Origin of the sequence: Streptomyces sp. NPDC002463, from assembly GCF_042889835.1 — a bacterium.
Classification (GTDB): Bacteria; Actinomycetota; Actinomycetes; order Streptomycetales; family Streptomycetaceae; genus Streptomyces; species Streptomyces nymphaeiformis.
In genome coordinates this window covers 1-55670 of record NZ_JBIARL010000018.1, presented here as the reverse complement: position 1 = coordinate 55670, position 55670 = coordinate 1, and the positions used below count along the sequence as shown (strand labels likewise).

The 55670-nt window shown below is 73.3% G+C and carries 54 protein-coding genes (1 of these 54 running past the window's edge); 28 read left to right on the top strand and 26 right to left on the bottom strand.

All coding sequences use genetic code 11. The annotated features are described in order from the left end of the window. Nucleotides 1-679: the 3' portion of an adenylosuccinate lyase gene (purB, locus tag ACFYX3_RS31025; protein WP_376584335.1), read on the top strand. The gene continues 755 nt to the left of window position 1, outside the view; 679 of the gene's 1434 nt are visible here — the last part of the coding sequence; the start codon falls outside the window, past its left edge; the stop codon is at nt 677-679. A 62-nt stretch (nt 680-741) separates the two neighbouring features. Further along, on the top strand, nt 742-1227 hold the full coding sequence (gene mug / locus ACFYX3_RS31020; protein WP_389020368.1) for a G/U mismatch-specific DNA glycosylase: 486 nt from the start codon (nt 742-744) through the stop codon (nt 1225-1227). A gap of 4 nt (nt 1228-1231) precedes the next feature. On the opposite strand, the gene ACFYX3_RS31015 is transcribed toward mug, so the two are convergent. Further along, on the bottom strand, nt 1232-1672 hold the full coding sequence (locus ACFYX3_RS31015; RefSeq protein WP_389020364.1) for a hypothetical protein: 441 nt from the start codon (nt 1670-1672) through the stop codon (nt 1232-1234). Nucleotides 1673-1823: 151 nt separating this feature from the next. On the opposite strand from ACFYX3_RS31015, the gene ACFYX3_RS31010 reads away from it, so the two are divergent. Next, nucleotides 1824-2981, top strand: coding sequence for an ROK family transcriptional regulator (locus ACFYX3_RS31010; RefSeq protein WP_359512814.1), 1158 nt, complete (start codon nt 1824-1826; stop codon nt 2979-2981). 59 nt (nt 2982-3040) lie between these two features. Here the strand turns inward: ACFYX3_RS31010 and ACFYX3_RS31005 are convergent, their stop codons facing one another. Both ACFYX3_RS31005 and ACFYX3_RS31000 read right to left on the bottom strand, forming a co-directional pair. Continuing rightward, on the bottom strand, nt 3041-3781 hold the full coding sequence (locus ACFYX3_RS31005; RefSeq protein ID WP_116162222.1) for a GntR family transcriptional regulator: 741 nt from the start codon (nt 3779-3781) through the stop codon (nt 3041-3043). Between the two features lie 259 nt (nt 3782-4040). After that, nucleotides 4041-4931 carry an RNA polymerase sigma-70 factor gene (locus ACFYX3_RS31000; RefSeq protein WP_389020358.1) on the bottom strand — a complete coding sequence of 297 codons (891 nt, stop codon included), beginning with the start codon at nt 4929-4931 and terminating at the stop codon, nt 4041-4043. A gap of 167 nt (nt 4932-5098) precedes the next feature. Here ACFYX3_RS31000 and ACFYX3_RS30995 point away from each other — a divergent pair, with 167 nt between their 5' ends. Further along, entirely contained in the window at nt 5099-5929 is an 831-nt protein-coding gene (locus tag ACFYX3_RS30995; protein WP_359512810.1) for an alpha/beta fold hydrolase, read from the top strand. A gap of 949 nt (nt 5930-6878) precedes the next feature. On the opposite strand, the gene ACFYX3_RS30990 is transcribed toward ACFYX3_RS30995, so the two are convergent. Further along, nucleotides 6879-7892 (bottom strand): helix-turn-helix domain-containing protein, encoded by a 1014-nt coding sequence (locus ACFYX3_RS30990; RefSeq protein WP_389020354.1) that lies wholly within the window; start codon nt 7890-7892, stop codon nt 6879-6881. 108 nt (nt 7893-8000) lie between these two features. On the opposite strand from ACFYX3_RS30990, the gene ACFYX3_RS30985 reads away from it, so the two are divergent. The 5 genes from ACFYX3_RS30985 (at nt 8001) to ACFYX3_RS30965 (ending at nt 16964) form a co-directional block, all read left to right on the top strand. Then, nucleotides 8001-9032 carry a saccharopine dehydrogenase family protein gene (locus tag ACFYX3_RS30985; protein WP_389020351.1) on the top strand — a complete coding sequence of 344 codons (1032 nt, stop codon included), beginning with the start codon at nt 8001-8003 and terminating at the stop codon, nt 9030-9032. A gap of 141 nt (nt 9033-9173) precedes the next feature. Then, on the top strand, nt 9174-10583 hold the full coding sequence (locus ACFYX3_RS30980) for a PLP-dependent aminotransferase family protein (protein WP_389020348.1): 1410 nt from the start codon (nt 9174-9176) through the stop codon (nt 10581-10583). Between the two features lie 255 nt (nt 10584-10838). Further along, the gene (locus ACFYX3_RS30975; RefSeq protein ID WP_389020345.1) at nt 10839-12431 is read left to right on the top strand and encodes an alkaline phosphatase D family protein; all 1593 of its coding nucleotides are present in this window, start codon (nt 10839-10841) and stop codon (nt 12429-12431) included. Between the two features lie 224 nt (nt 12432-12655). Continuing rightward, nucleotides 12656-15430, top strand: a complete 2775-nt coding sequence (locus ACFYX3_RS30970; RefSeq protein WP_389020342.1) for a DUF6493 family protein — start codon at nt 12656-12658, stop codon at nt 15428-15430. An 88-nt stretch (nt 15431-15518) separates the two neighbouring features. Beyond that, complete coding sequence (locus ACFYX3_RS30965) at nt 15519-16964, top strand: GNAT family N-acetyltransferase (protein WP_389020339.1); 1446 nt, start codon at nt 15519-15521, stop codon at nt 16962-16964. Here the strand turns inward: ACFYX3_RS30965 and ACFYX3_RS30960 are convergent. Continuing rightward, nucleotides 16876-18150, bottom strand: a complete 1275-nt coding sequence (locus tag ACFYX3_RS30960) for a trans-sulfuration enzyme family protein (protein ID WP_389020336.1) — start codon at nt 18148-18150, stop codon at nt 16876-16878. The genes ACFYX3_RS30965 and ACFYX3_RS30960 overlap by 89 nt on opposite strands. Nucleotides 18151-18209: 59 nt before the next feature. Here ACFYX3_RS30960 and ACFYX3_RS30955 point away from each other — a divergent pair, with 59 nt between their 5' ends. From ACFYX3_RS30955 to ACFYX3_RS30945, 3 genes are all read left to right on the top strand, one after another. Continuing rightward, nucleotides 18210-18707 (top strand): Lrp/AsnC family transcriptional regulator, encoded by a 498-nt coding sequence (locus tag ACFYX3_RS30955; protein WP_329852287.1) that lies wholly within the window; start codon nt 18210-18212, stop codon nt 18705-18707. Between the two features lie 40 nt (nt 18708-18747). Further along, nucleotides 18748-20460, top strand: a complete 1713-nt coding sequence (locus tag ACFYX3_RS30950) for a DUF885 domain-containing protein (protein ID WP_389020332.1) — start codon at nt 18748-18750, stop codon at nt 20458-20460. Nucleotides 20461-20674: 214 nt separating this feature from the next. Then, entirely contained in the window at nt 20675-21124 is a 450-nt protein-coding gene (locus ACFYX3_RS30945; RefSeq protein WP_359512796.1) for an Lrp/AsnC family transcriptional regulator, read from the top strand. Here the strand turns inward: ACFYX3_RS30945 and ACFYX3_RS30940 are convergent. From ACFYX3_RS30940 to ACFYX3_RS30930, 3 genes are all read right to left on the bottom strand, one after another. Then, entirely contained in the window at nt 21114-24146 is a 3033-nt protein-coding gene (locus ACFYX3_RS30940; protein ID WP_389020329.1) for an AAA family ATPase, read from the bottom strand. The two genes, ACFYX3_RS30945 and ACFYX3_RS30940, sit on opposite strands and share 11 nt — an antisense overlap. After that, the gene (locus ACFYX3_RS30935) at nt 24143-25312 is read right to left on the bottom strand and encodes an exonuclease SbcCD subunit D (RefSeq protein ID WP_389020326.1); all 1170 of its coding nucleotides are present in this window, start codon (nt 25310-25312) and stop codon (nt 24143-24145) included. Before ACFYX3_RS30935 ends, ACFYX3_RS30940 begins: the two co-directional genes overlap by 4 nt. A gap of 285 nt (nt 25313-25597) precedes the next feature. Further along, nucleotides 25598-26224 (bottom strand): YigZ family protein, encoded by a 627-nt coding sequence (locus ACFYX3_RS30930; RefSeq protein WP_389020323.1) that lies wholly within the window; start codon nt 26222-26224, stop codon nt 25598-25600. Nucleotides 26225-26378: 154 nt separating this feature from the next. Between ACFYX3_RS30930 and ACFYX3_RS30925 the strand changes: the two genes are divergently transcribed. Then, on the top strand, nt 26379-26819 hold the full coding sequence (locus tag ACFYX3_RS30925; protein WP_382658244.1) for a CoA-binding protein: 441 nt from the start codon (nt 26379-26381) through the stop codon (nt 26817-26819). Between the two features lie 63 nt (nt 26820-26882). On the opposite strand, the gene ACFYX3_RS30920 is transcribed toward ACFYX3_RS30925, so the two are convergent. Both ACFYX3_RS30920 and ACFYX3_RS30915 read right to left on the bottom strand, forming a co-directional pair. Beyond that, nucleotides 26883-27446 carry a YbaK/EbsC family protein gene (locus ACFYX3_RS30920; protein ID WP_389020320.1) on the bottom strand — a complete coding sequence of 188 codons (564 nt, stop codon included), beginning with the start codon at nt 27444-27446 and terminating at the stop codon, nt 26883-26885. Between the two features lie 44 nt (nt 27447-27490). Continuing rightward, nucleotides 27491-28063: a helix-turn-helix domain-containing protein gene (locus ACFYX3_RS30915; RefSeq protein ID WP_389020317.1), complete on the bottom strand. Its 573-nt coding sequence runs from the start codon at nt 28061-28063 to the stop codon at nt 27491-27493. Nucleotides 28064-28180: 117 nt separating this feature from the next. On the opposite strand from ACFYX3_RS30915, the gene ACFYX3_RS30910 reads away from it, so the two are divergent. Next, nucleotides 28181-29044, top strand: a complete 864-nt coding sequence (locus ACFYX3_RS30910) for an EamA family transporter (RefSeq protein WP_389020314.1) — start codon at nt 28181-28183, stop codon at nt 29042-29044. 31 nt (nt 29045-29075) lie between these two features. Here the strand turns inward: ACFYX3_RS30910 and ACFYX3_RS30905 are convergent, their stop codons facing one another. Next, nucleotides 29076-29843: an acyltransferase gene (locus ACFYX3_RS30905; protein WP_116165649.1), complete on the bottom strand. Its 768-nt coding sequence runs from the start codon at nt 29841-29843 to the stop codon at nt 29076-29078. Between the two features lie 147 nt (nt 29844-29990). Between ACFYX3_RS30905 and ACFYX3_RS30900 the strand changes: the two genes are divergently transcribed. Continuing rightward, nucleotides 29991-30518: a gamma carbonic anhydrase family protein gene (locus tag ACFYX3_RS30900; protein ID WP_389020311.1), complete on the top strand. Its 528-nt coding sequence runs from the start codon at nt 29991-29993 to the stop codon at nt 30516-30518. 142 nt (nt 30519-30660) lie between these two features. Here ACFYX3_RS30900 and ACFYX3_RS30895 read toward each other — a convergent pair whose 3' ends face one another. Next, nucleotides 30661-31314, bottom strand: a complete 654-nt coding sequence (locus tag ACFYX3_RS30895; RefSeq protein ID WP_389020642.1) for a DedA family protein — start codon at nt 31312-31314, stop codon at nt 30661-30663. A gap of 248 nt (nt 31315-31562) precedes the next feature. On the opposite strand from ACFYX3_RS30895, the gene ACFYX3_RS30890 reads away from it, so the two are divergent. Then, nucleotides 31563-32093 (top strand): hypothetical protein, encoded by a 531-nt coding sequence (locus ACFYX3_RS30890; RefSeq protein WP_389020308.1) that lies wholly within the window; start codon nt 31563-31565, stop codon nt 32091-32093. Between the two features lie 58 nt (nt 32094-32151). On the opposite strand, the gene ACFYX3_RS30885 is transcribed toward ACFYX3_RS30890, so the two are convergent. Further along, nucleotides 32152-32610, bottom strand: coding sequence for a DUF4442 domain-containing protein (locus ACFYX3_RS30885; protein WP_359519700.1), 459 nt, complete (start codon nt 32608-32610; stop codon nt 32152-32154). Between the two features lie 107 nt (nt 32611-32717). On the opposite strand from ACFYX3_RS30885, the gene ACFYX3_RS30880 reads away from it, so the two are divergent. Together ACFYX3_RS30880 and ACFYX3_RS30875 are read left to right on the top strand one after the other, a co-directional pair. Continuing rightward, the gene (locus ACFYX3_RS30880; RefSeq protein ID WP_389020303.1) at nt 32718-33833 is read left to right on the top strand and encodes a hypothetical protein; all 1116 of its coding nucleotides are present in this window, start codon (nt 32718-32720) and stop codon (nt 33831-33833) included. Nucleotides 33834-33985: 152 nt separating this feature from the next. Further along, nucleotides 33986-35317 carry an MFS transporter gene (locus ACFYX3_RS30875; protein ID WP_389020300.1) on the top strand — a complete coding sequence of 444 codons (1332 nt, stop codon included), beginning with the start codon at nt 33986-33988 and terminating at the stop codon, nt 35315-35317. Here ACFYX3_RS30875 and ACFYX3_RS30870 read toward each other — a convergent pair. From ACFYX3_RS30870 to ACFYX3_RS30860, 3 genes are all read right to left on the bottom strand, one after another. Continuing rightward, on the bottom strand, nt 35279-36124 hold the full coding sequence (locus tag ACFYX3_RS30870; RefSeq protein WP_389020296.1) for a spermidine synthase: 846 nt from the start codon (nt 36122-36124) through the stop codon (nt 35279-35281). The two genes, ACFYX3_RS30875 and ACFYX3_RS30870, sit on opposite strands and share 39 nt — an antisense overlap. Before the next feature lie 70 nt (nt 36125-36194). Continuing rightward, nucleotides 36195-37064 (bottom strand): patatin-like phospholipase family protein, encoded by an 870-nt coding sequence (locus tag ACFYX3_RS30865; RefSeq protein ID WP_389020293.1) that lies wholly within the window; start codon nt 37062-37064, stop codon nt 36195-36197. A 49-nt stretch (nt 37065-37113) separates the two neighbouring features. Then, complete coding sequence (locus ACFYX3_RS30860) at nt 37114-37815, bottom strand: DNA alkylation repair protein (protein WP_389020289.1); 702 nt, start codon at nt 37813-37815, stop codon at nt 37114-37116. Between the two features lie 94 nt (nt 37816-37909). On the opposite strand from ACFYX3_RS30860, the gene ACFYX3_RS30855 reads away from it, so the two are divergent. From ACFYX3_RS30855 to ACFYX3_RS30835, 5 genes are all read left to right on the top strand, one after another. Then, the gene (locus ACFYX3_RS30855) at nt 37910-38653 is read left to right on the top strand and encodes a TVP38/TMEM64 family protein (RefSeq protein ID WP_389020286.1); all 744 of its coding nucleotides are present in this window, start codon (nt 37910-37912) and stop codon (nt 38651-38653) included. Nucleotides 38654-38748: 95 nt separating this feature from the next. Further along, nucleotides 38749-39624 carry an undecaprenyl-diphosphate phosphatase gene (locus ACFYX3_RS30850; protein WP_389020282.1) on the top strand — a complete coding sequence of 292 codons (876 nt, stop codon included), beginning with the start codon at nt 38749-38751 and terminating at the stop codon, nt 39622-39624. A 278-nt stretch (nt 39625-39902) separates the two neighbouring features. Next, on the top strand, nt 39903-40805 hold the full coding sequence (locus tag ACFYX3_RS30845) for a YhjD/YihY/BrkB family envelope integrity protein (RefSeq protein ID WP_389020279.1): 903 nt from the start codon (nt 39903-39905) through the stop codon (nt 40803-40805). Then, the gene (locus tag ACFYX3_RS30840) at nt 40802-41377 is read left to right on the top strand and encodes a potassium channel family protein (protein ID WP_389020275.1); all 576 of its coding nucleotides are present in this window, start codon (nt 40802-40804) and stop codon (nt 41375-41377) included. The genes ACFYX3_RS30845 and ACFYX3_RS30840 overlap by 4 nt, the downstream gene beginning before the upstream one ends. Before the next feature lie 65 nt (nt 41378-41442). Further along, the gene (locus ACFYX3_RS30835; RefSeq protein WP_389020272.1) at nt 41443-42246 is read left to right on the top strand and encodes a hypothetical protein; all 804 of its coding nucleotides are present in this window, start codon (nt 41443-41445) and stop codon (nt 42244-42246) included. 86 nt (nt 42247-42332) lie between these two features. On the opposite strand, the gene ACFYX3_RS30830 is transcribed toward ACFYX3_RS30835, so the two are convergent. After that, nucleotides 42333-43028 (bottom strand): flavin reductase family protein, encoded by a 696-nt coding sequence (locus ACFYX3_RS30830; protein WP_389020269.1) that lies wholly within the window; start codon nt 43026-43028, stop codon nt 42333-42335. A gap of 177 nt (nt 43029-43205) precedes the next feature. Between ACFYX3_RS30830 and ACFYX3_RS30825 the strand changes: the two genes are divergently transcribed. Both ACFYX3_RS30825 and lnt read left to right on the top strand, forming a co-directional pair. Then, nucleotides 43206-43652: a nuclear transport factor 2 family protein gene (locus ACFYX3_RS30825; protein ID WP_389020266.1), complete on the top strand. Its 447-nt coding sequence runs from the start codon at nt 43206-43208 to the stop codon at nt 43650-43652. Nucleotides 43653-43706: 54 nt separating this feature from the next. Then, nucleotides 43707-45317 (top strand): apolipoprotein N-acyltransferase, encoded by a 1611-nt coding sequence (lnt, locus tag ACFYX3_RS30820; RefSeq protein WP_389020263.1) that lies wholly within the window; start codon nt 43707-43709, stop codon nt 45315-45317. Here lnt and ACFYX3_RS30815 read toward each other — a convergent pair. Both ACFYX3_RS30815 and ACFYX3_RS30810 read right to left on the bottom strand, forming a co-directional pair. After that, on the bottom strand, nt 45262-46167 hold the full coding sequence (locus tag ACFYX3_RS30815; RefSeq protein WP_389020259.1) for a Gfo/Idh/MocA family protein: 906 nt from the start codon (nt 46165-46167) through the stop codon (nt 45262-45264). The genes lnt and ACFYX3_RS30815 overlap by 56 nt on opposite strands. Nucleotides 46168-46213: 46 nt before the next feature. Continuing rightward, nucleotides 46214-47443 (bottom strand): FAD-dependent monooxygenase, encoded by a 1230-nt coding sequence (locus tag ACFYX3_RS30810; RefSeq protein WP_389020256.1) that lies wholly within the window; start codon nt 47441-47443, stop codon nt 46214-46216. Between the two features lie 112 nt (nt 47444-47555). Between ACFYX3_RS30810 and ACFYX3_RS30805 the strand changes: the two genes are divergently transcribed. The 3 genes from ACFYX3_RS30805 (at nt 47556) to ACFYX3_RS30795 (ending at nt 49390) form a co-directional block, all read left to right on the top strand. Continuing rightward, nucleotides 47556-48173, top strand: a complete 618-nt coding sequence (locus tag ACFYX3_RS30805; protein WP_389020253.1) for a TetR/AcrR family transcriptional regulator — start codon at nt 47556-47558, stop codon at nt 48171-48173. Nucleotides 48174-48237: 64 nt separating this feature from the next. Next, nucleotides 48238-48765 carry a DinB family protein gene (locus tag ACFYX3_RS30800; protein WP_382658289.1) on the top strand — a complete coding sequence of 176 codons (528 nt, stop codon included), beginning with the start codon at nt 48238-48240 and terminating at the stop codon, nt 48763-48765. Between the two features lie 160 nt (nt 48766-48925). After that, a complete protein-coding gene (locus ACFYX3_RS30795; RefSeq protein WP_389020249.1) occupies nt 48926-49390 on the top strand; it encodes a hypothetical protein in 465 nt (154 codons plus the stop codon). A gap of 61 nt (nt 49391-49451) precedes the next feature. Here the strand turns inward: ACFYX3_RS30795 and ACFYX3_RS30790 are convergent, their stop codons facing one another. From ACFYX3_RS30790 to ACFYX3_RS30760, 7 genes are all read right to left on the bottom strand, one after another. Continuing rightward, nucleotides 49452-49925 carry a hypothetical protein gene (locus tag ACFYX3_RS30790; RefSeq protein WP_116165648.1) on the bottom strand — a complete coding sequence of 158 codons (474 nt, stop codon included), beginning with the start codon at nt 49923-49925 and terminating at the stop codon, nt 49452-49454. A gap of 69 nt (nt 49926-49994) precedes the next feature. Beyond that, the gene (gene ung, locus ACFYX3_RS30785; protein WP_389020246.1) at nt 49995-50678 is read right to left on the bottom strand and encodes a uracil-DNA glycosylase; all 684 of its coding nucleotides are present in this window, start codon (nt 50676-50678) and stop codon (nt 49995-49997) included. An 82-nt stretch (nt 50679-50760) separates the two neighbouring features. Further along, complete coding sequence (locus tag ACFYX3_RS30780) at nt 50761-52338, bottom strand: ABC transporter substrate-binding protein (RefSeq protein WP_389020243.1); 1578 nt, start codon at nt 52336-52338, stop codon at nt 50761-50763. A 149-nt stretch (nt 52339-52487) separates the two neighbouring features. Continuing rightward, the gene (locus tag ACFYX3_RS30775) at nt 52488-53255 is read right to left on the bottom strand and encodes an SDR family oxidoreductase (protein ID WP_382658301.1); all 768 of its coding nucleotides are present in this window, start codon (nt 53253-53255) and stop codon (nt 52488-52490) included. Nucleotides 53256-53284: 29 nt separating this feature from the next. Next, nucleotides 53285-54046 (bottom strand): 3-oxoacyl-ACP reductase FabG, encoded by a 762-nt coding sequence (fabG, locus tag ACFYX3_RS30770; protein WP_116162151.1) that lies wholly within the window; start codon nt 54044-54046, stop codon nt 53285-53287. A gap of 203 nt (nt 54047-54249) precedes the next feature. Continuing rightward, nucleotides 54250-54633, bottom strand: coding sequence for a DUF3037 domain-containing protein (locus ACFYX3_RS30765; RefSeq protein WP_116162150.1), 384 nt, complete (start codon nt 54631-54633; stop codon nt 54250-54252). After that, on the bottom strand, nt 54630-55475 hold the full coding sequence (locus ACFYX3_RS30760; RefSeq protein WP_389020239.1) for a HipA family kinase: 846 nt from the start codon (nt 55473-55475) through the stop codon (nt 54630-54632). The genes ACFYX3_RS30765 and ACFYX3_RS30760 overlap by 4 nt, the downstream gene beginning before the upstream one ends. Between the last annotated feature and the right edge of the window lie 195 nt (nt 55476-55670).

Sequence of the window (55670 nt, the reverse complement as noted above, 5' to 3'; positions counted from 1 at the left end):
CGCCCCGTCCTCGATCGCCAAGACCATCCGTCTGATGGCGGGCCACGAGCTGGTGACGGAGGGCTTCAAGCCCGGCCAGGTCGGCTCCTCGGCCATGCCGCACAAGATGAACACCCGCTCCTGCGAGCGCGTCAACGGCCTGATGGTCATCCTGCGCGGCTACGCGTCGATGACCGGCGAGCTGGCCGGCGACCAGTGGAACGAGGGCGACGTGTCCTGCTCCGTGGTCCGCCGGGTCGCGCTGCCGGACGCCTTCTTCGCGCTCGACGGCCTCCTGGAGACCTTCCTCACCGTGCTCGACGAGTTCGGCGCCTTCCCGGCCGTCGTCGCCCGCGAGCTCGACCGCTACCTGCCCTTCCTGGCGACCACGAAGGTGCTCATGGGCGCCGTCCGCGCCGGTGTGGGCCGTGAGGTCGCGCACGAGGCCATCAAGGAGAACGCCGTCGCCTCCGCCCTCGCCATGCGCGAGCAGGGCACGGTGCAGAACGAGCTCCTCGACAAGCTGGCCGCCGACGAGCGGATCCCGCTGGACCGGGCGCAGCTCGACGAGCTGATGGCGGACAAGCTGTCCTTCACGGGCGCCGCCGCCGACCAGGTCGCGTCCGTGGTCTCCCGCATCGAGGAGATCCTCAAGCAGCACCCGGAGGCCGCCGCCTACACCCCCGGCGCGATCCTCTGACCCGGAACCCCCGGTTCACCCAGCAGGAGCTGGAGGCCGCTCGCGACCGCGTCGTTCCCGACGTGGTGGCGGGCGGCCTTTCCGTCCTCTTCTGCGGGATCAACCCGGGTCTGATGACGGCGGCCACGGGCCACCACTTCGCCCGCCCCGGCAACCGCTTCTGGCCGGTCCTGCACCTGTCCGGGTTCACGCCGAGGCAGCTGCGGCCGGACGAGCAGGACGAGCTCCTCTCGTACGGACTCGGCATCACCAACGTCGTCGCCCGGCCCACCGCGCGGGCCGACGAGCTGAGCCGCGAGGAGTACCGCGAGGGCGGCCGCCTCCTCGTGGAGAAGGTGGAGCGGCTGGAGCCGCGCTGGCTCGCGGTCGTCGGCGTCACGGCGTACCGCACGGCCTTCGCGGAGCCGAAGGCGGCGATCGGGCCGCAGGAGCGGGTGATCGGCTCCACCCGGATCTGGGCACTGCCCAATCCCAGCGGGCTCAACGCCCACTGGACGGCGGCGACGATGGCCGAGGAGTTCGCCCGGCTGCGGGCGGCGGCGCAGTAGCGCGTCACGGCGGATCGACCTCGGTGATCACGGCGAGGAGCTCGTACGGCAGCTCCTTGTCGTGCTGGGAGACGCCGAGGCCTATCCACCGGCCGTCCACCCGCCACAGCCGCAGGTCCGGCGTGTGGCAGCTGAGGTCGGCCCACGGCTCCGGCATCTCCTCGTCGTCGATAAGCCGCTCCAGGACGTACCACAGGCTCAGCACCCGCGGCGGGCCCCAGCGGACGGTGAGCACGGCGACGAGTCCGTCCTGCTCCGCCTCGTACTGCTCATGGACGAGCACGCTGCGCGTGCCCTCGTCGTCCTCCCAGAAGTCCTCGCTCGTCGCGAGCGTCCCGATGTGGAAGCCCGGACCGCTGTCGACGGGTCCGGATCGCTCCGGTCGCGCCGGGAAGGCGCGGGTGCGGAGGAAGTCGATCGTCGCCAGGTGCTGTGCCGTGGTCATGGGTCCAGTGAAACGGACGCCACTGACAGTTGGCGTTCCGTCAGGATTCGGGGCGCGCGCCGCTCCGGGACGCCGCGGGGGCGGCACTCGCCGCATCCGGGCCCATTGAGTACCATCCGCCGGAGAGGCGCACGAGCTGGGAGGAAACACTGTGGGGCGGCTGACCGGCGGGGATCCGTCTCTGCTGCGGCGGATCAACTCCGCGGTGGTACTCCATGCGCTGCGCGGCGCCGACGCGCCCACGCTCACGGATCTGACCCGGATCACGGGCCTGTCGCGGCCCACGGTCGAGGGCGTCGTCGAGGGCCTCATGGAGGGCGGTCTCGTCGTCGAGTCGGCGCCCGAGGAGGGCGAGGCCCGGCGGCAGGGACGTCCGGCACGGAGGTTCCGCTTCCGCGCGGAGGCCGGTCATCTGCTCGGCATCGAGATCGGCCCGCACCGCGTGGCCGCCCTGCTCTCCGGCCTGGACGGACGCATCATCGGCGCCGGATCCCGCGAGGTGTCGGAGACGGCGCCCGAGGACGAGCGCCTGGACCGGGTGCGTACGGTCGTGGCCGACGTGCTGCGCAGGGCCGGGGTCGCCCGGTCCAACCTGCGGGCGGTCGGCGTCGGCACCCCCGGCATCGTGGAGGCCGACGGGACCGTGCGCCTCGGCACGGCGCTGCCCGGCTGGACGGGCCTCGCGCTCGGAGAGCGGCTGAGGCGCTCCTTCCGCTGCCCTGTGATCGTGGAGAACGACGCCAACGCGGCGGCCGTCGCCGAGCACTGGAAGGGTGCCGCGACCGACTCCGACGACATCGTGTTCGTACTGGCAGGGCTCAGCCCGGGGGCCGGTTCGCTGATCGGCGGCCGGCTGCACCGGGGCTTCGGCGGGGCGGCCGGGGAGATCGGGGCCCTGCACCTGCTCGGCCGGGGCGTCACCCCCGAGCATCTCCTGTCGACCACGGACGAGCCGCTGCACCCGCTGGACGAACAGGCGGTCGCCGAGGTCTTCGCGCTGGCCCGCAAGGGCGACGCGCGCGCGGAGGCGGCGGTGCAGCGGTTCATCCAGCGGCTCGTGCACGACGTGGCGGCCCTGGTCCTCGCCATCGACCCCGAGCTGGTGGTCGTCGGCGGCTGGGCGGCCGGTCTCGACGGCGTGCTCCAGCCGCTCCGCGAGGAACTGGCGCGGTTCTGCCTGAGGCCGCCGCGGGTGGTGCTGTCCCTGCTCGGTGAGGCCGCGGTGGGCACGGGTGCCCTGCGGCTCGCCCTCGACCACGTCGAGGAGCAGCTCTTCGCCGTGGACGGCACGGTGACGGCCCGCCGCTAGACCCTCCTTCCGGGGAGCCTGCGACGGGCCGGTGCTCGTGCGGTGTTGCTGGTGCCGTATTACGAAGCCATGACCAGGTCGGCCGAGTCGCCGAAGGTGAGGCGGCAGGTGTCGGCGCGGTACGTGGCCACCGAGACGGCGGCCGGGCGGCCGGCGGACAGGTAGCGGGTCGTCACGACGAGGACGGGCGCGCCCGGCAGCCGGTCGAGCTCCTTGGCGTCGTCGGCGCGGGCGGAGCCGAGCTCCACGGAGCGGTCCTGGCCGTCGAGGGCGAGGTGCTGGAGCTCACGGAGCACGGCGCGGGCGCGGGCGGGGCCCGCGGGCGCGTCGATGGCGCTGAGGCCGGGGACGGAGCCGGCCGGCACGTAGAGCAGCTCGGCGGCGACCGGCTGGCCCTGGCTGATCCGGAGGCGGCGGACGACGTGCACCTGCTCGTCGGCGGCGGTCTCCAGGACGCGCGCGACAGCGGCCGGGGCCACGTCGGCGGCGGAGTCCTGGGGCTGCCAGGCGTCGTCGCCGACACCGGGCCAGACGTGCTGGGTGGTGGAGACGTCGACGCCGACGCGGGGCGGGGCGACGGTGGTGCCGACGCCGCGGCGGCGCTGCAGGCGTCCTTCCAGCTCCAGCTGCTCCAGGGCCTGGCGGAGCGTCGCGCGGGCGACGCCGAAGCGGGCCGCGAGCTCGCGCTCGTTGGGCAGGATCTCCCCGACCGCGAAGTCCGAGTCGAGCGCTTCGCCGATCACTGTCTTGAGGTGCTGGTACTTCGGTTCCGGTACCGATGCCAGCTGCGTGGTCCCCACCCTGATCCTCCGCAATTCGCCGTGTCCCGCGGCGTTTTTCCGCGCCCTTGTTTATTAAAGGTTCCTGCACTAACTCTGCGACCATAAGGCGAGCCACCCCCTTGGTCAAGACCAATCCTCCGTCGAACGCCCCTGAATGTGACCCTCTGACCTAGATCGTTCACAGGACGTTCGCACCCTGGTGAGCCCTGCGCAGCAAAGAGCCCCGCCTCCCGGGAGGGGAGGCGGGGCGAGTTCCGGCCGACTGGCGTGATCTTGGTCAGGCGTCGGCGAGGCCCTGGAGCTTGTCGGGGTTGCGGATGATGTGGACGCACTGGACGAGTCCGTCGCGCATCTCGATCTGGAAGACGGTGTCGGGGTTCCCGTCGGCGAGGACGAGCACCGCGGGGGCGCCGTTGAGCTCCAGGAAGCGCACCTCGTACCCGGCCCACGCGTCCCGGGCCACGGCGGAGAGGAAGCGGCCGACCTTGTCGGCGGTCTCGATGATCCGCAGCGGCGCCTTGGACTTGCCGCCGCTGTCGCCGACGAGCCGGACATCGGGGGCGAGGAGCGCGAGGAGCTCGCCGAGATCGCCGCCGGCCGCGGCGGAGAGGAAGCGCTCGGTGAGGTCGCGGCGCTCGGCCGGGTCGACGTCGTAGCGCGGCCTGCCCTCGTCGACGTGGCGCCGGGCACGTCCGGCGAGCTGGCGCACGGCCGCCTCGGAGCGGTCGAGGGCGGTGGCGATCTCCCCGTACGGGAAGCCGAAGGCCTCGCGGAGCACGAAGACGGCCCGCTCCAGCGGGGAGAGGGATTCGAGCACCACGAGGACGGCGAGCGAGACGGAGTCGGCGAGCAGCGCGCGTTCGGCGCTGTCGGGGGCGGCGGGGCCGAAGTCGGTGACGAGGGGTTCGGGGAGCCAGGGGCCGACGTAGGACTCGCGGCGCGCCTGCGCCTGGCGGAGCCGGTCGATGGCGAGCCGCGTGGTGATCCGTACGAGGAAGGCGCGCGGCTCGCGGACGGCGGCCCGGTCCGCGGCGGTCCAGCGCAGCCAGGCCTCCTGGACGACGTCCTCGGCGTCGGCGGTGCGGCCGAGCATCCGATAGGCGACGCCGAGGAGCATCGGGCGGTGCTCCTCGAAGAGTTCGGTCAGGGTGTCGGTGTCGGTGAGCACACACCCATCCCAGCCCACGTCATCGGTCCTGTCCAGTTTCCGGCTCCCGTCTTGAACTCCTGGCTACTGAGCGGTAATTCTTACTGACGGGACGTCTAAAAGATGGCGCGTGCCCGGTGTTCACGAGGAAGCTCCACGAGCGAGCTTCACGAGGAAGCGAGGGGCCCATGCCCGCACGGATCGCGTTCACGATCGAGACCCCGGCGGGTCCCCGCACCACGTCCCTGACGTACGAGAGGCGGGGCGCGGGCGAGCCCTTGCTGCTGCTCCACGGCATCGGGCACCACTGGCAGGCCTGGGAGCCCGTACTCGACGTGCTCGCCGCCGAACGCGAGGTCGTCGCCGTCGACCTGCCCGGCTTCGGGGCCTCCGACGGGCTGCCCGAGGGCGTCCCGTACGACCTGTCCACCGTCGTCCCCGTGCTCGGCGCCTTCTGCGAGGCCGTCGGCTTCGAGCGGCCGCACGTGGCGGGGAACTCGCTGGGCGGACTGCTCGCCCTCGAACTCGGCCGGGAGAAACTGGTGCGCTCGGTCACCGCCCTCTCCCCCGCCGGCTTCTGGTCGGAGAGCGAACGGCGGTACGCCTTCGGGACCCTGCGGGCCATGCGCGGCGCCGCCCTGGCGCTGCCCGTGCCGCTGATCGAACGCCTCTCCCGCTCGGCCGCAGGGCGCACCGTGCTCACCAGCACCATCTACGCGCGCCCCGGCCGCCGCTCACCCGAGGCCGTCGTCGCCGAGACGCTCGCGCTGCGCGAGGCCACCGGCTTCCACCAGACGCTTGCCGCGGGCCGTACGGCCCTCTTCCGCGACGTCGTCCCCTCGGTCCCCGTGACCGTCGCCTGGGGCAGCGGCGACCGGCTGCTGCTGCGCCGCCAGGGCATCCGCGCCAAGCAGATCCTGCCCGCCGCGCGTCTGGTCCGACTCCCCGGCTGCGGGCATGTGCCGATGAACGACGACCCGGCTCTCGTCGCACGCGTGATCCTGGACGGCAGCCGCTGAGACGGGGTGGGGCACCCGCGTGAACAGACCGCGCCGGCGCACCTGTGTGAACAGATTCCTGCGGGCCTTCCGTGTGAACAGGCCCGTGCCCAGGGCGGCTCCGGCGCCCACGAGGAGGCTGCCGGTGGCCTGCGGGAGGCCGAAGACCGCGTCGCCCACCAGGGCGGCGCTCAGGGCTGCGGCGATCGGGATGGCCCCGGTATAGAGAGTGGCCCTCTCCATGCCGACACGCTGGACGCCCATGTAGAAGAGGACGAATCCGACGACGGTGGCCAGGGCCGCCTGCCAGAACAGGGCTCCCGCCTCCACGGCCGTCGGCATCCGCACGAACCCGGCGCCGTCCACGACCAGGCCGAGGAGTGCCGCCTCGGCCGCGCCGATCCCGCACACGGTGGCCGTCAGGAGCTTCGGACCGAGGACGCGGAGCACCGGGACGGCCAGCACGGTGAAGCCCACCTCACCCGCGAGCGCCGCCACGGACCAGCCGATCCCGGCCAGGTCCGTCCGGCCCCAGCCCTGCACGGTGAAGGCGCCGGCGGCGACGAGCAGCGCCCCGTACAGCACGGCGGGGGCGGGCCTGCGGCCCTCGGTGAGCGGGACGAGGACCGCGACGACGACCGGGGCGCAGCCGACGAGGACGCCGGGGACGGCGGGCTCGGCGGTCCGCTCGGCGGCGAGGACGGCAAGATTGAAGCCGACCATGCCGACGGCCGCGAGCGCGGCGAGCCGCAGCCGGTGGCGGGCGGTCAGGAGCCGCAGCGGGGCGAGGCCGCCACGGCCGAGCAGCGGGAGGAGGAGCAGGCAGGCGGCGCCGTACCGGAGGGCCTGTCCACCCGCGTACGGGTAGGCGCCGAGCAGGCTGTTGGCGGTGAAGGAGGCACCGACGAGGGTGTAGGCGAGGGTCACCAGGAGGACCCCGCGCAGGGCGTTCGCGTTCATGCCTCCGACGCTAGGGAGCGATGCGGTCCGCGTTGAGGTCCACTTCCGTCGCGCCATCGGGGACCACTTCGACGGGACCGGGGCGGGTCCGCAGGCGGAAGGTGCGGCGGTAGGTGTCCGGGGGCACGCCGACGGTGCGGTTGAAGTGCCGGCGCAGCGTCGTGGCGGTGCCCATGCCGGCGGCCTCCGCGATGGCATCGACGCTGTCGTCGGTGGCTTCGAGGAGCTCCTGGGCGCGGCGGATGCGCTGGGTGAGCAGCCACTGCAGCGGGGTGGTTCCGGTCGCCGCACGGAAGTGGCGGCCCAGGTGGCGCGAGCTCATCCGCGCGCGGCGTGCCAGGTCCTCGACGGTCAGCGGCTGGTCGAGCCGTTCGACCGCCCAGGGCAGCAGCTCGGTGAGCGGGTGGTCCTCGCGGGTGGGCACGGGGGCGGGGACGAACTGGGCCTGGCCGCCGTCCCGGTGCGGGGGCACGACCAGGCGTCGGGCGACCGTGTTGGCGATCGCCGAGCCGTGGTCGAGGCGGACGAGGTGCAGGCAGAGGTCCATCGCGGCGGCCTTGCCGGCGGAGGTGAGCACGGTGCCGTTGTCGACGTAGAGCACGTCCGGGTCGACCTCTACCCGGGGGTACCGCTCGGCCAGGGCCTCGGTGTGCGCCCAGTGCGTGGTGGCGCGCCGGCCGTCGAGCAGGCCGGCGGCGGCCAGGACGAACGCGCCCGTGCACAGCGAGGCCACGCGCGCGCCTGCCTCGTGGGCCGCGCGTACGGCGCCGACGAGGTCGGCGGGCGGTTCCCGGTCGACGTCGGCCCAGCCGGGGACGATCACCGTGTCCGCGTACGGGAGCCGGTCGAGGTCGTGGTCGGGTTCCAGGCGGAACCGCTCGACCCGTACGGGGCCGGGCCCGCAGACGGTCATGTCGTACCAGGGGACGGCGACCGCGTCCGGGGCGGAGCCGAACACCTCGTGGGCGAGGGAGAGTTCGAAGTGCAGCATGCCGTCGGTGACGGCCAGCGCGAGCGTACCCATGTCCGTAATTGTACGGGGCGTGTCGTTCCGGACACTCGCGGTCGCTCGCAACAGCCGCCAGGATGGGCGTAGTTGAACATTCGATTACAGGGAACGGCGGGAGAAGTCATGGGATCGGGTCGGACGGTCGCGGTGTTCGGTGCCTACGGTCACACCGGGCGCTTCGTGGTGGCGGAGCTGCTGGAGCGGGGGTTCGCCCCGGTACTGTCCGGGCGCGACGCCGACGAGTTGCAGGCGCTCGCCGCGTCCCACGACGGGCTCGACGTCCGCCCGGCTTCGGTCGACGACCCCGCCTCGCTCGACCGCGCGTTGGCGGGCGCGGCGGCCGTCGTCAACTGCGCCGGACCGTTCGCCGTGACCGGCGCCCCGGTGATCGAGGCCGCGCTGCGGGCCGGAATCCCGTATGTCGACGTGGCGGCCGAGATCGAGGCCAACGCCGACACCTTCGCGCACTTCAGGGACCGGGCCCGCGCCGCGGGAACCGTGATCGTCCCCGCGATGGCCTTCTACGGCGGCCTCGGCGACCTCCTGGCGACCACGGCCATGGGCGACTGGACGACGGCCGACGAGGTGCACGTCGCGTACGGGCTGAGCAGCTGGCACCCCACGGCGGGAACCCTCGCGGCGGGCAAGGTCTCCCGGGAGCGGCGGGGCGGCCGGCACGTCCGCCACACCGGCGGACGGCTCGAATACCACGACGACGCGCTCTCCGTCGTGGAGTGGCCCTTCCCCGCCCCCCTGGGCACCCGACCCGTCATCGGCGAGTTCACCATGGCCGACGTCGTGACCGTCCCCAGTCATCTTGCGGTGCCGGAGGTACGCACGTACATGGCAGTCGACGCGGCCCAGGACCTGACGGCGCCGGACCCGTCCGCACCGACCTCGGTCGACGAGCGCGGCCGCTCCGCGCAGACCTTCCTGGTGGACGTCGTCGTGCGCTCCGGCGGCGCGGAACGCCGGGCCGTCGCCGCCGGCCAGGACATCTACGCCGTCACCGCGCCGCTCGCGGTGGAGGCGGTCCACCGCATCCTCACGGGCCGGACCCGGACGACCGGCGTCGCCTCCGCGGGCGAGATGTTCGACGCGCCCGACTTCCTCCGCGCGCTGTCCGCACATCTGTCCCTGGACGTGCGTCACTGACCGGGAGGCCTCGGCATCATGGGTCCGACCGGGTGGATCGGTCCCGGAGTGGATCGCCCCGGGGGGGATCGGTCCGGGGCGGATCGGTCCGGTGCGGATCGGTGAACTCCCGGGCCGGGACGGCGAGAAGGGCCAGATGACATGAGGAGCCAGGGGCAGGCGGCCTGGGAGCTGCTGCTGCCGGCCGCAGGCGCTCCGCCGCGGCGTCGGGGGCGGGCACTGCAGGAGGCGCTACGGGAAGCCGTGCGTTCGGGGCGGCTCGCGGCCGGGACGCGGTTGCCGTCGACCCGCGCGCTCGCGGCCGACCTCGGCGTCTCGCGGGGCCTCGTCACCGAGGCGTACGAACAGCTGACGGCCGAGGGCTATCTGCGGAGCGACCGGGGCGCGGGGACCTGGGTGGGCGGCGCGGCCCGCGCGGCCGCGCGCGGGGCCCGCGACCTGGCCGCCGGGACGCCCGGGGTCCGGGTCGACTTCCGTCCGGGGACGCCCGACCTGTCGCTGTTCCCGAGGAGCGCCTGGGCGGCGGCACAGCGGTCCGTACTCACGCGGTTCCCCCACCCGTCGCTCGGCTACCCGGATCCGCGCGGGCTCCCCGCACTGCGCGAGGCCCTCGCCGCGCTGCTGGCGCGGCGGCGGGGCGTGGTGGCCGACCCCGAGCGGCTCGTGGTCTGTTCGGGCGTGGCGCAGGCGTCGACCCTGCTCGGCTTCGTCCTACGCGCGCGTGGACACGACCGGGTCGGCATCGAGGACCCCGGCAGCCCCGAGCACGGGCGGCTGTTCGCCTCGACCGGCCTGGACACGGTGTGGCTGCCACTGGACGAGGACGGTCTGCGCCCGGGGCCCCTCGCCGACTCCGGCGTACGGGCGGTGGTGGTGACGCCCTCGCACCAGTTCCCGTCCGGGATCAGCTGGTCGGCGGAGCGCCGGGCCGCGCTCCTCGATTGGGCGCGCGCGGTGGACGGATACGTCCTGGAGGACGACTACGACGGCGACTTCCGCTACGACCGCGCCCCCGTCGGCGCGCTCCAGGGACTCGACCCCGAACGGGTCGCCTACGCCGGCTCGGTCAGCAAGTCCCTCGCCCCGGGCCTGCGGCTCGGCTGGCTGCTCGTCCCGGAGGCGCTGCTCGACGAGGTCGTCGAACGCAAGCGGACGATGGACCTCGGGAATCCCGTACTCGACCAGGCCGTCCTCGCGGAGTTCGTGACGCGCGGCGGGTACGACCGGCAGCTCCGCCGCTGCCAACGCGCCTACCGGGAGCGGCGGGACGCACTCCTCGCCGCCCTCGCGGAACACCTGCCCGGCACCCAGGTGAGCGGCATCGCCGCCGGACTCCACGTCATCGCGCGCGTACCGGCCGGGTTCGGGCCACCGGAGCGGTTCCTGACACGGGCCGCGGAGGCCGGGGTGGCGCTGCGTTCCCTGGAGGAGTACGGCACGGCCCGGCCGGGGGACGGGGACGTACGGCTCGTCATCGGGTACGCGCACTTGGCGCCTTCGGCCGTGGCGACGGGGATCCGGCTGGTGGCGGAGGCGTTGGGGCGCGGGTGACGAGGGTCATGGATCCATGGTCCAGGAGATCGGATCCGGAAGGTTGGATCCGAAAGGTTGGATCCAGGACGTTGGATCCGGGATGTTGGATCCGGGATGTTGGATCCAAAGCGGCCGGCGGCCAGGGCGATCTGTTCACGCGGGGTTGGTGTGGGCGCCGCACCCGGTCGTTAGGCATGGGGCGGCGCACTCGACCGTCTGGCATGGGCCGGCGCGCCGTCCGTGACCGGAACGACCGACCCCGGAGGTCCTTTCATGTCCCTTCCCCCGTCCGCCTCTTCCTCCTCGCCCGCCCGGCGGAGCGTCCTGCGCGGCTCGCTGGCCGCGTCGGCGGCGCTCACCCTCGGCGGCACCGGCCTCGTCGCCCCGGCGTTCGCGCTCTCGGGCCGGCCCCGGGCCGAGTGGGGCGTGCAGGCCGGTGACGTCACGGCCTCCTCCGGTCTGGTGTGGGTGCGTTCGGACCGGCCGGCACGGATGCTCGTGGAGACCTCGGCGACCGAGTCCTTCCGGCACGCGCGCCGCCACCTCGGGCCGCTGATCGGCGCGGGCACGGACTTCACCGGCACGACCGCCCTGCGCGGGCTGCCGGCGGGTGAGCAGATCCACTACCGGGTCACCCTCGTCGACCCGGACGACCCGCGCCGGGCCGGCGAGCCGGTCCTCGGTACCTTCCGCACGGCCCCGGACCGTCGCCGGGACGGGGTCCGCTTCCTGTGGTCCGGGGACATCGCGGGGCAGGGCTGGGGCATCAACCCGGACATCGGGGGCTTCCGCGCGTACGAGGAGATGCGCCGGCTCGACCCGGACTTCTTCCTGTGCAGCGGCGACACGATCTACGCCGACGGGGTCATCCAGCCGAGCGTGACCCTGCCGGACGGACGGATCTGGCGGAACGTCACGACGCCGGAGAAGTCGAAGGTCGCGGAGACCCTCGACGAGTACCGGGGCAACTTCCGCTACAACCTCCTCGACCACAACGTCCGGGCCTTCAACGCGCAGGTGCCGTCGGTGGTGCAGTGGGACGACCACGAGGTGCGGAACAACTGGTACCCGGGGCAGATCCTGGACGACGCCCGCTACACGGAGAAGGACGTGGACGTCCTCGCGGCCCGCGCCTCGCAGGCGTTCGGCGAGTACTTCCCGGTCTCCACGCTCCACGCGCGCGGTGAGGGACGCGAGCGGCGGGTGCACCGGGTGGTGCGGTACGGGCCGCTGCTCGACGTGTTCGTGCTCGACATGCGCTCGTACCGGAACGCCAACTCGCCCGGCCGGCAGGCCGACGACACCACCGGCATCCTCGGTGCCGAGCAGCTCGCCTGGCTCAAGCGGGAGCTGGCCGCGTCCCGTGCGGTGTGGAAGGTGCTCGCCGCGGACATGCCGATCGGTCTGGTCGTCACGGACGGCGCGACGAACTTCGAGGCGATCGCCCAGGGCGATCCGGACGCGCCGCTGGGCCGGGAACTGCAGATCGCGGAGCTGCTGCGGTTCGTGAAGCACCGGCGGATCACCGGCACGGTGTGGCTGACGGCGGACGTCCACTACACCTCGGCGCAGCACTACGCGCCGGAGCGGGCGGCCTTCCAGGACTTCGCGCCGTTCTGGGAGTTCGTGTCCGGGCCGCTGGCGGCGGGCGGGTTCCCGGCGAACGCGCTGGACGCGACCTTCGGTCCGGAGCGGGTGTTCGTGCGGGCGCCTGAGCGGGCGAACCTGTCGCCGATGGAGAGCCCGCAGTACTTCGGCGAGGTCGACATCGACGGACACAGCGGGGAACTGACGGTACGGCTTCGGGCCGAGGGCGGCACGGTGCTGTTCACCAAGGTGCTGCAGCCGGGGCGCGTCGGGCAGTAACCCCTGGTCGGGGCGGGCGCCGCTGGTTGTCAGTGGGGGGTCGTAACGTCGTTCCCATGACGCGATCCGTACAGGCGCTCGCCTCCGTCCGGCCGTCCGCGCCGGGGCCTACGGGCTCCGGCTGCGGTTCGAGTCGTTCTCCGGCTGCGGCAGAACGGGACGGGGGGAGCATGGGAACGGGGAGGGCTGACGACGTGGTGGCTGGTGCGGGTGACAGCACGGGGATGCGTGCGGATGAGGGCGTGGCGGCTCGCGCGGGCGGCGGCAGGCAGGGGGACGCCCGCGTCGAGGAGCTGCTCGCGGCGGTGCGCGACGGGGAGGCCGCCCGGGTGCCGGGGCTCCTGGAGCCGCTGGACGCCGCCGCCCGCAAGGCCGCGCTCGCCCGGCTCAAGGAGTTGCGCGCGGAGGTGCGTGCCGGGAAGTGGGCGACGCCGCCGTACCACCCGAACCGGATCCGCAGCGCGCTGTACGTGGCGGGGGCCGGCTGTCACCCGACAGCGGCGGCCGCCGCGAGCTGGCTCGGCGCGCGCGACCTGTTGATCTGGGAGGAGGACAAGGTCCTGGCCCTCGAGGTGCTCGGCGACCGGGACCCGGAATGGGCGGCGGACCTTGCGGGGCGCCTGGCCGAGCGCCGGACGGCGGCGGAGAACAGCTACCCGCTGCTGCACGGGCTCATGGTCCGCTCCGGGTACACGGTGCCGCCGACCGACGGCTACGTGACCGGCTGGGCCTGGCACATCACGGACGACCGGCTCGTGGAGCGGCTTCGGGAGGACCCGCAGACCCCGGTCCTGGTGGCGCACGCGCTCGCGATGGCCGAGCCGCCCGAGCGGCTGGCCCGGACCCTCGGCCGCCGGCCGGAGCGGTACTGGCCCTTCGCCCTGCGGACGCTCGTCGAGGAAGGGCTCCTGGACCGGGCGCGGATCCTGGACGTGTGCGTGTCGCGGCTGCTGCGCGGCGGCCCCATCCGGAACCTCCGGCTGCCGTTGGAGATGGTGCGGCTGCTCGCACCGGACGCGGAGGAGCTGCGGCAGCGGATCCCGGACTGGGTCGGGATCGCGGCCGAGGCGCCGTCGCTCGTCGCCGGGTACGCCCAGGACGTCCTGGTGGAGCTCGCCTCGGTGGAGCTCCTGCCGGTCGGGGCGCTGGCCGAGATGACAGCGGGCGTTCTCTTCCGCACCGAGAAGAAGCTCGTACGGGCCCAGTTGGCGCTGGTCGGCAAGGTGCTGGCCCGGGAGCCGGGCGCGGCCGGGCAGCTGCTGCCCGCCGTGACGGAGGCCTTCACGAGCGAGGACACCGACGTGCAGGAGCGGGCCCTCAAGCTGGTCGCCCGCCATCTGCCGGCCGTGGACGCCGAGGTCCGGCGCGAGCTGGCCGAGGCCGCCGGTCTCCTGGGCCCGGCACACCGGCAGGCCGCCGAGGAGCTGTTCGGCACGGACCTGGAGCAGGAGGGGCGGCTTCCGTACGAGGAGATCCTGCCGCCTGTGCCGGAGCCGCAGCGGCTCGCGCCTGCGGCGACGACGGTCGAGGAGCTGATGGCGCAGCTGGTGGTGAGGCGCCTGACGGAGGAGCCCGCGGCCTTCGAGCGGGCGCTCGACGGGCTGGTGCGGCATGCGCGCGCCGACCGGGCGGCCGTGGTGGAGGCGGTGCGGGAGGCCTTCCCCCAACCGCGATGGGAGCAGGAGCCCCACTACTTCACGCACGAGACCCATGGGATCCATGTGGTGCTCGCGGGGCTGCTCGGGGTCCTGAACCCGGCGCTCGTCGATGTCCGCCGGACCCAGGGGCACGGTTCCGTCGCCTGTCTCCACCAGGCTCTGTCGGGGGTCCTCGACGCCCGGCTGTGGGAGGCCGCCGGCCTCGTCGGCACGGACGCGCTGCCGTTCCTGCTCGCCACGCCGACCTGGCACACGGGGGCGATCGACCCGCTGGTCCTGGTGGACCGACTGCGGGAGTACCGGGACGCCGGCGTCGAGCCCGCTCCGGCCGATCTCGCGCAGGCCCTGGTGCGGGTGCTGCGGGCCGATCCGTCGGCGGAGCGGGCGGCAGGGGCGGCCGCGGCGCTCGGCACCGAGTCCGGCCGACGGCTCGCCGCCTGGCTGCGCGGGAAGGCGACCGCCGCAAGAGCCGTCCGGGGCGCGGCAGCCGGCGAGCCGGTCCCGAGCGCGTCCGGCGGCGAGCCCGTCCCTGGTGCGGCGTCCGTCGGGGCGACCGTGCGGTTCCTCCAGCGGGACGAGGACAGGACGCTTCGCAGGCTGTGGCTGGCCGACCGCCTCGTCGTCGGGATCGACGAGCACCCCGCCGTGCGGGCGGAGTTCCCGCCCGCCTTCCAGTGGCTCGGTGGCACCCTGGAGGCGACTCCGCGCCGCTGCACCCACTGGATGGAGGGCCGTGCGCAGTGGTCGACCGTACTGCCGGCCGACCGCGAGGTGTTCGCGGCCTGCCTCCTGCCGACGCTCACGAGCAGCACCGAGGGAGACTCGCGCGGCACGACCGAGCCGCTGACCGAGCTGGTCGAGGCCGAAGGTCCGGTCGGCCGGGCGGTCCTGCTGGCCCTCGCCTTCGGTCTCGGCTGCGTGGACGCGGACGACCGGCTGCGCGCGGTGGACGCCGTGCTCGTCCTGGCTGCGCGGGGCGAGCTGGACGCCCAGGGGCTCGGTGCGGAGCTGGCGTGGCTGGTCGCGGAGGGTTCGGTGAAGCCGAACCGGCTGGCGGACGCGGCCCGGACGGCGGCCGCCACGGGCGCGTACGGGACGGTCTGGGCGGTGCTCGCGGCGATGCTCCCGGAGCTGCTCGCCGTACCGAAGCCGGTACGGGGGCTCGGCGAGGTCCTCGCGGTCGCCGCCGACTGCGTGGAGCGGTGCGGGGCCGGCGGCGAGGTCTCCGGGCTCGGCGCGCTGGCCTCGGGACGGGGTTCCTCGCAGCTGGTGGTGCAGGCCAAGCGGCTTCTGGGCGCACTCCGTCAGGGGGCCGATCAGCCGCCGACAGAAACGGTCTGAATCGGTTCTTAATCCGCCAGATCGGCGCTTAACCCGCCAGTCACAAAGCGTTCGTGATCACGCAACACCGCTGGGTCACAGTGAAGCCATGACCGATGTGACGTCTTCGAAGAGCGCCCGCCGTCCGCACCACTGGCGGCACGACCTGATCGAGCTCGCCGCCCTGTTCACCGCCGTGGTGGTGGCCGACACGATCGCCAAGACCGTCGTCAAGGGCCATGACGGCCCCTACCTCCTGGTCTTCTCGGCGATCGCGCTGGTCGCCACCGCCGCGTTCCACACCTGGTGGGCGCGGCGGCACAGTCATGCCAGCCATGCCCCACCCACCGGTGACACCGGCGGGCTCCCCACCACCGACCTCCCGGCGGCGGCCGGATCCGAGCGGAGCGAGAGCGGGGACGAGTCCGCGGCCCCGGCCGAGACCACGCTGTGGCGGATGCGGACCACCGTCGCGGACACCCCGGGCAGCCTCGCCGCGCTCTGCACGGTCCTCGCCCGCCTCGGCGTGGACATCCTCACCCTGCAGACGCATCCGCTCGGTGACGGCACGGTCGACGAGTTCCTGCTGCGCGCCCCCGCCGGCCTCTCCGCGCAGGCCCTCGCCCGCGAGACGGCGGCGGCCGGCGGCCGTGACACCTGGACCGAGCGGGCCGACGCCCACGACCTGGTGGACACGCCCACCCGGGTCCTCGGCCTGGCCACCCGTACCGCGCTCGACGCGGCCGAACTGCCGCTCGCGCTGCGCCAGCTCCTCGGCCGCTGCACCCTCCACTCCGTGCCGGCCGTCTCGCTCACCGGCCGCCCCACCGGCGAACAGGCCCCGGTGGAAGGAGTCCTGGAGGAGACCGTGATGCGGCTGCGCGACCCGCACGGCGGCACCCTCATCATCGAGCGGCCCTATCTGCCCTTCACCCCGACCGAGTTCGCCCGGGCCCGTGCCCTCGTCGAGCTCGACGCCCGTCTCGGCCCCCGCGTCCCGCGCAGCCGGGACGTGCTGACCCTGCCGGAGGGCAACGAGATCACCGTGCGCCGCGCCGACCAGCGCGACCTGGCCGCCGCGCGCGCCATGCACGACCGCTGCTCGGCCCGCACCCTGGGCCTGCGGTACCACGGCCCGGTCGGCGACGCCGACCGCTACCTCGACCACCTGCTCAGCCCCCGCTTCGGCCGCACCCTCGCCGTGCAGACGGCCTCCGGCCGTCTCGTCGCCCTCGGCCACCTGCTGTGGGACGGCGACGAGACGGAGGTCGCCCTCCTCGTCGAGGACGACTGGCAGCGGCGCGGCATCGGCTCCGAGCTCCTCGGCCGACTGGTGGCGATGGCCGAGGAGACCGGCTGCGACAGCGTGTACGCCGTGACGCAGTCCTCCAACACGGGGATGGTGGCCGCGATGCGGGCGCTGAACCTCCCCCTCGACTACCAGATCGAGGAGGGCACCCTGGTGATCACCGCCCGGCTGGCCTCGGCATCGCGACCGGCCGCCCGGACGCAGCAGGAGCAGCCGCGTGAAGGGACCCGGCCGGCGGAGCGCTGAGCGCCCCGGCGGGCGGAGCGCTGAGCGCCCCGGCGGGCGGAGCGCTGAGCGCCCGGGTCAGGTCGCGCCACAGGTCCTCGACGTCCTCCAGGCCGACCGACATCCGCAGCAGCCGGTCGCTGACGCCCGCCGAACGCCGGTCCCCCTCGGCCACGATCCGGTGGCTGATGGAGGCCGGGTGCTGGATGAGGGTGTCGACGCTGCCGAGACTGACCGCCGGGGTGATGAGCCGTACCCCGGCGATCACGTCGTGCGGGTCCCCGTACACCTCGAAGGCGATCATCGCGCCGCCGATCCGCGGGTAGTGGACGCGGGCGATCCGGGGGTCGGTGGCGAGCCGCCGGACCAGCTCCGCGGCCGTCGAGGACGCCGCCCTGACCCGTACCGGAAGGGTGGACAGACCGCGCAGCAGCAGATATCCGGCGAGCGGGTGGAGCACCCCGCCGGTGGCGAAGCGGATCTGACGGAGGGTACGGGCGAACTCCTCGTCGCAGGCGACGACCCCGCCCATGACGTCGCCGTGGCCGCCGAGGTACTTGGTGGCGCTGTGCAGCACGATGCGCGCGCCCTGTTCGACGGGCCGCTGGAGCACCGGTGTGGCGAAAGTGTTGTCGACGAGCAGCGGGACGGAGCCGCAGGAGTGGGCGAGGGCCCGGATGTCGGCCTCGGCGAGCGTCGGGTTGGCGGGCGACTCGACCACGACGAGGCCGGTGTCGGGGCGGAGGGCGTCGGCGACGCCCGCCGGGTCGGTCCAGGTCACCTCGGTGCCGAGCAGCCCGGCGTCGAGGAGGTGGTCGCTGCAGCCGTACAGCGGACGGACGGCGACGACGTGGCGCAGGCCCTGGCTCGCCCGTGCGAGGAGCACGGCGGTGAGGGCGGCCATGCCGCTGGCGAAGGCGACGGCGGCCTCGGCGCCCTCCAGGCGGGCGAGGGCGTCCTCGAAGCGGGCGACGGTCGGGTTGTCGAGCCGGGCGTAGACCGGCGGCCCGTCGAGCCGGGCGCCGGTGGTGGCGAACTCGTCGATGCGGGCGGCCTCGGCCCGGGCGTCGTACGAGGGGTAGGTGGTGGACAGGTCGAGCGGCGGGGCGTGCAGCCCGAGTCCGGCGAGGTCTTCGCGGCCGGCGTGCACGGCTTCGGTGGCAAGGGCCCTCGGGATGACCGAGGGGCCGTGATCCATGGCGTCCATGGCGGCACTGTGAACGGATACCGGGAAGTAGCGCGAGATCACCGTGCTACGTTCGCCAGATGGCCGATTCTGTCGTACTGGACACGGTCGATCTGCACATTCTTCGCCTCCTGCAGAACGACGCCCGGAGCACCTACCGCGAACTCGCCGCCGAGGTCGGGGTCGCACCCTCCACCTGCCTCGACCGGGTGGCACGGCTGCGCCGCACCGGCGTGATCCTCGGACACCAGCTACGACTGGATCCGGCCAAACTCGGGCGCGGGCTCGAAGCGCTGCTTCTGGTCCAGGTCCGCCCCCATCGGCGTGAACTGATCGGTCCGTTCGTCGACCGGATCCGGGCCCTTCCCGAGTCCCGGGCGCTGTTCCACCTCACCGGACCCGACGACTACCTGGTGCACGTGGCCGTGGCGGACCCCGCCGACCTGCAGCGTCTCGTCCTCGACGAGTTCACCTCGCGGCGCGAGGTGGCCCGCGTCGAGACGCGGTTGATCTTCCAGCAGTGGGAGTGCGGCCCGCTCCTGCCGCCCTCCCCGGGCCCCTCCTTGTCAGCCGACTGAGGCCGGACGAGGGTGACGCGGGCCTGCCGGAGGCGCCAGGATGACTCCCATGCCAGACACTTCCATCAGCCCGCTGCCCCGCCAGGTCGCCGACGACCACGTCGACGCACTCATCGCCCTCGACCCGATCACCGGTACGTACCTGGGAGTCAAGGAGAGCGCCGGACGGCTGCCGGACTTCTCGCCCGCCGGCCAGCGTGCGGTGGCCGACCTCGCACGCCGCACGCTCGCGCGGCTCGACGAGGCCGAGCGGGCGCCGGGCGCGGACAGCGACGCCGAACGGCGCTGCGCGCGGCTCCTCCGGGAGCGGCTGACGGCGGAACTGGCCATGCACGAGGCAGAGGAGAACCTCTGCACCGTCAGCAACATGCGCTCGCCCGCGCACAGCGTCCGCATCGTCTTCACCGTCATGCCGACGGAGACCGAGGAGGACTGGGAGGCGGTCGCCGCCCGGCTGCGCGCGGTCCCGGCCGCGCTCGACGGCTACCGCGCCTCGCTCGCACTCGGCCTGGAGCGCAAGCTCTACGGCGGGCCGCGCCCCACCGCCACCTTCGTCGAGCAGCTCACCGAGTGGGCCGGCGGGGAGAACGGGAAGCCGGGCTGGTTCGAGGAGTTCGCCGCCGCCGGCCCCGCCACGCTCCCCGAGGAGCTGCGGGCCGCGCTCGCGACGGCCTCGAAGGGCGCGACCGCCGCCGTCGGGGCGCTGCGGGACTGGATGCGCAACGTGTACGCACCGGCCGTCACCGGCGCGCCGAACACGGTGGGCCGCGAGCGCTACCAACGCTGGACCCGCTTCTTCAACGGCACCGACCTGGACCTCGACCAGGCGTACGCGTACGGCTGGACCGAGTACCACCGTCTCCTCGGCGAGATGCGGACCGAGGCCGAGCGGATCCTGCCCGGCGCGGGCCCCTGGGAGGCGCTCGCCCACCTCGACGAGCACGGCACCCACATCGAGGGCGTGGAGGAGGTACGGGTCTGGCTCCAGGAGCTGATGGACCAGGCCATCGAGACGCTCGACGGCCGGCACTTCGAACTCGCCGAGCGGGTACGGCGGGTGGAGTCCCGGATCGCCCCGCCCGGCGGCGCCGCCGCGCCGTACTACACCGGCCCGTCCGAGGACTTCTCGCGCCCCGGCCGCACCTGGCTGCCCGTGGACGGCACGACCCGCTTCCCCGTGTACGACCTGGTGTCGACCTGGTACCACGAGGGCGTGCCCGGCCATCACCTGCAGCTCGCGCAGTGGGTGCACGTCGCCGACCGGCTCTCCCGCTACCAGGCGACCATCGGCAAGGTCAGCGCGAACTCGGAGGGCTGGGCGCTGTACGCGGAGCGCCTGATGGACGAGCTCGGCTTCCTGCCCGACGCGGAGCGGCGCCTCGGCTACCTCGACGGGCAGATGATGCGCGCGTGCCGGGTGATCGTGGACATCGGCATGCACCTCGGCCTGGAGATCCCCGCGGAGTCGCCCTTCCACCCGGGCGAGCGGTGGACGCCGGAGCTCGCGCAGGAGTTCTTCCAGCTGCACAGCAGCCGGCCGCCGTCCTTCGTGGAGAGCGAGATGACCCGCTACCTGTCGATGCCGGGCCAGGCGATCGGCTACAAGCTGGGCGAGCGCGCCTGGCTGCTCGGCCGTGCCAACGCGCGGGCCGCGCACGGCGACGCGTTCGACGCGAAGGCCTGGCACATGGCGGCCCTCTCGCTGGGCCCGCTGGGCCTGGACGACCTGGTGGACGAGATCTCCCGCCTCTGAGGTCTCCGTATCCGGGATCCAGGATTCGGATCCAGTATCCGATATCCGAGATCCCGGATCCGATATCCCGGATCTGAATCCTGAATCCTGAATCCTGGATCCGATATTTCGGATCCGAATCTTGGATCCGATAGCCCGGCTCCGGCGTCTCCGATGGCGAGAATCCCCGGCCGATCGCTTGATCGGCCGGGGATTCCCCCGCAGGCTCTCTCCCATGAGCACCGATTACACACCCGACGCCACCGACTGGCGCATCCTCGAAGCGCTCCAGTCCGAGGGCCGCGCCAGCTTCGCCGAGCTCGCCCGCGCCGTGTCGATGTCGCCGTCCGCGGTGACCGAGCGGGTGCGGCGTCTGGAGGACGCCGGGGTGATCACCGGGTACACCGCGATCGTCGACCAGGACCGTCTCGGCCTGCCCATCCTCGCCTTCGTACGGCTGCGCTATCCGCACGGCAACTACAAGCCGTTCCACGACCTGCTCGACACCACGCCCGAGGTCCTCGAGGCGCACCACGTCACCGGCGACGACTGCTTCGTGCTCAAGGTCGCCGCGCGCTCCATGAAGCACCTGGAGGGGATCACCGGGAAGATCGCCACGCTCGGCGCGGTGACCACCAGCGTCGTCTACTCCTCGCCGCTGCCCCGGCGTTCCCTCAGCCGCTGAGCGCGTCCGCGCCGGTCCGCAGCCGCACGGCCGAGCCCTGGCGCGCCTTGACGACCTCCAGCTGGGCGGGGATCCGGCGGCGCAGATCGCCGACGTGGCTGACGATGCCGACACTGCGGTCCCGTTCGCGCAGCGAGTCCAGGACGTCGAGGACCTCGTCGAGGGTCTGCTCGTCGAGGCTGCCGAAGCCCTCGTCGATGAAGAGGGTGTCGAGCCTGACCCCGCCGGCCTCGTCGGTGACGACGTCCGCGAGGCCGAGGGCGAGCGCGAGGGAGGCGAAGAAGGTCTCGCCGCCGGAGAGCGTGGCCGTGTCGCGTTCGTTGCCCGTCCAGGCGTCGACGACGTGCAGTCCGAGGCCGGACCGCTTGCCGCCGGAGCGCGCGTCGGAGTGGACCAGGGTGTAGCGGCCCGAGGACATGCGCTGGAGGCGGGCGCTCGCGGCCGCCGCGACCTGTTCGAGCCGGGCCGCGAGGACGTACGACTCCAGGCGCATCCGGCGCTCGTTCTCCGCGGAGGTGCCGGCGGTGAGGGCGGCGAGCCGGGCCACCCGGTCGTACTCCTCGCGCAGCGGGCCCAGGCGGCTGACCTCGGTGGCGGCCTGCCGGGAGAGTCCGGCGAGTCCGGTGGCCCGCTCGCGTGCGGCGGAGAGGGCGGAGTCGGCCTCGCGGAGGGCTCGTTCGGCCGCGGTGTGCGCGGCCGCCGCGCCGGCGGGGTCGGCGGGCGGCCGGGCGGCGGCCTCGGCCGTGCCGGGCTCGGCGAGCCGGTCCGCGACGGCGGCGGCCTCCGCCTGCCAGGCGTCGACGCGCTGCTGGAGGTCGCGGCGTTCACGCTCGTCGAGGAGGGCTCCGGCGGCCTCGGCCGGGGTGGCGAAGCCCGCGCGGTAGGCGGCGTCGGCGAGCCGGTCGTCGGCCTCCTTGAGGCGCTGGGCGGCGAGTTCGGCGGTGTGTACGGCCCCGGCGGCATGGGCCAGGAGCGCGATCCGCCGCTCGAGGAGGGCCGCCTGTTCGGCCACGCTGGCGAACACGCCGCGTCCCCGGGCGAGTTCCTCGTCGAGCGCGGACTGCTCCCGCTCCAGGGCCTCGCGCCGCGAGGTCCGCGCGGCGACCCGCCGCTCGGCCTCCCGCTGGGCGCCCACCCGCTCCTCGTGCTCCCGCTCGGCCCGCGCGAGCGCCTCCCGCGCGCCGTGCGTCTGCCCGGCAAGAGCGTGCGCCTCGGCGTGCAGCCTGGCCAACTCGTCTGCTTCGTCGGCGAGTTCGGCGACGGTGGGCTCGGGGGACTCGGGCCCGGCCTGGACCTCCGTACGTGCCGCGGACCAGGACTCGCGGGTGACGGCCAGTTCGCGTTCGGCGCCCGTGCGGGTCTCCTCGGCGCGGGTGTAGGCCGCGTAGGCGGCGTCCTCGGTGGCGCGGTCGACGTGGTCGGCGGTGGTGCGGGCGGGGGCGGGGTGGGCGGTGGAGCCGCAGACCTGGCAGGGGTCGCCCGGGGCGAGGGTGACGGCGAGTTCGGCGGCGATGCCTTCCAGGCGGCGGGACTTGACGTCGAGCCAGGTCTCGTGGGCCGCGTTGCGCCGCTCGCGGGCTTCCGTGAGGCGGGCCTCGGCCACCCGGGTGCCCTCGGCGAGGGCGTCGCGGCGGCGGGCCGCGGCGAGCCGGCGGCGGGCGGGATCGAGGCGGCCCGCGAGGTGCTCGGCGCGGGCGGCGGCGTCGCGGGCGGCCTCGACGCGTTCGGTGAGGGCCGTGCGGCGCGGTTCCCAGCCCGCGAGCCAGTCGGCCGCGTCCCGGAGGGCGTCCTCGTCGGCGCGCGCCTCCCGGGCCAGGACGGCGCGTTCCTCGGCGACGGCGGCGGCCCGGTGCTCGGCGCGGCGGGCGGCTTCGAGGCCGCCGAGCTCCTCGCGCAGCCGGTGTTCGCGGGCGGAGAGCTGCTCGGCGCCGTGGTCGGCGAGGTTGGGGGGCAGCTGGGCGAGCGCACGCTCCCGGGCGCTCTGCGCGGTGGCGTGCTCGCGCTCGGCGTCCCGGCGCAGTCCGAGCGCGGGGGCCACCCGGTCGGCCTTGAGACCGCGGTCGAGGGTGTCCTGGAGGCGGTCGCGCTCGGGGGCCTGTTCGGTGAGCCGCTCGCGGCGCCGGAGGGCGTCGGCGTGCCGGGCCTGCCGGGCGGCGAGGTCGTTCTCCGCGTCGAGGGCGGCCCGCGCGGAGGCCTGTCCTGCCTCGGCCGCGATGAGGCGGACGCCTGCGATGTCGAGCGCCTCGCGGGCCTCGGTGCGGGCGACGGCGGCCCAGGTGAGGACGGACTCGGCGAGCCCGGGGTCGCCGGGCCGGCCCTCGACGGGGATGCGGGCGGCGTCGAGGCCTCCGGCGGCCTGGGTCATGCGGTGGGCGAGGGTGAGCAGCCGCGCGTCCCCGTCCTCGACCTGCTGCTGTGCGGCGCGGCGCAGTTCGGCGAGGCGTTCCTCGACGGCGGCGAAGCGGCGGGTGTCGAAGAGGCGGCCGAGGAGCTTGCCCCGGGCCTCGGCGTCGGCGCGCAGGAAGCGGGCGAAGTCGCCCTGCGGGAGGAGGACGACCTGGCAGAACTGTTCGCGGCTCATGCCGACGAGCTGGGTGATCTCCTCTCCGATCTCCTGGTGGGAGCGGCTGAGGCCGGCCCACTTGCCGGTGGCCGGGTCGTACTGCCGGAGCCAGGTCTGGGCCTTCTCCGTGGTGAAGCCGCCGCCGCGCTTCTTGGGCCGCTGCTGGGCCGGGCGGCGGGTGATCTCCAGGCGTCGGTCCCCCACGGTCAGTTCGAGCAGGACCTCGGTGTACGTGCCGACGGGCGCGTGGTCGCTGCGCAGGGAGGTGCCGGGGTTCTGGCGGACGCCGGGCACGCTCCCGTACAGGGCGAAGCAGACGGCGTCGAGGACGGAGGTCTTGCCGGCGCCGGTCGGCCCGTGGAGGAGGAAGAGCCCGGCGGAGGACAGGGCGTCGAAGTCGACCTTCTGCGTGGTGCCGAACGGCCCGAACGCGGTGATCTCCAGGCGGTGCAGCCTCATCGGCCCACCTCGCGCTCGGCCGTGTCGACGCGTACGTCGTCGAAGGCGCCGTACAGGACGGACCGTTCGGCGCCGTCGAGGGCGGCGCCGCCGCGCACATGGGCCACGAAGTCCTCCGCGATCTGCTGGTCGCTGCGGTCCCGGAGCCGCTGGGCGTAGGAGGCGCCCCGGTCGTCGCCGGTCCGCTCGGGGTCGAAGACCAGGTTGAGGGCGTGGGGGAAGCGTTCGGTGAGCCGGGCCATGGGCTCGGCGGGGCGCACGGGGTCGGTGAGGGTGGCCTCGACCCAGGACTGCTCGTGCGGGTCGAGCGCCGGGTCGGCGAGGAGGTCGTCGAGCCGGCCCCTGATCCGGGCGAGGGGGCGCGGGACGGGGCAGTCGAGGCGTACGTCGGCGGTGATCGTCCCGTCCTCGCCGAGGTCGATCAGCCACATGGTCTTGCGGTGGTCGGCCTCGGAGAAGGAGTAGGCGAGCGGGGAGCCGGAGTAGCGGACGCGCGGGGTGAGGGTCTGGCTGCCGTGGAGGTGGCCGAGGGCGACGTAGTCGACGCCGTCGAAGATCCCGGTGGGGACGGCGGCGACGCCGCCGACCGTGATGTCCCGCTCGCTGTCGCTCGGCGCGCCGCCCGCGACGAAGGCGTGGGCGAGTACGACGGAGCGGGTGCCGGCGGACCGCGTGGCGAGGTCGGCGCGGACGCGGTCCATGGCGGCGGCGAGGACGGCCTCGTGACCGGCCTTCTCGGCGCCGAGCCGCTCGCGGACGAGCGCCGGTTCCAGGTAGGGCAGGCCGTAGAGGGCGACCTCGCCGTGGGCGTCGGTCAGGACGACGGGGGTGCCGATGCCGTCGGGGTCGGTACGGAGGTGGATCCCGGCGCGTTCGATGAGTCCGGCGCCGACGCCGAGCCGCCGGGCGGAGTCGTGGTTGCCCGAGATCATGACCGTGGGCACGCCGGCCTCGGCGAGGCGGTGCAGCGCGGTGTCGAACAGCTCGACGGCGGGCAGCGGCGGCACGGCCCGGTCGTAGACGTCACCGGCGACGAGGACGGCGTCCACGTCGTGCGCGTGGACGGTCGCCACGAGGTGGTCGAGGAAGGCGGCCTGGGCTTCGAGGAGCCCGACGCGGTGGAAGGACCGGCCGAGGTGCCAGTCCGAGGTGTGCAGGAGCCTCACGATGCCGTCCCACCCCGCATGTGCCCCGCTCCTCGTCGCCGGTTCCCGTTCGTGTGCGCCCACCACGCTATCCCGAGCGGGGGTGTGGGTGGGGCTCCACGGACGGGGCTCCACGGGCGGGGCGTCACGGACGGGGCTCCACGGGAGCGGACGCCGCGGGCTGGGCTCCACGGGAGCGGACGCCGCGGGCGGGGCGTCACCGGGGGCTCACCCATGTGAGGCACGTCACCTGCGAGGTGTCACGCGCGCGTACATCTCACCGCGTCACGCGTCACCCGTCACCCGTCACGCGTCCCCGTAGGCCTCGCCGCCGAGTTCGAAGGAGGCCGTGCCCGCCGTGGCGTCGGCGAGCCAGCCGCGGAAGGCGGGGACGTCCGCGTCGGGGAGACCGATCTCGATCGTGACGGCGTCGGCGTACCGCACCTCGCGGACGGTGCGGCCGGTGGCCCGCAGGTCGTTCTCCAGCTTGCCGGCGCGCTGGTGGTCGACGGTGACGGTGGCGAGCCGGAAGCGCTGCCGGGTGATGGTGCCGAGGGCGTCGAGCGCCTCGCCGACCACCCCGCCGTACGCGCGGATCAGGCCGCCCGCGCCGAGCTTCACGCCGCCGTAGTAGCGGGTGACGACGGCGGCGACGTACCGCATCTCGCGGCGCAGCAGCATCTGGAGCATGGGGACGCCGGCGGTGCCGCCGGGCTCGCCGTCGTCGCTCGCCTTCTGCACGGAGGCGTCGGCGCCGAGGACGTACGCGAAGCAGTTGTGGGTGGCGGTCGGGTGCTCCCTGCGGATCCGGGCGACGAACTCCTGCGCCTCCCGCTCGTCGGCGACGGGTGCGAGCGCGCAGAGGAAGCGCGAGCGGTTGATCTCGGTCTCGTGCACGCCCTCACGGGCCAGAGTGCGGTACTGCTCCTGCATCCGACCAGCCTACGTTCCGCCGGGCCCGGCCTGATCGGCAAGGCACTCCCTAGGGGAGATCTCAGGGCCGCGCGGTGGCGCGGGCGGGAATCACGGCTCGGCGCGGCTCGTTCCACTCGCAGACGGGCCGCGCCGACGAAAGGCAGCAGAAGCGATGAGCACAGACACCACGACCACGGACCCCGCCGCGTACTCCGCGTCGGAGACGGTGCGGCGGATCCTGACGTCCACGGGCGACACCTGGGCGGTGGTCGGCCTCTCGTCGAACCGGGCCCGTGCCGCGTACGGGGTGGCGGCCGTCCTCCAGCGCTTCGGGAAGCGGATCGTGCCGGTGCACCCGAAGGCGGAGACGGTCCACGGCGAGCAGGGGTACGCCTCGCTGGCCGACATCCCTTTCCCGGTGGACGTCGTGGACGTCTTCGTGAACAGCGAGCTGGCGGGGGCCGTCGCCGACGAGGCCGTCGCGATCGGCGCGAAGGCGGTCTGGTTCCAGTTGGACGTCATCGACGAGGACGCGTTCGCCCGCACCCGTGAGGCCGGGCTCGACATGGTCATGGACCGCTGCCCCGCGATCGAGATACCCCGCCTGGGCTGAGCCGCAGGCCGGGTCCTGGGCGGGGCGCTCGATCCCGTCCTCACCCGACGGTCGGCCCCGTCCTCACCCGACGGGGACGCCGAGGCCCTCCAGGACGACGGCGCCGGGGAGTTGGGCGAAGGCCTTGCCGGGGAGGATGAGCTTGCCCCGGCGGCGGCCGCTGCCGATGAGGACCCACTCGGTGTCGACGACGGCGGCGTCGACGAGCAGGGGCCAGTCGGCCGGGAGGCCGACGGGGGTGATCCCGCCGTACTCCATGCCGGTCTCGCCGGTCGCCGTGTCCATCGGCGCGAACGATGCCTTGCGGGCGCCGAGGTGCTTGCGGACGAGGCCGTTGACGTCGACCCGGGTCGCCGACTTCACGAGGCACGCGGCGAGTGTGGTCGTCTCGCCGCGCCTGCCCGCGACGACCACGCAGTTCGCGGACGCGTCGAGGAGGTCGGGCCCGTGGTGCTCGACGAAGACGGCCGTGTCGGCGATGGCCGGGTCGGTGTCCACGTACAGCACCTGGTCGGCCGCGACGGGCCCCGTCCAGGCGCGGACGGCGGCGGCGACGGGGGCGGTCAGGAGGTCGAGGCAGTCGGGGGCGGGCCGGGCGTCTTCGAAGTCTCCGATGGGTGCGCGCATACGCCTCACGCTAACAACCGCCGCCCGGGGAAAGGGCATCCGTCTCAGCGTACGGGCGGGATGGAGACGGCCATCGTCATCTCGACCGGCTCGTCGCCGTCGTTGCGGTAGGCGTGCGCGACGTTGGCCTCGAAGACGGCGGAGGTGCCGGCGGGCAGCGGGTGGTCCTCGCCCTCCACGACGAGGGTGAGCGTCCCGGCGGTGACGTGCAGCAGCTCGACCGTGCCCTCCGGGTGCGGGTCGGAGGCGCTGCCGTCGCCCGGCATGAGGGTCCAGGACCACAGCTCCAGCGGGCCGCGGGCCTCGGTGCCGACCAGGAGGGTGGTGTGGCTGCCGGTGGAGGTGGACCACATCCGGACGGCCTGGCCGGGCGGGACGAGCCGGACCTGGGGGCCCTGCTCGTAGTCGAGGAGGGTCGTGATGGAGACGCCGAGGGCGTCGGCCAGTTTCACGGTGGTGCCGACGCTGGGGTTGGTCCGGGCCTGCTCGATCTGGATGATCATGCCGCGGCTGACGCCCGCGCGGGCGGCGAGCGCGTCCAGGGTGAGTCCCCGCTCCTTGCGCCAGCGCTTCAGGTTCCGGGCGAGCGACTGCGTGAGCTGGTCGAGGTCCGACACATTCCGTCCAATATTCTGGATGACAGAGTTCAACAGACTGAACTACGGTGGGGTGCGCCCGATTGTTCACTGCACTGTACTGCCGCACGCCGCTCACGCACGCCCTTGCGAGGATCCATGACCGCCCTGTTCGCCCTGGCCACCAGCCTTCTGTGGGGCCTCGCCGACTTCGGTGGCGGGCTCCTCACCCGCCGGATCCCCGCCCTCACCGTCGTCGTGGTCTCCCAGACCCTCGCGGTCCTCGTCCTCGGCTCGATCGTCCTCGCGACCGGCGCCTGGACCGAGGCGGGACCCCAGCTCTGGTACGCGGTCGGGGCGGGCGTCGTCGGCCCTGCGGCCATGCTCGCCTTCTACAAGGCGCTCGCGCTCGGCCCCATGGGGGTGGTCTCGCCGCTCGGCTCCCTCGGCGTCTTCGTCCCCGTCTCCGTCGGCCTCCTCGTCGGCGACCGGCCGGGACTGCTCCAGTTCGCCGGGATCGCGGTGGCGATCCTCGGCGTGGTGCTCGCGGGCGGACCGGAGCTGCGCGGGGCGCCCGTCCAGCGCCAGGCGGTCCTGCTGACCCTGATCGCGGCGTTCGGCTTCGGCTCGGTGATGACGCTCATCGCCGAGGCGTCCACGACCGTCACGGGCCTGTTCCTCGCCCTGTTCGTCCAGCGCGTCACCAACGTCCTGGTCGGTGGCGGAGCCCTGTACGCCTCGGTGAGGCGTGGCGGCCGCGCGCTTCCGGAGGGCGGCGCCGGGGTCGTCCGCGCCGCGCTCCCGGCCCTCGCCTTCGTGGGCCTCGCAGACGTCGCCGCCAACGGCACGTACGCGATCGCCGCACAGCAGGGCCCGGTCACCGTCGCCGCCGTCCTCGCCAGCCTCTACCCGGTCGTCACGGCCCTCGCGGCCCGCGGCGTCCTCAAGGAACGGCTCCGCACGGTCCAGGCGGCGGGCGCGGGCCTCGCCCTGGTGGGCACGGTCCTCCTGGCGACGGGCTAGCCGCCACCGCCGGCCGTTCACCCCTCGCCGGTCAGGACGGCACGGACTCGGACGACTGCGCGCGCTGCGCCTCCCAGACGGCCAGCGCCGCGAGCTGCTCCGGGGTGACGTGTTCCGGGATCGGCACCGGGGCGGGCGTACGGATCGGCGGCTGCCAGCCCTTCTCCGGATCCCAGCTGCGGACGACCCTGGCCGGCGCGCCCGCGACCACCGAGTGGTCGGGAACCTCGCCGCGCACGATCGCGCCCGCCGCGACCACCACGTTCCGGCCGAGGCGCGCGCCCGGGAGGATCACCGAGCCCGTGCCGAGCCAGCAGCCGGGACCTATGGAGACGGGTGCCGAGCGGGGCCACTGGCGGCCGACGGGCTCGTCCGGGTCGTCGTAGCTGTGATTGGTCGAGGTGATGTAGACGTACGGGCCGCAGTACGTGTCCGAGCCGATCGTCACCTTCGCGTCGGCGATGACGTGGCTGCCGCGCCCGAGGACGACTCCGTCGCCCAGCGTCAGGACCGTGTCGGTCCCGAGGTCGAGGTCCGGCAGCATCCCGGCCGTGAGCGTGACCTGTTCGGCGATGATGCAGCACTCGCCGATCTCGATCCACGGCTCGCCGAAGACCGTGCCCTGCGGGAACGCCAGCCGGGTCCCTGCGCCAAGGCGGCGGAACCGCAGCTTCCCGGGGTGCTCGGCGGTGACGGAGCCCGCCTGCTGCACCCAGCGCCAGCCGCCCTGCACGGCACGGGCGAGGACCCTGCGCCGCCAGGCGGCGAGGGATGAGAACGTGTTTCTGTTCCTGGGCACCCGGCCACCGTAGTCGGAGCCGTCGTACCTGATCACTGCGGTGCGCTGTGATGTCCGTCATGAGCACGGCATAGGCTGCGCACGGGGGCACCCCCGGGCGTGACACGACGGCTGCGGATCCCGGGATCCGACGATCAGGAGCGAACCATGACAGAGGCGTTGATCAAGGGAGTGGGCGGCAAGGAGCCGCAGATCGATCCGACCGCCTTCACCGCCCCGACCTCCGTGGTGCTCGGCGAGGTCACGCTCGGCGCCCGCGCCAGCATCTGGTACCACGCGGTGCTGCGGGCGGACTGCGGTCCGATCGCGATCGGCGAGGACTCCAACATCCAGGACAACTGCACGGTCCACGTCGACCCCGGCTTCCCCGTCTCGATCGGGGACCGGGTGACCGTCGGCCACAACGCGACCGTGCACGGCTGCGTGATCGAGGACGACGTACTCGTCGGCATGGGCGCGACCGTCCTCAACGGGGCCCGGATCGGCGCCGGCTCGCTCGTCGCCGCCCAGGCGCTCGTCCCGCAGGGGATGGAGATCCCGCCGGGCTCGCTGGTCGCCGGCGTTCCCGCCAAGGTGCGCCGCCCGCTGACCGGCGAGGAGAAGGCGGGGATCCAGCTGAACGCCGAGATGTACCTGCTGCTCGCCAAGGGCCACGCCGAGGCCTTCGAGGACTGATGCGCGGGGCCGGGATCGCGGCCCGGCGCCAGGACTGAGGCCCTGCACCACGAGCCCCGCGCCCACGACCGCGGTCCGATACGGAGCGGAGGGCGGCACCCGTCCCGGGTGCCGCCCTCCGTCGTACGCGTACGGTCCGCGCTCAGTCCGTCGCGGGGACCGGCTCCGGCTCCGCGGCCTCGGCCCGCTGCGCCGCCGCCTTCTTGGCGCGGTTCTTGACGACCAGCATCGAGGCGATGCCGATCAGGACGGCGAGGACGAGGCCCAGCCAGGAGAAGCGCTTGAGCCAGGCCTCGGCGACGACGCCGACCGTGTAGATGACGGCCGTGGTGCCGCCAGCCCACAGGACGCCGCCCAGGACGTTGGCGATGAGGAACTTCCAGTACGGCATGCGCAGCACACCGGCGAGCGGCCCCGCGAAGATGCGCAGGAGGGCGATGAAGCGGCCGAAGAAGACGGCCCACATGCCCCACTTCTGGAAGGAGCTCTCGGCGAGGCCGATGTTGGCCTCGCTGAAGTGCTTGGGGAACTTCCCGCCCAGCCAGGCGAGCAGCGGCCGTCCGCCCTTGCGGCCGATCGCGTATCCGATCGAGTCGCCGATGATCGCGCCGGCGGTGGCGCAGGCGCCGAGGACGTACGGGTCGATGTGGCCGTGCTGCGAGGCGAGCAGCGCCGAGCTCACGAGCACGATCTCGCCGGGCAGCGGGATGCCCAGGCTCTCCACCCCGATCACCACCGCCACGAGGACGTAGACGGCGACCGCGGGGATCGTCTCCAGCCATTCCTGCACGTGCAACGCGGTACCTCCCGTGACGACCGACCAGGTGTGCACCGCGTCGGGCACACCTGGGCAGCGTACCGGCTCCGATGTGTCCGGCCTCGACACGCCGGGGTGAGGGCATTGTCACCCGCCCGGGAGGCAACCCGGGGGCGAGCCGGCGGGTCGGGCGCCGGGCACGGCCTTCGAACGGCGGTGTCGTAAGCCCCGGTCAAGATCCCGCCGAGCCGCGAACGGCTCGTCAACTCACAAGGGGGAAGCACCAGATGCTCAAGCAGATCACGCGCGTGGTCGCCGCGCTGGCGATCACGGCGGCCGCCACGGTCACGACCGCGGGCCAGGCCGTCGCCCGCAGCGAACCCACGGGAACCTTCTGCTACCAGGCGCACGTGCAGAACATCGGCTGGCAGGACTGGCGCTGCGACGGGGAGTGGGCGGGCACCACCGGCCGCGCCCTCGCCGTCGAGGCCGTCCGGTTCCACGTGCAGCCGGGCAGCTCCATCCGGTTCTGCGCCAGGGCGCACCGCGCGAACTACGGCTGGGACGACCGCCAGGTGTGCGTGAACGGCTCCCACACGACCGACCAGATCGGTATCGACGGGGTGAACGTCGCGATGGAGGCGATCATGTTCGCCAGCTCGCCCACGATGAACGCCGACGCCCACATCAGGAACGACGGCTGGCAGGGCGGCGCCGCCTACGTCGGCGCGAGCGAATTCAACACGCTGCCCAACTACATGATCGGCACCACGGGCCGCGGCCTGCCGATCGAGGCGTTCTGGTTCCAGGTCGCGTGACGCGTGTGGCCCCCGCTCCGGCGAGGGGCGGGGGCCACGGTGCGCACGCCGCGAGTCACTACGCCTTGTCGTGGGGGCGCAGGGTCCACAGGACGGTCATCTCGCCGGTCACGGCGCCGTCCTCGCGGGTGATGTCGATCCGCACCGGGAACTCCGGCCGCTGTCCGGCGTCGAGGTCGGCGACGACCTCGGCGGCGGGCCGGCCGAGGGTGGCGGTGGCCGTGACGACGCCCATGGCCAGCTTCTTGTAGCCGATCTCGGCCTTGACGGCGAGCGGGACCGCGCGGCTCAGCTGGTCGCCGAAGGCGGCGAGCACGATGGCGCCGCTGGCGGACTCGGCCAGGGTGAACATCGCTCCGGCGTGCGGGCCGCCGACGTGGTTGTGGTAGGCGGGCTGGTCCGGGAGGCGCACGACGGCGCGCTCGGCGGTGGTCTCCAGGAACTCCAGGTTCAGGGTTCCGGCCATGGGGACCGTGGCGGCGAGCATCTCGCCGACGGACATCTGGTCTGCGCTCATGGACCGTGATGTTACCCACGAGTAGCAGCCTTGGCCATCCCCCGGCCGCCCACCGGTCCGGGGGCGGGCGTGGTCGGGCGACCCGCGCACCTCTATGGTTACTGGCCATGTGGCCAGGACAGCAGCCGCCCGGGGGCGAGCAGAACCCGCAGGACCAGAGTCAGAACCCCTACCAGCAGTCGGGGTACCAGCAGCCGAACCCGTATCAGCAGCCGCCTACGCAGCCCGGGTACGCGCAGCAGCCGCCTACGCAGCCCGGCTACCCGCAGCAGCCGCCCACGCAGCCCGGCTATCCGCAGCAGGGGTACGGGCAGCAGCCGGGCTATCCCAATCCGTACCAGCAGCCGACCGTGCCGCAGCAGTACGCGGTGCCGGGCCCCGGACAGCCCGGTGGGCCCGACGGCGGCAAGAAGAGGCAGACGACGATCGTCGCGATCGTCGCCGCCACCGCCGTGGTCGTCGCGGCCGGAGTCACCGCCTTCCTCGTGCTCGGCAAGGACGACGACAAGAAGAACACCGCCGAGGACCCCAAGCCGTCCGCCTCCGCTTCCGTGGACCCCTCCTCCGCGCCCGCCCCGAGCCAGTCGTCCGGGATCGCCAACCCGCGCGACGGAGCGGCGCAGCAGCCGACGATCCCCGGCTGGAAGGTCGTCTACAACCCGAAGTACGGCACCCTCTTCGACGTGCCGCCGGAGTGGGAGGTCCTGAAGCCGGGCTCGATCACGTACTTCGAGGACGAGAAGAAGCACGACGGCAGTCCGCTGGTCACGATGTCCGGGCCCACGCGGCTCAAGGGCAAGTGGTGCACGTACGACGTCGACAAGAACGGCACCGAGGAGACCTGGGGCCTGGCCACCTCGGGCACCAAGGGCGGCCAGGGCGCCAAGGACACCGCGTCCCTCGCCCGTAGCGAGGCCGGCACCTGGGTGTGGGGCGGCTACGCGCAGCACATGCCGCAGAGCACCATCAAGATCACCAAGTCCGTGCCGTACACGACGGCGTCCGGTCTCACGGGCAGCCTGGCGACCGCCACGGCGCCCGGCGTGAAGAAGCGCAACAAGTGCGAGACGGACGGCAAGTCCATCGCCTTCTCCTTCAAGAACGCCGCCGGCGACTTCTCGACCTGGGTGCTCTACGGCGCCGACGGAGTCAAGGACGAGCTGCCCGACGCGACGGTCCGGAAGATCCTCTCCACAGTCCGGCTCGCCCCCTCCGAGTCCTGACCGACCGACCGCCGGGGCCGACGCGTCGGCCCCGGCGGTCGGTCTCCCCCTTCCGGTCTCGCGCGGTCGGTCCCGCCGGGTCGGTCCCGCGCGGTGACGGGCCGTCCGATATCCGGTTGGCAGTACGGGCGGCGGCCAGGGATAGTCCCGGGGTGACGTCACCCGCCGCCTCCCCCCTCCGGACACCGCCCCGCTCTCGCCGCCCCGAGTGGGCCGGCCGCAACTACCTGCTGCTCACCGCCGCCACGATCGTGACCAACCTCGGCACGCACGGCGCGCTGATCGCCACGACCTGGGCGGTCTTCGACTCCGGGGGCGACGCGGGCGACGTCGGCCTGGTGGCCATGGCGCGGTTCGCGCCGCTGGTCCTGTTCCTGCTCATCGGCGGCGCGGTGGCCGACCGGCTCCCCCGGCACCGGGTGATGGTCGCGGCCAACGCCCTCAACTGCGTCTCGCAGGCCGCGTTCGCCGTCCTCGTGCTCTCCGGCGAGGCCCGCATCTGGCAGATGATGGTGCTCACCGCGCTCTGCGGCACCGGCCAGGCCTTCTTCAACCCCGCGGCCGAGGGCATGCTCATGTCCAGCGTCAGCGGGGAGCAGGCGAGCCGCGCCTTCGCCGTCTTCCGGATGGCGATGCACGGCGCCGCCATCGGCGGGGCGGCGCTCGGCGGCGCGCTCGTCGCCTTCGTCGGACCGGGCTGGGTCCTCGCGATCGACGCCGTCGCCTTCGCCGTCGCGGGCGGCCTGCGCGCCTTCCTCGACGTCAGCGGCATCCCGGACCGCGCCCCCGGCGGCGGGCTCTTCGCGGATCTGCGGGAGGGCTGGCACGAGTTCGTCGGGCGGCCCTGGCTGTGGTCGATCGTCGCCCAGTTCTCCGTGGTGGTGGGGCTGATCGGCGCGGTCGAGTCGGTGTACGGACCGCTGGTCGCCCGGGACTCGCTGGGCGGCTCGCGCCCCTGGGGCATCGCGCTCGCCGCGTACGGCGCGGGGACGGTCGCGGGCGCCGTCCTGATGACCCGGTGGAAGCCGCGCCGGATGCTGTTCGTCGGGACCCTGTGCGTCTTCCCGATCGCGCTGCCCTCGGCCGCGCTCGCCGTGCCGCTGGACGCGGCGGGCCTGACGACGGCGATGTTCGTCAGCGGGGTGGCGATCGAGGTGTTCGGCGTCTCGTGGATGACGACCATGCACCAGGAGATCCCCGAGGAGAAGCTGTCCCGGGTGTCCGCGTACGACTGGTTCGGCTCGACCGCGCTGCTTCCGCTGTCCACGGCCCTCGCGGGCCCGGCGGAGAGTGCGTTCGGCCGGAGCGAGGCCCTGTGGGGCGCGGCGGCCCTGATGACCGTCGTCACCGCGCTCGTCCTCCTCGTGCCGGACGTACGGAACCTGACGCGGCGCCCGCACGGCAAGGAGGCCGCGGGCGGGCCTGCCACTGAGGCCCCCGCCGCCTCAGCCGATGCCGAAGGCGCCCTCCGGGGGAACGGGTGACGGGACGGCCCCGGCGTCGAGGACCGGTTCCGCGCCGCCGGTGAAGCGGACGAGGGTGTCCCCGTGCTCCACGCGCGCGGGGAAGGCGTCGGCCGCCGCGCGCCGCGCGAGGTGGGCGGTGTCGATCTCCCGGCCGGAGGCGACCAGGACCGCGTTCCCGAAGCGGCGGCCGCGCAGCACGGCCGGCTCGGCGACGAGCGCCAGCTCGGGGAAGACGGCGGCGAAGGTGGCGAGCTGGGACCGGAGGAACGGGAAGGGCGCCCCGTCGGCCAGGTTGGCGGCGTAGAGACCGCCGGGCCGCAGCACCCGCCGGACCTCGCGCGCGTACTCGACGGACGTGAGGTGCGCGGGCACGCGCGAGCCGCCGAAGACGTCGCCCACGACCAGATCGGCCGAGGCGTCCGGCGCCGCCTCCAGCCAGGCGCGGGCGTCCGCCCCGTGCACGGTCGTCCCCGAGCCCCCGGGCAGCGGCAGGTGCTCCTCGACCAGGGCGAGGAGACCCAGATCGGCCTCGACGACGTCCTGACGCGAGCCGGGCCGGGTGACGGCGACGTACCGGGGCAGCGAGAGCGCCCCGCCGCCCAGGTGGAGGACGTCGAGGGGCGCGCCGGGCTCGGCGGCGCCGTCGACGACATGGGCGAGGCGCCGCGCGTACTCGAACTCCAGGTACGCCGGATCGTCCAGGTCGACGTACGACTGGGGCGCACCGTCGACCGTCAGGAGCCAGGCCCGCTCCCGGTCCACATCGGGCATGAGGCGCGCGGTGCCCTGGTCGACCTCGCGGATGACGGGGATCTGCTCGTTCACGCTCTCATTGTCGCCCGGTTCGGCAGGCGGCTTGTCACTCGGCCCGTCTGCCGGCCCGCGGCTCTGCTCCTCACCCGCCCCACACGGCTGCGACGGCCGCGGCGTGGGAGGCGGCCTGGGCGCGGCCCGCGCGGGCCGCGGCCGCCCGGTGGGCGGGGTCGAGGGCGTTGCGGCCGATGGCCTTGCGGGAGGCCTCGTCGGGAGTGATCACCTCGACGCGCGCCCCGGCGGCGGCGAGGTCGGCGCCCTGCCGGGCCGGGGAGAGCACGACCTTGCTGCCACGGGCGCTGGGGGCGATGACGACGACCCGGTCGTGGCCGGCGGCGAGGTGGGCGTTGGCCGTGGAGTGGATGCCGCCGTCGATCCAGCGGCGCCCGCCGATCGTCGCCGGGGGCCAGACGCCGGGGATGGCGCAGCTCGCGGTGACGGCGTCGACCAGCGGGACGCCGCTGTCCTCGTCGTACGCGGTGAGCTCGCCGCTCTCGGCGTCGACCGCGGTGACGAGCAGCGGCCGGGCGGGCCATTCGGTGGCCCGGCCGAGCCGCCGGGCGACGGTCTCGCGGCGGTCCGCCTCGGCGACGGTGGAGGCGGCGAGGGCGAGCCGGCCGAGCCTGCGGCCGTACTCCTCGGGGGTGCGGGAGCGGAGGACGGCGACGGCGTACCGGAGGATCGTCGGGAGCCCGAGCCGTGCGGCGGGCTCGGTGGCCTCGCCGTCGAGCTGCTGCTCGTACAGGGCGTCGAGCCCGCCACGGCCGGAGGAGAGCCGTGCCGCGACGACCGCCCCCGCGGAGCTGCCGACGATCAGATCGGCGCCGGTCAGATCGGTCCCGGCGTCGACCAGCCCCCGCAGCACCCCGATCTCCCACCCCGCTCCGACGAGCCCACCGGCCCCGAGCACCAGCGCCGTCCGCTTCCCCGTCCGCTTCCCGATCTGCGTCATGTGCCGAGTCTGGCGCAGCAGTTGACGGGTCCGGCGACCGGGGTGGGGGTCAGAGGTTCTTGAGTGCCTCGCGCACGGAGAGGGGGGAGAGGCGGGAGCCGTGGGCGGCGACGAAGGCGCGGACCTCGGCGGGGGCCGTCTTGCCGTACTCGCGCAGACTCCAGCCGATGGCCTTGCGGATGAAGAAGTCGGGGTGGGCCGAGCGGCGCAGGCAGTAGGCGAAGAGCCGGTCGGCGTCGGTGGCGTCCTTGTAGCAGAGCTGGTGGAGGAGGGCGGTGCGGGCGACCCACAGGTCCTCGTCGTCGATCCACGCGTCCATGGCGGAGGCGAGGGCGGGATCGGCCGCCACCAGGCCGCCGACGACGTGGGCGGCGAGGTGGTCGACGGTGTCCCACCAGGAGACGGTGGTGACGAGCCGGCGGGCGATCGGCAGGAAGTCCGAGGAGCAGCGCTTCACGTGCCGGCGCAGGTAGTCGACGGCGAAGTAGTGGTACTCGCGCTCGGGCAGGGCGAAGCAGCGCAGGGCGATCGCGGCGCAGTCGGTCTCGTCGGGGCGCGGGGTGCCGTCGAGGACCGTGCGGGACAGCGCCCGCCGTTCGGGGGTCCGTACGCCGAGGAAGGGGGCGACACCCTTCATGTACGCGACCATCTCCTGCGCCCGGAAGGGGTTCGCCGCCGCCGGGTAGACCGTGGTGAGCCGGTCGAGGACGGTGTCGGCGAGGGCGCTCGCGGGTGGTGCGGTGTCGGTCATGGTGCCTCTCTGTCTCGGTGTGCCGCGGGGCGCGCCCGGTCGGACATGACGCACATTACGGCGCTCCTACAAAGGTGTCCGTTACTCTCCCCGAATGCTCGCTCCCGTCCCCCGGCCGCCGGGCTCCCTCGCCGTCCGCTGCTCCCGGACCCTGCTCTCCCCCCGCTCGCGGCTCTCGCTGCTCGCTCTGCTGCTGCTCACGGCGGGCACCCTGGTGGTGCTGTACGAGCCGCAGCGGATGCTCTCCTCGGGCTGGCCGTCGCAGTCGGGCGGCGCCGGGGCGGTGCTGCTGTTCGGTCTCGCGTACGGGGTGTGCGCGGCGGCGTTCGTACCGCGTCCGGTGCTCAATCTGGCGGCGGGCGCGCTCTTCGGTTCCGCGGCCGGTCTGACGGGGGCGCTCGCGGGGACGGTGCTCGGGGCGGGGATCGCGTTCACCCTCGGCCGGGTCCTGGGGCAGGACGCGCTGCGGCCGCTGGTGCGGGGCCGGTGGCTGACGGCGGCGGACGGGCAGCTGAGCCGGCACGGGTTCCGTTCGATGCTGGCGATCCGGCTGTTCCCCGGGGTGCCGTTCGCGGCGGCCAACTACTGCGCGGCGGTCTCCCGGATGCGATACGTGCCGTTCCTCCTGGCGACGGCGCTCGGCTCCCTGCCGAACACGGCGGCGTACGTGGTGGCGGGCGCCCAGGCCGGTTCGCCGGGCTCGCCGGCGTTCCTCTTCTCGGCGGGGTTCATCGTCCTGTCGGGCCTCGGCGCGGCGGTGGTGGCGTGGCGCAAGCGGCACGGCCTGCGGGCCGCCGTCCCGGCCCCCGAGCCGAAGCGGGAGCCGGTCCTCAAGTAGCGGCCACGGGCCTCACCATAGGCTTGTCATCTTGTACCTGTACGCTGCGCACGACCTTCTGACCGCACACGTACAAACGGGACGGCCCTAGCCCCATGAGTTGGTTCGAATCGTTCATCCTCGGACTCGTCCAGGGGCTGACGGAGTTCCTTCCCATCTCCTCCAGCGCGCACCTCCGCCTCACCGCGGCCTTCGCCGGCTGGGAGGATCCGGGCGCGGCCTTCACCGCGATCACCCAGATAGGCACCGAGACCGCGGTCCTGATCTACTTCCGCAAGGACATCGGCCGGATCGTCTCCGCCTGGTTCCGCTCCCTCACGGACAAGTCGATGCGCTCCGACCACGACGCCCAGATGGGCTGGCTGGTGATCGTCGGCTCCATTCCGATCGGCGTCCTCGGCGTGACGCTCAAGGACCAGATCGAGGGGCCGTTCCGCGATCTGCGGCTGACGGCCACCACGCTGATCGTCATGGGCATCGTCCTCGGCATCGCCGACCGGCTCGCCGCCCGCGACGAGATCGGCGGCCGGCACCGGGCCGCGCGCGAGCGCAAGACGCTCAAGGACCTCGGGGTGAAGGACGGCCTGATCTACGGCGTGTGCCAGGCGATGGCCCTGATTCCGGGCGTCTCCCGCTCGGGCGCGACGATCTCCGGCGGTCTGCTCATGGGCTACACCCGCGAGGCCGCCGCCCGCTACTCCTTCCTGCTCGCCATCCCGGCCGTGATCGCCTCCGGCGGGATGGAGCTGAAGGACGCCGCCTCGGACGGCAGCGTCTCCTGGGGCCCGACGATCTTCGCCACGATCATCGCCTTCGCCGTCGGCTACGCGGTGATCGCCTGGTTCATGAAGTTCATCAGCACGAAGTCCTTCATGCCGTTCGTCTACTACCGGATCGCACTGGGCATCCTGCTGTTCGTCCTGGTCGGCGCGGACGTCCTGAGCCCGCACGCGGGCGAGTCCGCCGGCTGACGCTGCCGGCGAATCCGGGCCTCGCGCGTGACGTCGGCCTTCACGACCTGGTTGTGGTCGTGAAGGCCGACGTCGTCTTCGGGGAGGGCGTCCGCGTCTTTGCGCGTGGCGGAGCCGGGGTCGCCCATCAGATCTGACACGGTCTGGCAGCCGTGCGACGGTGGATACGGGACCGCGGCCCCGAGCACGCGTGTCGCCGCCTCGTGAGGGGTCCCCGCTGACCGTCGTGATCAGCTCCTGGAGGACGCATCATGCGGGCGAGCGACAGAACACCGGGCATGCCTCGGGACGCGCGCGCGACACGGCGGGGTGGGGCGGGGGCCCGCGGGCGGCCCGGCCGAAAGGCGGCCGAGCGGGGTGCTCGGCGCGCCAGGCGGGCGACCGAGTGGGGCAGGGCGAAGTACGCGGGGTCGTGGGCCGAGGACCTGTGGCGACGGCTGGACGCGTTCGACTTCCTCAACCAGGCCATGCTGCTGGCGGCCACGCTCCTGCTGTGCGCGGTCCCGTTCATGCTCATCACATCCGCCCTGGCCGGACGGTCGGCGGTGTCGGGGCTGTCGCTCCGGCTGGGACTCAACAGGCAGGCCGCCGCCGACATGGGTGACCTGTTCACCTCCGGCGCGGCGACCTCGGCGGCGGTGACCGGCCTGTCCTGGGTGTTCTTCGTCCTGAGCGGGCTCGCCGTCGCCGGTTCGCTGCAGAGGCTGTACCAGCAGATGTTCCAGCTCCGTACTCGTGGGGCGCGGGACCGGCTGCGGGCGGTGGTCTGGCTGGCCGCGGTCGTGGGCTGGACCGCCCTGGGCACCGCCGCCGGGACGGGCTTCCACGAGAAGGCGCCGGTCCTGTGGTGGATCGTCAACGCCCCCACATTCGTCGTGTTCTGGTGGTTCACGATGTGGCTCCTGCTGGCGGGGCGCGTCGCCTGGCGCAGGCTGTTGCCGTGCGCGGTGGCCACCGGTTCGTTCTGGATCGGCATGCTGATCGTCTTCCACTTCGTCTTCTCCGGCATGGTCACCGACTACGACGAGAAGTACGGGCCGATCGGCGTGGTCTTCGCCCTCATGTCGTTCTTCATCGCGATCGGGGTGGTGATCACCCTGGGCGCGGCCACGGGCATGATGTGGCAGGACCGCCAGATCTCCTTCCGGGCGGCGCTCACGAAGATGAGGCGGTCGTCGTGACTGCCGGAAACGGCGGGGTGGCCCAGGACCGGGCCGGCCCCTCGGTCCGAAGGACCGTCCGGGTCGTGGCCCGTGCGGTCGGCTCGGCCACCGTCCTGGTGACCCTGTACTACCTGCCGCCCCTGGACCACTCGTCCACGGCGGTCACCCTCACCACGCTCCTCGTCGGGCCGGCGGGGTTCGTCGCACCGGTCGCCGCCCGGGTCCGCTCGATCCTCCGGTCCCCGCACCCGGGTCTGCGGGCCGTCGAGGGTCTGGCCACCGGCATCCCGTACTTCCTGCTGCTGTTCGCCGCCGGCTACGCCGCGCCGGCCGCGCTGTCGCCCGGAAGCTTCGGCGAGCCGCTGTCCCACAGCGACGCGCTCTCCTTCACCGTCACGGTGTTCTCCACCGCCGGATTCGGTGACATCACCGCCGAGACCGAGGCCGCGCGGCTGGTCGTCACCGTCCAGATGCTCGCCGACCTGGTGGTCCTCGGCCTCGCCCTCAAGATCATCGTGGGTGCGGTCCGCCGGGGCCGGCAGCGCAGGGCCGATACGCACCGTACTCAGACCGGAGGCCACGGACGATGACGACGAACGGGTCCAGCAGGCGGGAGCCGCCTGCCCACAGGGGGCACCGGAGCACCCTCCGAGCAGTGGCGTTCGTCGACCACGTGCGCGCGGACGGGGTCGTGGTCCGGTGGGAATCGCGGCGTCACCGCAAGCACCAGCGGCCCGCCGCCGGGTCGACCTGGTGGGCGCCCGCCGCCCGCGGCTGGTGGATCGCGGTGCTGTTCGCCATCGGGTCGCTGCTGTTCGCCGTCGGCTCGGTGCCCGGCTACACCGAGGCGGTCGGGGCGCACTGGGACACGGTCACGTACTTCGTCGGATCGCTGTTCTTCACCGCGGCGTCGTACCTCACCTACCGCGAGGCGGTCGACGCGGCCCCGCCGGCGCTCAACCCCGCGCGTCGGCGGCTCCTCGTCTACCAGCCACGACGGATCGACTGGTGGGCCACCGCGATCCAGCTGGTCGGCACCCTGTACTTCAACGTCAGCACCGGCGTCGCCATGGGAAGCAACCTGTCCGCGACCACCGCCCACCAGCACATCTGGCGCCCCGATGCCATCGGCTCGGTGTGCTTCCTCGTCGCGAGTCTCCTCGCCTGGTACGAGACCTGTCACGGCTGGACCGCCTGGCGGCCGGCGTCGTGGGCGTGGTGGATCACCCTGGCCAACCTCGTCGGGTCCGTGGCCTTCGGCATCTCCGCCGTGGCCGGCTACATCGACCCGGTCACCGGCCAGGTGCACAACGCGACCGAAGCCAACACGACGACCTTGATCGGCGCGGTCTGCTTCCTCATCGGCTCCGTGCTGCTCCTGCCCGAACGCACCGAGGAAATCCGCGACCAGGCAGCCTCACCTGGAGCGACGTCGTCCCGGGTCCCCGGGGAGCGATGAGGGCGACCACGGCTCCGGGGGCGGTCGGCAACGCCCCCGAGACAGCGATGACGGCAGCCGCGGCGCGCGGTACGCGTATCCGCCGCCTATCCGCCGCCCGGGTCGCACAACCCGGTGGACAACGCCCCCGGCGCCACGCTGACGAAGCACTTCTCCTCGCCCAGAGCACCCGCATCCGCCCTGACGGCCTCAGCCCGGTAGGGCACCCTGGCGATCTCCTCGATGCCGCCCAGGGTGCCCCATTCGTTCTTGCCGAGCCGGGTCAGCGGGCGCATCAGGGTCATCTCGGGGTGGCCGTCGACCATGACGGACTCGTCGACCGCCGCGTGCACGACCCGGCCGAAGACGACCGTCGAGTCGCCGATCCGCAGCGTGCTGTGCAGCTCGCACTCCAGCGCCACCGGCGACTGGGCGACCCGCGGCGGCTTCACCCGCAGGCTCGGCTCCCGCTCGACGCCGCACGCGTCGAACTCGCTGACCCCGCGCGGGAAGTCCGTCGACGTGGCGTTGATCGTCTCGAAGAGACTCTCGGGGGCGAGGTTCACCACGAACTCCCCCGTCTCCTCCACGTTGCGCAGCGAGTCCTTGCGCCCGACCGACGTGAACTGGACGACCGGCGGCGTGACCGAGGAGATGGTGAAGAAGGAGTGCGGGGCGAGGTTGTCCGCCCCGTCGGCCGAGGTCGTGGACACCCAGGCGATGGGGCGGGGCACGACGGTGGCGGTAAGCAGCCGGTAGAAGGAGGTGCGGTCGGTCAGTTCGGGATCGATGTTCACGCGCATGGCGGCCAGTATGACCGGCGCCCCGGCGACCGCCGCACGCCCGGTCGACCCTCGCACACGATGACCCGCGTGTCCGTCCGCCCCTCGCATGTCTCAGCCCGCACGTCCGTGCGCCCCTCGCACGCTTTGGCCCGCACGACTCTTGGCCCCTGGCGTCCGCTGGCCGACACTGAGCCGATGACGCAGCGCGTGGACCTCGCGACCGTGATGGACCGATTCGCCCTCGACGACCTGATCACCGGCTACGCGGCGGCCGTCGACGAGGGCGACTGGAGCGCCTACCGGGGACTGTTCACCCCGGACGGCAGGGCCGACTACCGAGGCTCGGGCGGGATCGAGGGCCCGGCGGCGGAGGTCGTGGAGTGGCTCTCCACGACGCTGCCCCTCTTTCCCGTACGCCAGCACCTCATCGTGAACCGGCGGGTGCGGTTCCTGGATCCGGGCGGCTATCCGGAGACCGGGGACAGGGCGGACATCGGCGCCGACTACGTCAACCCGATGCGGTTCGCCTCCGGCGAGGACTTCGTCTGCGGCGGGCGCTACGCCTTCGCGGCGCGCCGCACCGCCGACGGCTGGCGGCTCGCCTCGGTCGTGGTCGACGAACGCTGGCGCCGCCACGGCTGACCCCTGGTCACCGCAGGCGTCGCGGACACTGGAGGCATCGACGGGAGGCACGTCATGGGTGGTCCGTTCGTGATTCGCCGCCGAGGTGGCCGTGCCGACCGCTCCCCCACCCCCCGGCTCGCCGGGCGCGGGGCCGCGCGCTCCCTGCTCGCCGCCGGCTGCGGCGCCCTGCCCGTGCTCGCCTTCCCGGCTCCTGGGCTCTGGTGGTGGGCCCCTGTGGCGCTCGTCCCGTGGCTGCTGCTGATCCGTACGGCTCCGGGAGCCCGCCGTGCCGGTCTCGACGGCTGGTCCGGCGGCTTCGGATTCATGCTGGCGATGCACCACTGGCTGCTGCCGAGCCTGCATGTGTTCCTGCTCCCGCTCGCCGCGCTGCTCGGTCTTCTGTGGCTGCCCTGGGGGTGGCTCGTCAGGGCGCTGCTCGGCGGGCCCCCGTCGCCCGTGCGGGCGGCCGTGGCGCTGCTCGCGGTGCCCTCGGGCTGGCTGCTGATCGAGTCGGCCCGTTCCTGGGAGGGGCTCGGCGGACCGTGGGGGCTTCTCGGGGCGAGCCAGTGGCAGGTCCCGGTGGCGCTGCGGCTCGCCTCGATCGGCGGGGTGTGGCTGGTAAGCCTCCTGGTGGTGGCGGTGAACACGGCCGTGGCGCTTCTCGTGGCGGTGCCGGGGCGGCGTTCCGTCGGGGTGGCGGGGCTCGCCGCCTGCGCCCTGGTGGCGGGGACGGCGGCCTGGGGTGTCGCGGCCCCGCGCGAGAGCGGGTCGGTACGGGTGGCCCTCGTACAACCGGGGATGTTCGGCGGCCCCGACGGGCCCGAGCGGCGCCTCGCGCGGGCCGAGACTCTGACGCGCTCCCTCGCCGGGCAGCGGCTCGACCTGGTCGTGTGGGGCGAGAGCGGGGTGGGCGCCGATCCGGCGGGTGACCCGGTGCTGGCGGCCCGGCTGACCGCGCTGTCGCGGACGGTCGGCGCGCCGCTCCTGGTGAACGTGGACGCACGGGGCGCCGACCGCCCCGGCATCTACAAGAGCGCGGTCCTGGTCGGCCCGGCAGGTCTCACGGGCGACCGTTACGACAAGATGCGGCTCGTCCCGTTCGGCGAGTACGTCCCCGCGCGCAGGCTCCTCGGCTGGGTCACGTCCGCCGGGCGCGCCGCGAAGGAGGACCGGCGTCGCGGCACCGAGCCGGTGGTGATGAGCCTGCCCGCCCGTGCGGCCGGCGCCTCCCCGCTCCGGGTCGGGCCGCTGGTCTGCTTCGAGTCCGCGTTCCCCGACATGAGCCGGACGCTCACCCGCGACGGGGCCGACCTCCTGGTCGTGCAGTCGTCGACCAGTACCTTCCAGGACAGCTGGGCGCCCGCCCAGCACGCCTCGCTCGCGGCCCTGCGGGCGGCCGAGACGGGCCGTCCGGTCGTCCACGCGACGCTCACCGGGATCAGTGCCGCGTACGGCCCCGACGGACACCGGATCGGTCCGGTCCTCGGCACGGACGCGAGCGCCGCCGTCGTGCGCGAGCTTCCGCTCTCGGGGACGACGACGGCCTTTGTCCGGTGGGGTGACTGGCCCTTGTACGGAGCGCTCGCGGTGGTCGGCGCGGTGTGCGCCGCCGAGGGTGCGGGCGCGTTCAGGAAGCCTGGGTCAGCGCGTCGAGGACGACCCGCTCGCACAGCTCGTGGGTGAGCAGGGCGTCCCGGGCGCTGAGCACCCGGCCCTCCCGTACCGCGTCGAGGAAGGCGAGGACGGCCTGCTCGATGCCGCGCTGCCGGGCCACGGGCACCCAGTCCCCGCGTCGGCGCACGGTCGGCTGCCCCTTGTGGTCGACGACCTCGGCGAGGTTGAGGACCTGGCGCTTGGTGTCCTGCCCCGACACCTCGAGGACCTCCTCGGTGGAGCCGTTCATCCGGTTCATCATGCCGATGGCGGTGAAGCCGTCGCCGGAGAGCTGGAGCACCACGTGGTGCATGAGCCCCTCGCGGATCCGGGCGCGCACGTCGATGTGCTCGACCTCGCCGGGCACCAGGAAGCGCAGGGTGTCGACGACGTGGATGAAGTCGTCCAGGACGAAGGTCCGGGGGGCCTCGGGCAGGCCGATGCGGTTCTTCTGGAGGAGGATCAGCTCGCGCGGGTGGTCGAGGCACTGGGAGTAGCTGGGGGCGAGGCGCCGGTTGAAGCCGACGGCGAGGCTGACCGAGCGCTTCTCGGCGAGCTCCACGATCCGCTCGGAGTCGGCGTACTCGTACGCGAGGGGCTTGTCGACGTACGTGGGGACGCCGGCTTCGATGAGCCGGCCGGCGATCTCGGCGTGGGCGGCGGTGGAGGCGTGGACGAAGGCCGCGTCGAGCCCGGCTGAGAGCAGCGAGTCGAGGTCGCGGTGGCGCCGCTCGGCGGGCAGGTGCAGGGTGTCGGCCACCCGCTCCAGGGTCGCCGGGGTGCGGGTCTGCAGGTGGAGCTCGACCCCGGGGAGGGTGCCCAGGACGGGAAGGTAGGCCTTCTGCGCGATGTCGCCGAGTCCGATGCAGCCAACCTTCACGGGGTCTCCCTTGTCGTCCACGGGCGCGAAGGGCCCTTCGCGCCGGTCAGCTTACGCGGGACGGATCATGCGCCGAAGGTGCCGGGTCGACCGGCGGGCACCAGTCGCAGATGCCGTCGAAGCCGCGCAAGGCGAGGCCGGGCCCGAAGCGGGAGACGGCGCTGACGGCCGCGGAGCGCAGGGCTACGGCGGGGCGGGCGGAGAGCATGGTGAGCGCACCGGTGCGGGCGGCCCTGCGGACGATGCCGGTGGTGCGCGGCAGCCGGTCGGCGGTGTACGCGGCGAGCGCGCGGCCCGGCGCGAAGTCGGTGGTGCTGCGGGCGTGGTGGGCGAGGACGACGGCGTCCTCGACGGCCTGGTTCCCGCCCTGGCCGAGGCTCGGCATCATCGCGTGCGCGGCGTCGCCGAGGAGGGCCACCCTGCCCCGGTGGAAGGCGGGCAGCGGGTCGGGCAGGTGGTGGACGTCGTGCCGGAGGATCCGGTCGGGGTCGACGCCGGCGAGGATCTCGGGGACGGGGTGGTGCCAGTCGCCGAAGAGCCGGAGCAGTTCGGACCTCTCGTCGTCGGGCGCGTGGGCGCCGGCGGGGGCCACGGCCATGGCGTACGCGTAGACCCGGCCGTCCTTGAGGGGCTGACTGCCCCACAGCCGGCCGGCGCCCCAGGTCTCGTGCGGGGCGAAGGGGCGCCCGGGGGCGGGGACGACGACGCGCCAGCTGGTGCTGCCGGAGTAGCGGGGGCCGGGGTGGTCGGGGAAGAGCGTCCCGCGGGTCGCCGAGCGGATGCCGTCGGCGGCGACGACGAGCTCGGCCTCGAGGTCGGTGCCGGTCGCGGTCCCGGCCTCCGAGACGGTGAGGCGGGCGGGGCGGTGGTCGTCGCCGGGGTCGGTGACGGTGGCGGTCACGCCGGTGCGGACGACGCCCTCGGGGAGGGCCGAGGTGAGGATGTCGACGAGGGTGGCGCGGTGGAGGAGGACGAGGGGTCCGCCGAAGCGTGCGGCGGCGGCCTTGGCGTCGGTACGGGCGAGCCAGCGGCCGTCCGGGGTGCGCATGCCGCCGTCGCCCTGCCAGGCGGAGAGCTCGCGGACGCGGTCGCCGAGGCCGATGACGTCGAGGGCGCGCTGGGCGTTGGGGGCGAGGGCGATGCCGGCGCCGACGGGGGCGAGGTCGGCGGCGCGTTCGAGGAGGGTGACCTGCCAGCCGCGCAGGTGCAGGGCCACGGCGGCGGTGAGCCCGCCGATGCCGGCTCCGACGACGACGGCACGGTGCTGCTGTTCCATGGCTGCTCCTCGGTTCGGGACGGGTGCGGCACGGGAGGGTCACTACAGCTGTAGTGACCTCCATGTCACGACCGTACTACAGCTGTAGTCGCGTCGGTAGTAGGTTGTCCCCATGACCCGAGCCACCGCCGGGGCCCCGGCCCCGGAGTCCCCCGCCACCCGCGCCGAGCGGATCGGCGACGCCGCCCTCGCCCTCCTCGTCGAGCGCGGCATGCGGGGCCTGACCCATCGCGCCGTCGACGAGCAGGCCGGGCTGCCGCAGGGCTCGACGTCCAACCACGCCCGCACCCGCCAGGCCCTGCTGGAGGCGGCCGTACGGCGCCAGGTCGAGCGGGAGGCCGAGGTCCTCACCCCGCACGAGCTGCCGGGCCCGGAGAGCGGCGGCGAGGCGCTCGTCGACGCGCTCGCCCTCTCCCTGCACCGCTACCTCACCGACCACCGCTCCCTGCTGGTCTCCCGCTACGAGCTCGCCCTCGAGGCCACCCGCCGGCCCGAGCTCCGGAGCTTCTTCGACGCGGCCGGTTCGACCTTCCACACCCCGCTGATCGCGATGATGGCGGCGGCCGGCTCGCCGGAGCCCGAGCGGCACGCGCTCTCCCTGATCGCCTGGAGCGAGGGGCTGATGTTCTCCTGCGCGGCGGGCTCCTTCCACGCGGCCGTCCCGAGCCGCGCCGAACTGCGCACCGGTTTCGACGAGTTGCTGCGCGGCATGCTCGGCGATCGGAGCTGACGCGGAGTCGGAAGACCCGGGGGACCCCTGGCGCCGCCCTCGGCCATGGGAGACGATGCCGCCCATGACCACCGAACGCACCGAATCCACCCCGCGCGTCGACCCGGCCACCACCACGGGCGAGCGCGAGGCGCTGGAGCAGTGGCTCGACTTCCACCGCGTGACCCTCGCGATGAAGTGCGAGGGGCTCGACGACGCCCAGCTGCGCACCCCGTCCGCCCCGCCGTCGGACCTCAACCTGCTCGGTCTGGTCCGTCACATGGCCGAGGTCGAGCGCGGCTGGTTCCGCCGCGTCCTGGCCGGCGAGAAGGCGGAGTGGATCTACTCGACGGAGGAGGACTTCGACCGGGACATCCACGCCACGGACGAGGACACCTACGAGGAGGCCTACGCCACCTGGCAGGCGGAGATCGCCCACGCGCGCACCCTGGCCGCCGGCCGTGACCTCGACGACCTGGGCCTGGGCGAGCACCGCACCGGCCGGACCTTCAACCTCCGGTGGATCTACCTCCACATGATCGAGGAGTACGCCCGCCACAACGGCCACGCGGACCTCATCCGCGAGCGGATCGACGGCGCGACCGGAGACTGACGCCACGGCCGGCCGCTGACCCCGTACCGGGCACCGGCACCGGGCCGGTCAAGACCGGGCCCCGCGCGGCTCACCCGTGCGGGGCATTCCCCGCCGGTAGGGGCGCGAAGATCGTGTACGGACCAGCAGAGTGACGCGGGTGCATGGAACCCGAACAACAGTGAAGATCCTGGTCGGGGCGGCGGTCGCCGCCCTGGCGGGCTGCGTCTCGGTGGACGCCCCGCCGACGGCGCCCGCCCCCGCCTCCGTCCCCGCGGCCGACACCGCCCCCGCCCAGGACGTGGCACCGCAGATCGTCGAGGGCCCGGCCCGCGAGGCCCTCGAAGCGGCGCTCCCGGCTCCCCCGCCGACCCCCGCGCCCCGCGCGACGCCTCCGTCCGAGCGGCACCGACAGGCGGCGCCTCCCCGCCCGGCGGCCCCGCACCACGGCTCCGTACCGCAGCGGCACGAGCGTCCGCGCCCGGCGGCCCGCCCCGACCTTCCCGTACTGCCGGAGCTCACGGGGCGGCTGCCGGGGAAGCCGCCGGTCTCCCGGGACGAGGTCTGCGATCTGGGCGAGCGGTACGGGGGCTGGGCCCCCGGCAGCGATCAGTCCAGGATCTGCCACGGCACGTACGGCCGGTGAGCCTCCCCCTCAGGGCGCGGCACGCACGGGCGATGAGCCTTCCCCTCAGGGCGCGCCGCCGTCACGCGCCCCTGAGTCTCAGCTCCAGGCGCTCGATCGCGGCCCGCACCCCGTTCCCGTAACCGTCGTCGTCGAGATGGTCCGAGGCCGCGCGGGCCCGGTCGAGATGGACCCGCGCGGCGTCGGGCCGCTGGAGCTTGACGTAGTCGGCGGCCAGGTTCAGATGGAGCGAGGGATACAGCGCGCGGAGGGCGGCCGCCGAGTCGTGCGCGGCGAGCCGCTCCTCGGCGAGGCCCTCGGCCGCGCTCAGCGCCCGCAGGTCCCAGGCCAGCTCGGTGTCGGGATCGTCCTGGGCGTCCGCCATGTAGTGCGCGAGGGTGCAGCGGTGCAGGGGGTCGCCGTCCGGGCCGATCTGCTGCCAGAGCAGCCCGAAGCGGTTGCGGGCCTCCTCGCGGTCGCCGCCGTGCAGCAGCATCAGGGCCTGCCCGATCCTGGTCATGACCCCGTCGTCCGACACCTGCTGCTGCTCGGTCACCGCGACCTCCACCGCTCACTCACTGGGAGTGACGACGCTAGCCGCACCCGGCCCGGATCGGGCCGAGGCTCAGCCGAGGTTCGGGATGCGCCAGTCGATCGGCTCGTGCCCCTGGGCCGCGACGGCCGCGTTGATCTGGGTGAAGGGGTGCGATCCGAAGAACTTCTTCGCCGACAGCGGGGAGGGGTGCGCGCCCTTCACCACGACGTGCCGCTCCTCGTCGATGAGCGGCAGCTTCTTCTGCGCGTAGTTGCCCCACAGGACGAAGACGGCGGGGTCGGGGCGGGAGGCGACGGCGGTGATCACCGCGTCCGTGAACTTCTCCCAGCCCTTGTTCTTGTGCGAGTTCGCCTCGCCGGAGCGGACGGTCAGGACCGCGTTGAGCAGGAGGACGCCCTGCTCGGCCCACGGCATCAGATAGCCGTTGTCCGGGACGGGGTGACCGAGCTCCTCCTGCATCTCCTTGTAGATGTTCCGCAGGGAGGGCGGGGTCTTCACACCGGGGCGGACGGAGAAGCACAGACCGTGCCCCTGGCCCTCGCCGTGGTAGGGGTCCTGACCGAGGATCAGGACCTTCACCTTGTCGTACGGAGTGGCGTCGAGGGCGGCGAAGACCTCGTCCTTCGGCGGGAAGACCGGTCCCCTGGCGCGCTCCTCCTCGACGAACTCGGTGAGCTGGGCGAAGTACGGCTTCTGCAGCTCCTCGCCGAGGACACCCCGCCAGGACTCGGGCAGCATGCTGGTGTCGGTCACGGTCAACAACCTCCGGTGGACGTTCCTGTTACTCCGTCCGAGAACCTACCGGGGGCCACTGACAGTGGCCCCCGCAGACCCTCTACCAGCTGGCCCGGCGGCTCAGCTCCCACATCTGCATGACCGTCTGGGGGTCGAGGGCGCGCTCGCCGCCGCCGATGTCCTCACCGGCCGCGATGTACAGCTTGCCCTGCCACAGGGGCAGCAGGCGGACGTCCTGGACCATGATCTCCTGGGCCTCCACGAACTCGTCCGTGACGGTCCCGCGGTCGCTGTCGCGGCGGGACTTCGGGAGCAGCTCGTTGGTGATCCGGGGGCTCTCGTAGGGCGTTCCGAGGACGTTCTCCTTGCCCACGAAGGGGGCGACGAAGTTGTCCGGGTCCGGGAAGTCGGGGAACCAGCCGCGGCCGAAGACCGGGTACTCGCCGTTCTGGTAGCCCGCCTGGAACTCCTTCCAGGGCTTGCCGTGCAGGGTGACCTTGAAGAGGCCGGACTCCTCCAGCTGGCGCTTGAGCTCGGCGAACTCGGCGGCCGTCGAGGAGCCGTACCGGTCGGTGGTGTACCAGAAGTCCAGCTCGACGGGCTCGGTGATGCCGGCGTTGCGGAGGATCTTCTTCGCCTTCTCCTCGCTGGGCGAGCCGAAGCGGTCGAAGAACTTGGTGGTGTGACCGGCGATGCCCTTGGGCACCATGGAGTACAGGGGCTCGGCGGTGCCCTGGTAGACCTTGCTGACCAGTTCGTCGCGGTCGACGAGCTGGGCGATGGCCTTGCGGACGGGGAGCTTGGCGACGGACTTGTTCTGGGTGTTGAAGACCAGGTAGCGGATGTCGGCGCCGGTCGACTCCACGATCTGGAGGCCCTTGTTCTCCGGCTTGTCCTCCTGGAGGGCGACGACCTCGGCGGCGGTGAGGCCTCGGTAGGTGGCGTCGATCTCCTTCTTCCGGAGGGCGGCGACCATGGCCTCGGAGTCGTCGAAGTACTTGATCGTGACGCCGCCGTTCTTGCGGTCGGCGAAGCCCTTGTAGGAGGGGTTCTTCGTCAGCTCCGCCTCCTTGCGCTCGCTGTACGAGTCGAGGACGTACGGGCCCGAGCCCATGACCTTGCCGTCCGTGCGGAGCTTGTCGGCCGGGTACTCGGCGGGGTCCACCAGCGACATCGCGGGGGTGGCGAGGATGAAGGGGAAGGTCGCGTCCGACTTGTTCAGCCGGAAGACGACGGTGCGGTCTCCGACCGTGTCGATCTTGCCCAGCGAGCCGAGCATGCCGTTCGGGCCGCCCTTGGCGTCGATCGTGCGGATGCGCTCGATCGAGTACTTCACGACATTCGCGTCCAGTTTGTGCCCGTTGGAGAAGGTGAGACCCTCCACCAGCTTGCACTCGAAGACCCGGCTGGAGGTGTCCGTGAACTTGCAGTCGGCGGCGTCCGACTGCGGCGTGGTGCTGCCCGTGGGAAAAGCCACCAGGGTCTGGAAGACATTCCGGAAGAGCTCCCAGGAATTGTCCCAGGCAGCGGCCGGATCAAGCGTGGAAGGAGAACTCGTCGTGCCGACGACGATTCTCTGATCCCCGGCGGATTCACTGTCCGAGAAGACACCGCATCCGGTTACCAGGGATATGGACACAAGGGCTGCAGCGGCCTGCAGACTGGTCCGGTTGAACACGTGCACGCTCCTCGTTCAGCCAGGGGTCGGCCGACGATACCGCAGCACCCCGCCAGGTCAATGTTCGAGCCTGACGGGGCACTTGAGGCATTCGGCGCATAACCGGGGTCAATCCGGACAGGAGATTCCGGAAAGTGTCCGGTTATCGGTCACCCGACTCCGGCGTTCAGGAAAATGCCGCCGTCGACGACGAGCGTCTGGCCGGTGATCCACTCCGACTGGGACGAGGTGAGGAAGGCCGCCGCGCCGCCGATGTCCTCGGGCTCGCCGAGCCGGCCGAGCGGATAGGAGGCCGCCGCCTCGGCCTCGCGGCCCTCGTAGAGCGCCCGCGCGAATTTCGTCTTCACCACGGCGGGAGCGATCGCGTTGACCCGCACGACCGGCGCGAATTCATGCGCCAGCTGCAGGGTCAGATTGATCATCGCGGCCTTGCTCATTCCGTACGCGCCGACGAAAGGCGAGGCGGTGACGCCGGCGATCGAGGCGATGTTCACGATCGCCCCGCCGTGCTCCTTCTGCCAGGCGTGCCAGGTCCGCTGGGCGAAGCCGAGCGCGGAGATCACGTTCGTCTCGAAGACCTTGCGGGCCACCCCGAGGTCCAGGTCCGCAATGGGCCCGAAGACCGGATTCGTACCGGCGTTGTTGACGAGGAAGTCCAGGCGGCCGAAGCCGTCCATCGCCGCCTCGACGGCGGCGGCCTGGTGGGCCTCGTCGTGCGCCTTGCCGGGGACGCCGATGACCCGGTCGGCCCCGAGCCGCTCCACGGCCTCCTTGAGGGCCTCCTCGCCTCGCCCGGTGATCACGACCCGGTCGCCGCGGGCGACGAGGGCCTCGGCGACGCCGTAGCCGATGCCACGGCTGGCGCCGGTGACGAGGGCGACCTTGCCGGACAGCTCCGGCCGTTCCTGTGCGCTCATGCGCGCCCTGCTCCTCTCGCTGCCGGTCGTCAGTTGAGCGGGCCGCCGGCCACGTACATGACCTGGCCGGAGACGAAGCCGGCGTCGTCGCCCGTGAAGAACGCGATCGCGTTGGCGACGTCCTCGGGGCGGCCGACCCGCTGCACCGGGATCATCGAGGCGGCGGCCGCCTGGAAGTCCTCGAAGCCCATGCCGACGCGCTCGGCGGTCTGCGCGGTCATCTCGGTGACGATGAAGCCCGGGGCGACGGCGTTGGCGGTGATGCCGAACTTGCCGAGCTCCTTGGCGAGGGTCTTCGTGAAGCCCTGCAGACCGGCCTTGACGGCCGAGTAGTTGGCCTGGCCGCGGTTGCCGAGCGCCGAGGAGGAGGAGAGCGAGACGATCCGGCCGAAGCCCGCGTCCACCATGTGCTTCTGGACGGCCTTCGCCATCAGGAAGGCGCCCTTGAGGTGGACGTTCATGACGAGGTCCCAGTCGGACTCGGACATCTTGAAGAGCAGGTTGTCGCGGAGCACGCCCGCGTTGTTGACGAGGATCGTCGGCGCGCCGAGCTCGGCGGCGACCCGCGCGACGGCGGCCTCCACCTGCGCGCCGTCCGAGACGTCGCAGCCGACCGCGAGCGCGGTGCCGCCCGCGGCGGTGATCTTCTCGACGGTGTCCTTGCAGGCCGCCTCGTCGAGGTCGAGTACGGCGACGGCGCGGCCCTCGGCCGCCAGGCGGAGCGCGGTGGCCGCGCCGATGCCCCGTGCGGCACCCGTGACGATGGCTACGCGCTGCTCGGTGGTGGACATGCTTGGTTCTCCTCGCCCTTGGATCGTCCCTGGTAGGCCGAGTCCGTGAGCCGCTCCTGCGTCCCGCACATGAGCGACCGCTTAGTATCGACCGCAGAACGAGACGCTAGAAGCCCTGGCACCCGGTGTCAACGGCCCACCGGGTGCACCAGGTCACGTGCCGCGGCCCTCCCGGACGAGCACCGGACGGCCTGTCGGACGATCTACCGGACGAGAAGGTCGAGCAGGCGCTCCACCTCGGCCTCGGGGTCGGTGGTCAGACCCGTGTGGACCGGCCCCGGCTGCACGACCGTGGAGCGCGGCGCGATCAGCCAGCGGAAGCGCCGTCCCGGCTCGTCGCGCGCCGCCTGACCGGCCGCGTCGCCGCCCAGGCAGACCCCCTCGACGGCGCGCAGCGCGGCCCGTACGCCGGTCACGTCGGCCGCCGGGTCGAGCACCGTCAGCTTGGCCTCGTCCAGGTGCGTACGGGCGGCCACGAAGGACCGGGCACGGCAGTAGACGACCACTCCCGCGTTGAAGCACTCGCCGCGCTCCACCCGGGGGACGACACGCAGCAGCGCGTACTCGAAGACATCGCGGTCGGTCACGTCGTGCTGTCCTTCTCGGTGGAGTGCTTCCGGGGCGCGAGACGCTCGGCGAGCCAGCCGGGCGGCTGCTGCGGCCGGCCCTCGGTGCGCGGCCCGAGCGTGATCCGCTCGTGGATGGTCGCGGCGCGCGGCAGCAGCGCCGAGACGTACGCGGCGCGGACCTCGTCCGTGCTGTCGAAGCCGGGCTCGTCGACGAGCCACTCGTCGGGGACGTCGGCGGCGACCTCTTCCAGGAGCTCGCGGGTGACGAGCGGCGCGAGCTCGGCGGCCGCGGCGGCGATGTCCGGGCCGAAGGGCGCGAGCGCGTGGTCGGAGGCGTCGTACGGCTTCGCTGCGGAGGCCTGGGCGCCCGGCCAGTTGTGGTGCCAGATCATGGTGGCGCCGTGGTCGATGAGCCACAGGTCGCCGTGCCAGACGAGCATGTTCGGGTTGCGCCAGGACCGGTCGACGTTGTTGATCACCGCGTCGAACCAGACGACCCGGCCGGCCTCCTTCGGGTCGACCTCGTACGCGAGCGGGTCGAAGCCCAGCGAGCCGGGCAGGAAGTCCATGCCCAGGTTGAGCCCGCCGCTCGCCTTGAGCAGCTCCTGCACCTCCTGGTCGGGTTCGGAGAGCCCGATGACGGGGTCGAGCTGGATGGTGACGAGCTCCGGCACCCGCAGGCCGAGCCTGCGGGCGAGCTGCCCGCAGACGACCTCGGCGACCAGGGTCTTCCGCCCCTGTCCGGCGCCGGTGAATTTCATGACGTACGTACCGAGGTCGTCGGCCTCGACGATCCCGGGGAGCGAGCCGCCCTCACGCAAAGGCGTGACATAGCGGGTCGCTGTCACTTCGGTAAGCATTCGCCCAGGCTATCCATTCGTTCGGATCACCTGGAAGTTCGCCGCCATGGCCATGTCCTCGTGTGCGAGGTCGTGGCGGTGCAGCCAGGACGCACACCGCAGGGGGAGTCCGGTCGACCGGACTCCCCCTGGGGTTCAGCTCGTCGGGCTCGTTCAGCGCAGGCGGAGTGCCTCGCTGATGGTGGTGAACAGGTC

Bases quoted from the DNA above. Each gene is read 5' to 3' on its own strand.
- ACFYX3_RS31015 (WP_389020364.1), bottom strand. From the start codon at position 1,672: ATGACCACGGCACAGCACCTGGCGACGATCGACTTCCTCCGCACCCGC.
- ACFYX3_RS30995 (WP_359512810.1), top strand. From the start codon at position 5,099: ATGCCCGCACGGATCGCGTTCACGATCGAGACCCCGGCGGGTCCCCGC.
- ACFYX3_RS30990 (WP_389020354.1), bottom strand. From the start codon at position 7,892: ATGGGTACGCTCGCGCTGGCCGTCACCGACGGCATGCTGCACTTCGAA.
- ACFYX3_RS30985 (WP_389020351.1), top strand. From the start codon at position 8,001: ATGGGATCGGGTCGGACGGTCGCGGTGTTCGGTGCCTACGGTCACACC.
- ACFYX3_RS30980 (WP_389020348.1), top strand. From the start codon at position 9,174: ATGAGGAGCCAGGGGCAGGCGGCCTGGGAGCTGCTGCTGCCGGCCGCA.
- ACFYX3_RS30975 (WP_389020345.1), top strand. From the start codon at position 10,839: ATGTCCCTTCCCCCGTCCGCCTCTTCCTCCTCGCCCGCCCGGCGGAGC.
- ACFYX3_RS30970 (WP_389020342.1), top strand. From the start codon at position 12,656: ATGCGTGCGGATGAGGGCGTGGCGGCTCGCGCGGGCGGCGGCAGGCAG.
- ACFYX3_RS30965 (WP_389020339.1), top strand. From the start codon at position 15,519: ATGACCGATGTGACGTCTTCGAAGAGCGCCCGCCGTCCGCACCACTGG.
- ACFYX3_RS30960 (WP_389020336.1), bottom strand. From the start codon at position 18,150: ATGGACGCCATGGATCACGGCCCCTCGGTCATCCCGAGGGCCCTTGCC.
- ACFYX3_RS30955 (WP_329852287.1), top strand. From the start codon at position 18,210: ATGGCCGATTCTGTCGTACTGGACACGGTCGATCTGCACATTCTTCGC.
- ACFYX3_RS30950 (WP_389020332.1), top strand. From the start codon at position 18,748: ATGACTCCCATGCCAGACACTTCCATCAGCCCGCTGCCCCGCCAGGTC.
- ACFYX3_RS30945 (WP_359512796.1), top strand. From the start codon at position 20,675: ATGAGCACCGATTACACACCCGACGCCACCGACTGGCGCATCCTCGAA.
- ACFYX3_RS30940 (WP_389020329.1), bottom strand. From the start codon at position 24,146: ATGAGGCTGCACCGCCTGGAGATCACCGCGTTCGGGCCGTTCGGCACC.
- ACFYX3_RS30930 (WP_389020323.1), bottom strand. From the start codon at position 26,224: ATGCAGGAGCAGTACCGCACTCTGGCCCGTGAGGGCGTGCACGAGACC.
- ACFYX3_RS30925 (WP_382658244.1), top strand. From the start codon at position 26,379: ATGAGCACAGACACCACGACCACGGACCCCGCCGCGTACTCCGCGTCG.
- ACFYX3_RS30920 (WP_389020320.1), bottom strand. From the start codon at position 27,446: ATGCGCGCACCCATCGGAGACTTCGAAGACGCCCGGCCCGCCCCCGAC.
- ACFYX3_RS30910 (WP_389020314.1), top strand. From the start codon at position 28,181: ATGACCGCCCTGTTCGCCCTGGCCACCAGCCTTCTGTGGGGCCTCGCC.
- ACFYX3_RS30900 (WP_389020311.1), top strand. From the start codon at position 29,991: ATGACAGAGGCGTTGATCAAGGGAGTGGGCGGCAAGGAGCCGCAGATC.
- ACFYX3_RS30890 (WP_389020308.1), top strand. From the start codon at position 31,563: ATGCTCAAGCAGATCACGCGCGTGGTCGCCGCGCTGGCGATCACGGCG.
- ACFYX3_RS30885 (WP_359519700.1), bottom strand. From the start codon at position 32,610: ATGAGCGCAGACCAGATGTCCGTCGGCGAGATGCTCGCCGCCACGGTC.
- ACFYX3_RS30880 (WP_389020303.1), top strand. From the start codon at position 32,718: ATGTGGCCAGGACAGCAGCCGCCCGGGGGCGAGCAGAACCCGCAGGAC.
- ACFYX3_RS30865 (WP_389020293.1), bottom strand. From the start codon at position 37,064: ATGACGCAGATCGGGAAGCGGACGGGGAAGCGGACGGCGCTGGTGCTC.
- ACFYX3_RS30860 (WP_389020289.1), bottom strand. From the start codon at position 37,815: ATGACCGACACCGCACCACCCGCGAGCGCCCTCGCCGACACCGTCCTC.
- ACFYX3_RS30855 (WP_389020286.1), top strand. From the start codon at position 37,910: ATGCTCGCTCCCGTCCCCCGGCCGCCGGGCTCCCTCGCCGTCCGCTGC.
- ACFYX3_RS30850 (WP_389020282.1), top strand. From the start codon at position 38,749: ATGAGTTGGTTCGAATCGTTCATCCTCGGACTCGTCCAGGGGCTGACG.
- ACFYX3_RS30845 (WP_389020279.1), top strand. From the start codon at position 39,903: ATGCCTCGGGACGCGCGCGCGACACGGCGGGGTGGGGCGGGGGCCCGC.
- ACFYX3_RS30830 (WP_389020269.1), bottom strand. From the start codon at position 43,028: ATGCGCGTGAACATCGATCCCGAACTGACCGACCGCACCTCCTTCTAC.
- ACFYX3_RS30825 (WP_389020266.1), top strand. From the start codon at position 43,206: ATGACGCAGCGCGTGGACCTCGCGACCGTGATGGACCGATTCGCCCTC.
- lnt (WP_389020263.1), top strand. From the start codon at position 43,707: ATGGGTGGTCCGTTCGTGATTCGCCGCCGAGGTGGCCGTGCCGACCGC.
- ACFYX3_RS30810 (WP_389020256.1), bottom strand. From the start codon at position 47,443: ATGGAACAGCAGCACCGTGCCGTCGTCGTCGGAGCCGGCATCGGCGGG.
- ACFYX3_RS30805 (WP_389020253.1), top strand. From the start codon at position 47,556: ATGACCCGAGCCACCGCCGGGGCCCCGGCCCCGGAGTCCCCCGCCACC.
- ACFYX3_RS30800 (WP_382658289.1), top strand. From the start codon at position 48,238: ATGACCACCGAACGCACCGAATCCACCCCGCGCGTCGACCCGGCCACC.
- ACFYX3_RS30775 (WP_382658301.1), bottom strand. From the start codon at position 53,255: ATGAGCGCACAGGAACGGCCGGAGCTGTCCGGCAAGGTCGCCCTCGTC.
- fabG (WP_116162151.1), bottom strand. From the start codon at position 54,046: ATGTCCACCACCGAGCAGCGCGTAGCCATCGTCACGGGTGCCGCACGG.
- ACFYX3_RS30760 (WP_389020239.1), bottom strand. From the start codon at position 55,475: ATGCTTACCGAAGTGACAGCGACCCGCTATGTCACGCCTTTGCGTGAG.